The following is a 57,671-nucleotide window of genomic DNA, read 5'->3' as shown; positions in this document are numbered from 1 at the left end:
CACATGGTGATATTAATTTAATCACATTATTAATGGGTGCACAAGGTCGTGGATTACAAGTGCAAAACCATAATGGCGAATGGATTGATGCTATTGCAGAGCCAGACGAATTAATGATTAATGTTGGTGATATGTTATCAAGACATACCAACAACAAATTAAAATCTACAATACATAGAGTTATTAATCCACCTAGAGAACTTTGGGGAACTTCACGTTATTCAATTCCTTTTTTCATGCATCCAATTAGCGAAATGAAACTAGATGTTTTAGATAGTTGTGTAGATGATGCTAATCCAAAACAATTTGAAGATATTACAGCTGGAGAGTTTTTAGACGAACGTTTAAGAGAACTTGGGCTTAAAAAATAAGTTAACAGGCATTAGACTTTAGTTGATAATCATTGACTAAAGTCTACATATCTGTAAACGGAATACTACTACAATGGATTTAAAAGATCAATTAAAAAATCTTTTTCCAGATCACGAGTCGGAAAATATCGAAGAACAAGAAGACAATAGTGATATCTGGCTACAAGACGACCCTATACTTTGTAAATACGAAAAACGTAAAGGTAAACCTATTACAATTTTGGAAGGGTATACTGGAGCTACAGAAGATTTTAAACTTTTGGCCAAAGAGCTAAAACAAACATTAAGTGTTGGTGGAAGTTTTAAAGACGATAAGATTATTATACAAGGTGATTATCGCGATAAAATAATGGCTATTCTTAAAGACAAGGGTTTTAACGTTAAACGTGTTGGAGGTTAATAATGAGTCAAACTAGTCTGCATATTACCAATGGATCTAACGTTACAGATTACCTTAAAAAATTAAAATTTGAAGGTGAAATGCTAACCTGGCATGAAATGTTGTGTGAAGGTCCAACAGTTAAAGAAATTGATACGCCTAAGTTTTTTAAAATAAGAAAAACATTTTTAGAAAATGCTTATGATGTCGAATATGACGTGAATAGCATTACAACGGAGTATAACAAACTAAATGATGTCTCTAACTACACCCAAATTATTTTATGGTTTGAGTACGATCTTTTTTGCCACATTAACTTAATAGCTGCTATTAGTTTAATTAAACAAAAAGGAATAAAGTTACCTTTATATTTAGTTTGTAGTGGTCGTATTGAAGGCGAAAAGGACTTAAAAGGACTTGCGCAATTATCTGAAAAACAACTATTAAAAGAGTTTGAAAATAAAATCAAATTAAATGTTGATGATATTGCAACTGCACAAAAAGCTTGGCGAATATATTGTGAGGAAGACCATAATTTATTAAAAGAGTTAATTGTTAGACCTTCTAGTTTTAAATATTTAAGCAATTGCTTAAAAGCACATTTACGTCGTTTTCCGGATACAAGAAGTGGTTTAAATACCTTAGAGTACAATACTTTAAAATTAATTAAAGAATACAAAATTAAATCACGCCATCACCTACTTGGATACTGTTTACATTATCAAGGCTATTATGGTTTTGGGGATTTACAATTAGAACGTATGATTGATAGGTTACACCTATTTTATGACGAAACTGAAGAGACATTGATGCTTAATAGAAATGGGCATTTAGCATTAGAGCATCAAAAAAACTTCTTTAAAATAATTGATACCAATTTTAGATTTGGAGGCGTTAATAAAGCGGACTACCAATACAATAAAACAGAAAATAAATTAATACATACCATATAAATGGCTATACAAGAATCAGAATTAATTTTAAATCCTGATGGTAGTGTTTACCATCTTAATTTAAAACCAGAACATATTGCAGATACAATAATTACTGTAGGTGATCCTGACCGCGTTTCTGGAGTAACAAAATACTTTGATTCGGTTGAGTTTACAACCCGTAAAAGAGAGTTTCATACTCAAACTGGAATGTATAAAGGTAAACGTATAACCGTTATATCAACTGGAATAGGAACTGATAATATCGATATTGTGTTTAATGAATTAGACGCTTTGGTTAATATAGATTTAAAAACCAGAACTATAAATAAAACGCATAAGTCGTTAGATATTATCCGTATTGGTACTTCTGGATCTATCCAAAAAGAAATTGGTATTGACACGTTTTTAATAAGTGAAAAAGCTTGTGGATTTGACAGTTTACTTCACTTTTATAATAGTAAACACATCCAACAAACAGACGTTGCAGAGGCTTTAGTAGCACATACAAATTGGTCTTCGGACAAATCAAAACCTTATGTTGTCACAGCAGATAAAGATTTAGCTGCAAAGCTAGAATCTGACCAAACCACTAAAGGTTTTACAGCAACAAATGTAGGGTTTTATGGACCACAAGGTCGTGTGTTAAGGTTGTCTATTCAGGATAACGATTTAAACGATAAACTTGCTAGTTTTAATTTTAACAATCAACCTATTACTAATTTAGAAATGGAAACCGCAGGAATTTATGGTTTATCTAAATTATTAGGTCATCGCGCAGTATCTATGAATGCTATTATAGCCAATCGTGCAACCGGAGAATTTAGTCAAGATCCTAAAAAAGTAGTAGATCAATTAATTACATATACGTTAGACAAAATAGTTAGTTAAGATGAAGCAGATTAATATTGGTGGTGTCCCAGAACATTTTAACCTAGCTTGGTATTTAGGATTAAAAAATGGCGAGTTTAAAGAAGAAGGTATCAACTTACGTTGGAAAGACTATTTTGGTGGTACAGGTGCTATGTGCAAAGGATTAAGAGATGGTGATATAGACATGGCTGTCATCCTAACAGAAGGTATTATTAAAGATATTATTGATGGTAATAAATCTAAAATTGTTCAAGTATTTGTAAAAACACCATTAATATGGGGAATTCATGTGGCTGCAAAATCACAATACAATACCATTGAAGATTTAAAAGGAACTAAAGCTGCTATTAGTAGATATGGTTCTGGATCGCATTTAATGGCTTACATTAATGCAGAAAATAACGGTTGGGATTTAGAAAAAGATTTAGATTTTGAAGTTATAAAAAGTTTAGATGGAGCTGTTGAAGGCTTATCCCAAGGAAAAGCAGACTACTTTATGTGGGAAAAATTTACCACAAAACCATTAGTAGATAATGGTACGTTTAGACGCGTAGACAATTGTCCTTCACCTTGGCCTTGTTTTGTTATAGCTGTAAGAGAAGAGTTTTTAAAAACCAACAAAGACGACGTTAAAGCTATTTTAAACATTGTTAATGCCACAACCCAAGAGTTTAAAGACATACCAAGTATTGACCGTATGATTGCTAATCGTTACGAGCAAGAATTGGAAGATGTGCAGGAATGGCTTGGTTTAACCGAGTGGTCTCAAGACAATATTTCTGAAAAAACCGTCCAAAAAGTACAAGACGAATTATTGGCATTAAACATTATTCCTGAAAAATGGAAGTATGAAGATTTAGTTGCCGATATATAAACAATAAAAAATGCCTCACTAAAAATGAGGCATTTTTATTTGTATTATATATCAAATATACTAGTATAATCACTCACAACTAATCGCTTTAACTACAAAAGATAGTTTTATAAAATGAGAACGTTTGACATAAAACGCAAAGCAGTTTCAAAAAACTACAACAATTATAAATCTACCAATTTATTAAATCCAATCCATTTGATGCTAATAAGCTATTAGTCTGACTAAAATGTTTATTTCCAAACCAATATCCACGATTAGCGCTTAAAGGCGAAGGATGTCCAGAGGTTAATATATGGTGTTTTGTACCATCTACTAACTTCGATTTTTTCTTTGCAAATCCTCCCCAAAGCAAAAACACAACATTTTCCTTTTGATTGCTAATAGTTTTAATTACTGCATCTGTAAAGGTTTCCCAACCTTTATTTTGATGACTGCCTGCTTCATGTGCTCTAACGGTTAAAGTGGCATTTAGTAAAAAAACGCCTTGTTTAGCCCAATGCTCTAAATTTCCGCTTGACGGATAAGGTGTATTTAAATCCGTTTCAATTTCTTTAAAAATGTTTACTAAAGATGGAGGATGTTTTACACCATCATTAACACTAAAAGATAATCCATTGGCTTGATTGTAATTGTGGTAAGGATCTTGACCAATAATCACGACTTTTAAAGCCTCTAAAGTACAGGTATTAAAAGCATTAAATATTAAATCTTCTGGCGGAAAACAAGTTTCTGTTTTATATTGATTGTCCACATATTGAGTTAAATCTTTAAAATAAGGTTTATCAAATTCGGTTTGTAAATATTTTTTCCAACTTTCATGGATAGTGACGTTCATATCTTGTTTATTTTTGCTGCAATGTGCTTTAAATGGTATGCTAAAAATAATACTATCTTTAATAACACTAAACCAATATTTAAAATATTAAATAACCCTCTAAAACTCAACTTTTAGTAATATTGAAAACTGTTTTAATTTATATAAAATAGCATTTGATTATCAAAAAGCTGAATACATCATACATGAAAACACTTAAATTTCCTTCTGCTCAAACCATTTTATTAATTATTGCAGGATTAGTGACATTACTAACTTGGTTAGTTCCTGCTGGTAAATACCAAACTTTAGGGTACGATAAAACAGCTAATCAATTTACAAGAGTTAGTTTGGAGGAATCTGTTACCTTACCTGCAACTCAGGAAACGTTGGAGACTTTAAATATTAAAATCCCATTAGAAAAATTTACAAATGGTGACATTTACAAACCTATTAATATTCCAAATACCTACCAACAGCTGGAAGCCAAACCACAAAGTTTTTACGACTTTGTAAAGTCGCCAGTTAAGGGTATTATTGAGGCTTCAGACATTATTTTTCTTGTTTTAATTATTGGAGGATTAATTGGTATTATTAATAGTACAGGTGCTTTTGATGCTGGTATTGGATGGTTAGCTAATGCTTTAAAAGGTCGCGAGTTTATCCTGATTATACTTGTTACTGTGTTGGTAGCTGCTGGTGGAACAACGTTTGGCTTTGCTGAAGAGACTATTGCCTTCTTCCCTATTCTAATTCCTGTGTTTTTGGCAGCAAAATATGACGCAATGGTTGGTATTGCGTGTATTTTTTTAGGAAGCTCGATTGGTACTATGTGCTCTACTATAAATCCGTTTAGTACTATTATTGCTAGTGATTCGGCTGGAATTAGTTGGACCACAGGATTATGGATTCGTCTTTTTATGTTGTTTGCCTGTCTGACTATTGCTTTAATTTATATTATTAGATATGGTAAACGTGTCCAAAAAGATCCTACAAAATCTATTATTTATGACCAACAACAGCAAATTGCTGCTTTATTTACACAAAACAACTCAAAAACAGTAACCTTTACAACACGTCTTAGGTTATCCTTAATTGTATTTGCACTTTGCTTTATTATCATGATTTATGGTGTTGTCGCTTTAGAGTGGTGGTTTGTGGAGATGACTTCTACTTTTTTAGTTGGTAGTATTTTAATTGGTGTTATCGCTAATATTAAAGAAGCAGATTTTATAGACACCTTTGTAAAAGGTGCAGGAGATTTATTAGGTGTGGCTTTAATTATTGGTATTGCACGTGGTGTAACCGTTATTATGGCAGATGGCTTAATTAGTGACACGTTATTACATTATGCTAGCGGAATGACACAAGGTATGAATAAAGGTGTTTTTGCTAGTGCCTTAACTGCTATTTACGCTGGTTTATCCTTTTTTATACCAAGTAGTTCTGGTATGGCAGTATTAACTATGCCAATCATGTCACCTTTAGCAGATAGTGTTGGTATTGGTAGAGAGGTTGTGGTTAACGCGTATCAATTTGGTATGGGATTATTTTATTTTATCAATCCAACAGGTTTAATTTTAGCCTCTTTAGCTGTGGTTAAAGTTGGATTTAATAAATGGCTAAAATTTGTAATGCCATTATTTATTATGCTAATTATATTTACTGTAGTTGTCATGACAGTGACTAGTTACATGTAAACGTAACCTATCAGATATTACTAATTATCTGTTTTAAATCAGATATTACCAATTATCGTATTATTAGCAGATATATTTGCATATCGTCTTAAAAACAGATATCTTTATAAAAATTAATAGTACTATGATTGCAGTTTTAACAGGAGACATCATTAATTCAAGACAAGGTAATGTCTTGCAATGGTTGGATACTTTAAAAAACACCCTAAACCAATATGGACAAGAGCCACACGATTGGGAAATTTTTAGAGGAGACAGTTTTCAATTAGTTACCACACCACAACGTGCTTTATTAGCTGCAATACATATAAAAGCAGCCATAAAAGAAAGCAAATTATACGATGTCAGAATCGCAATTGGTTTAGGCAATCAAACCCATAAGGCTAAAAAAATTGCCGAATCCAATGGTCCTGCTTACGTTAACTCTGGATTAGCTTTTGAAAACCTAAAAAAGCAAACACTAGCCATAAACGCTAACCAACCAGATTGGGACCAACCCTTAAACATCATGCTAAACTTAGCCTTATTAACCGCAAATAACTGGAGCAGCACAGTTGCCAATGTTATTGTAACGGTTATGGAGCATCCCACAAAAAACCAAAAAGAAATAGCAACACTATTAGGTAAATCCCAAAGTAATATCAGCGAAGCCTTAAAACGTGGTGGCTATGACGAGGTCATGCAACTAAACACCTACTACCAACAACAACTACAAAAATTATGATGCTATTAGTCCTAAAATTAGTCCTAGCACACGCAATTGGCGATTTTGTCCTGCAACCAGACCAATGGGTAAAAGACAAAACCATAAAAAAGCACAAGTCCAAATACCTATATTTTCATGTGCTAATACACGCCTTAGCATTACTAGTATTACTACAATTTAATGCCAACTATTGGATAGGAATAGTCAGCATAGTCGTCTCTCATTACATAATAGATGTCATTAAACTTAATCTAACCAAAAAAATAAACCCAAGACTACTATTTATATTAGATCAAATAGCACACCTAATAGTCATTGCAATAGTCGCATTAAGTTACACGCAATATAGCTTTGATATCAACACATTATACTCTAAAAACGTCTTAGCATTACTACTATCCTTAATAGCTATAACTAGTATCGCATCCGTAATCATGCGCTTAGTCATGAGCAAATGGATCCTGGACGAGGACGATGCAAACGACTCTTTAGAAAAAGCAGGAAAATACATTGGTATACTAGAGCGACTATTTGTATTTGGTTTTATAATCATCAATCAATGGAGTGCTATAGGACTATTAATAGCAGCAAAATCCGTGTTTAGATTTGGCGATTTATCCAAAGCCAAAGACCGTAAATTAACCGAATATATTTTAATAGGTACACTACTTAGTTTTGGAATAGCCATAAGCGTTGGATTACTCTACAATTTTATAATAGCCTAACCACAAATTAATAGTATAACGCTTTCGCGGAAATAATGCCATAAGCCACTTACCTACTACCGAAACTATAAAACCAAACCTAAACAGGTTACATTATAGCAACAGTTATAACCACCTTGACAAAAAGCACAAACCTTAGTTTGTGCTTTTTATGTTTATAACATTTAATATGATTACGGAATACCGTAATAATACCACCAAAACTTATTTTACATTTGGAAGGCATTACTTTAATATAACGGTCACATATATTAAAATATTAAATCTAACAGTAGTTTTATGAAAAAATGTCTTTGGTGTTTAAAATCAGAACCATCAATATCTTTCAAAAAAAAAGCACATACTATTCCTAAATCATTAGGAGGTGAAAATATAAATAATAATGTTTGCGATAGCTGCAATGAATATTTCGGAAATAAACAGGAAGAAAATTTCTCAATAGAAGAAGCTCTAAAAGAAGCATTTAATATAACAAGGAAAAGAATTTTATTAAGTTCAAAACCTAAAAAACAAGTTGGCAAATTTAAATCAAGATTTTTCGATATAAAAGAAAAAAAAGGTAAATACAAAATACAATACAGAACTTCTTTTAGATTTAATACTCATTTTCAAATTAAATTATGCAATTCATTTAAAAGAGGTCTTTATAAGTTATATTTTGAAGAGTTAAATAGACAACAAAACATTGGATACGAAGATCAATATAACATTATTAGAGAATATGCTAGATATAACGTTAATGACTTACCTGTTTTTTATTTTAAAAGAAAGTTTGGTATGGTAGCTTTAACTGAAAGAGAAGCAGAAACTCCAACTCTTAAATTCAATCGAATGAAATATTTATATTCTAACGATTGTTTCGAAGAAATAGAATTTTTAGGACATGTCTTTGGTTTTCCTAAAAAAGAATTTAGTAAATCCTCATTTGAAAATTATTATTCTGAATCTGTTAAAAAGAAACAAGACACCTTTTTAACTATGACAATAATAAAGAAATTTACAGATATAGATATTACTTGGAGTATTATGAATAATTAGTTTTTTTATTATATAAACCACATTAATTAAATCATCTTATTTGTAATATAATTAAAACTACGTTGCTTCTCTAGTAATCATTATACAAAAATTTTTCATTAAATAATTCCAAACCTGAACTTATAAAACGGTAATCAAAATTTAGTAAGCATAATAAAAAAAATAAAAGGTTTTAAAATATTATCAAAATTTTATACAAACTACAACTTCATTAAAAAACATTCATTACCCTAACAACTCCTATTCTTAATAATTAAAAACCCTCTAAACTAGCATTACATTTAATTTACTTAATTTAGCTACCTAACCTATTCAAGTTACCATAAGCTAACCAAAAGCGCTATAATTTCCACAATACAACAACCCAATGATTATAGATCAAGAACAAATATTTAAAGACGTACTTTCTAAATTAGAAGGTAATATTAACGAACAAAGTTTTTTTAATAAGTTCTTGGAGTTATACCCAGAAGTTTGGAAAAAACATAAAACAAACTATTCAAAATTTAACCGAAGTAAACAATTTGGACAAACCATTCCGTTACCAAAACCTGAAGTTTCTTTGCGTAAAGCCATTAGATTGTGGTTACAAAAGCAGTAAACAGTTAAAACCCAATTTCACATAATATGCAAAAAGTCATAGTTATAGTATTGTTTCTAATAACAACCAATAGTTTTAGTCAAGAGTTAAACTGTTCAGCATTTAAAAACGGAACATTTACTTACACAGATCCAGATTACGCAGACTTACTAACTATCAGGACAGACTCTATACAAATAGACACTTACCCAAAACTAAATTTGGAAATGACAAGCACTGTGACTTGGCTTTCGGATTGTAAATATCAAATGGTTTACACTAAAGTTAACGATTCTAAAATGCAACCCATAATTGGTGTCAAATATGTTATTGAAATCATTGAGATTAACGACAATAAAATTATATGTCAAACCGACTCTGGAGACGTTATAGTAAAACAAGAAATGATTAAGCTAAAATAGTAACCTGAAATAGCCAAAATGACCAAAAAAAACATCCTTCAAAATCCGACAAAAACTAACCTAATCGTTTTTACTTTATTATGGATGGTATCTGTAATTTTAATTACTTTAAGTGTAACAGACTTATTTACAAAAAGCGTTTTTCAAAAAAGATATATTCCTATTTTTATTATAGTTTTAGCGTCATCTAGAATGGTAGCTAAACTGTATTATAATTACTTTAAAAATAAAAAAAACCAACCAATCGCAAGTTAAAGTGTTTCTTGTATTAGATATTTATTAATCAAATCTTAAAATGATAAATAACTATTTAAACTATAATTTAAAATCCCATCGCAATTCCGTAAATTTGTAATGCTAAAAAAAGAATAATTAACGCTTATTACCAGTTTTTCGTTGTCACGAAAAATAATATAGATGATAAACATTCACGAAAAGACATTACAAGATTTAGAGTTTTCTACCGTTTTAGAGCAAGTAAGCGAGTATTGCGTTACTGCTTTAGGTAACCAAAAAGCACTAAGTATTTTACCATATAAAGACAAAGAAACGCTACTTAACGCATTACAATTAACTAACGAGTATCTATCGTCTTACTATAATGATAATCGCATTCCAAATCATGGTTTTGACACCATTACTAAAGAGTTGCAATTATTAAAAATAAAAAATACCTATTTAGAAACCCATAGTCTTAAAAAACTAATTTCTATATCCTTAACCGCTAACGATATTGTCAAATTTTTAAAAAAGTTTGATACCTATTATCCAGGTTTACACCAATTCAGCACACAAATTGAAGTTACTACTGCTATTATTGAAAAAGTGGATAGCGTTGTAGACCGTTTTGGAGATGTAAAGGACAATGCTTCGGTATTATTACAAAGCATCAGACAACAAATTAATAAGTTAAAAGGTAAAATTAACTCTAGCTTTACCTCTGCCTTAAACCAATATCATAATCTAGAATATTTAGATGATATTAGAGAGTCTGTGGTGGACAACAAGCGTGTACTAGCTGTAAAAGCAATGTACAGACGTAAGGTTAAAGGTGCCATAATGGGTGGAAGTAAAACAGGAAGCATCGTTTATATCGAGCCTGAAACCACGTTACAACACACCAGAGAACTTAATAATTTAGAATACGAAGAAAGCGAAGAAGTTGTACGTATCCTAAAAGAAGTGACTAATTACATTCGTCATTACTTACCGTTATTAGAGTTATATCAAACCTTTTTAACAGAAGTGGATGTGATTTCCGCGAAAGCGAAATATGCTAAATCCATGAACGCTATTTTACCAGAAATTAGCGAAGACAGAGCCTTATACTTGCGTGATGCCTACCATCCACTACTCTATTTAAACAATTTAGAGAAAAAAGAAAAAACATTTCCGCAAACCATTGGACTTAAAGAAGACAGTCGCATTATTGTGATTTCGGGACCAAATGCTGGAGGTAAATCTATTACATTAAAAACCGTTGGTTTACTGCAAGTCATGTTGCAATCCGGTTTTTTAATTCCTGTGCATGAGCGTAGCAAAGCCTTTTTATTTGATCGTATTGTTAGCGATATTGGAGATAATCAATCCATCGAGAATCATTTAAGTACCTATAGTTACCGTTTAAAACAGATGAATTATTTCTTGAAAAAAATTAACAAGAATACATTGTTTTTAATTGACGAATTTGGTACTGGATCTGATCCAGAATTAGGAGGTGCTTTAGCTGAAACGTTTTTGGAAGAATTTTATGCTAGAAAAGCCTACGGAATTATTACCACACATTACGCTAACCTAAAAATGTTGGCTAATGAAAAGGACGAAATGATTAACGCTAACATGATGTTTGACGAGCGTACCTTGGAACCAATGTACAAATTAGCATTAGGTCAAGCTGGTAGTAGTTTTACGTTTGAAGTCGCACAAAAAAATGGAATTCCGTATAGCTTAATTAACCGTTCTAAAAAGAAGATTGAACGCAGTAAAGTCCGTTTTGATGCCACGATAGCTAAATTACAAAAACAACGTGCTAAGCTTGAAAAAACAAGCGAATCGCTAAAGGTTAATGAAAAGAAAAAACAATCTGAAGCTGATAAATTAGAAGAAATCAATGCTAAAGTTCAGAAAAAACTAGAAAACTATCAAGAGTTATATGACAGCAATCAACGACTGATTTATTTAGGTCAGAAAATGAATGATATTGCAGAGAAATTTTTTAACGATAAGAAGAAAAAAGAGTTAATGTCAGAGTTGTTTAGATTAGTACAAATTGAAAACTCTAAACGAAAAAAAATAACTGCAAAACAAGCTAAAGCCGAAAAAGCTAAAGAGAAGCAAGTTAAACAGGAAGCCGAAAAAACAGTAGAAGTCATCCGTAAAAAGAAGAAAGACGCTAAAGAAAAAGAAAAAAATAAACCTGTAGCACCAAAAGCAATCTTAAAAGTTGGTGATCGCGTAAGGATGAATGATGGTCGTGCTGTTGGTACTATTGATAAGTTTGAAAAAGGCAAAGCAATTGTGAACTATGGTATGTTTACCACTAACGTCAATGTTGATGTTTTAGAGCTTGTTGAGGCTGTTAAAAAGAAATAGTAATATAATAATAATATAATAATAAGTAACATAATGCTTCACAACGTCACTTCGAGTGATTTGTGAGGCACGAGCAAATTGTATCGAGAAGTACATTAAATAATAAAACAATAAGTTCTCGATACACTCCTCCTACGTCGAAGCACTCGAACTGACGTGATGTGATTACTTAAATAGACTACTTACCAAATAACTTGTACATAACCCAAGCTGGTCCAACTAATAAAAACTGTAAATCATCAATAAAACTAGGTTTTTGACCTTCTACCTTATGACCATAAAATTGACCAATCCAAGCTATAATAAATAACGCTAAAGAGAAATAAACTAAAGGAACATATTGCGCAATAATATAATTAAGCACAAGACAAAAAGCCGAAAACAATAACATTTGTATCCCAACTTTTACAGACAGTCTAAAATAAAATAACACCAAGGTTATAACTAATAAAACAAAAGCCCAATTAGCAATAATGGGATGAGGTAAAATCGAGTTTAAAACACCACTAGGTATTGACATAAACAAACCAACAACACTAAAAAATATAGCTGGCACACATATAAAATGTATAGAAATGTTTGTCGGATTTTGATGACTGACAGCATAACTATCAAACCATTGTTGTAAAGTTCTCATATAATTGAATTTTGTAAATATATTAATTTATTTTTGTGATATGCAAAATTTACCAAACGACAAATCGCTTATTCTTTTTGATGGTGTATGCAACCTTTGCAACACATCAATACAATTTGTTATAAAACACGATACTAAAAATAAGTATTTATTTGCACCTTTACAAAGTAATATTGGTCAGTCTATTATCCAGAAATATAACTTGGATACTAGCAAAACGGACTCCATACTACTCTATTCCAATAGTAAAGGCTTAAAGGTTAAATCGACTGCTGCTTTAATAATAGCGACACACTTGGGATTTCCGATAAATATGTTAGGTGTTTTTTTTATAGTACCTACATTTATTAGAAATTGGGTGTATGACTTTGTAGCTAAAAACCGTTATAGATGGTATGGCAAAAAAGAAGCTTGTATGATTCCTACTCCAGAATTAAAAGCTAAATTTTTAGATTAATAAGCTTTGACTCATTCAAAGGTATGCTTCCCTCATTAAAAACACCTGTTTACTCAATTACAATTTTATAACACTAGCTAGTCTATTAACTTTGAGTATGAGGTTGGTTATAGCCTCAAAACAGTTACGTTAACTCAAGCCTAACTTCTGTTAGTTAGGAATAGATTGCGTTTTAGTTTAAGGAATGTCTAACCTTAAATTAGCATAGTATTATACTTAGGACAAAAAACTGTTTTGAGGCTTTTTAATTTTGCCCTAAGGCTTAATCAAAAGTTGCTCTAAACTAAGCTTTTAGTATTTTTTTTAATAAATTATAAGCAGCTTTCTCCATTTGATCCATTTCACCATCTGCAAAAGCCATAAGTTTTATATCTGCAAATAGATCTGCAAAATCATTGCGATAATAATCATGAGTTTTAACTGCTTCAATTATATTTTGAATACTTTGATAGTCGTTATCTTCTTCAAATTTTTCGTGTACACGATTATAAACGTCTTTATTAACTCTAGAAAGAATATAATTTTTTTCTTTTTTAGTTTCGTCTAAATCTGAATGTGCTATAAATATTAAAATATAGGCTAGCAATTCATCTTTAGACCATGTATTTGGTTGTTTCATTATTGAAGATTTTAAAGTTCCGTATTCTGTCCACGATCCATCGTAAACACTATTATTATAACCTATAATTGTTGCTGCTAAGCTTAAAACAGAAGCTGTAATACCAGAGCCACAACTAAATATTATGTGCTGATTCTGCTTTAAAATAGTTTCAAAAATCAGACGCAACTCTTCTTTAGACTTAAGCTTGTAACCTTCCAAAATAGCATCGTGCGGTAAATTTATCGAGTTTGGTATTGTTCCTGATCGTAATCCAGCTCTAGGCTCGACAATTTTACTAGTAAATCTATCTTTTGATCTAGCATCTATAATAGTAAAATCAGGATCTTTACTAATAGCTTCAAGCGACTCAAAATAGACTACATTATTTGGATTATATTTTGTAGTAAAATTACCTGGTTTATAGTCTAAATTATGTGTTTTTTCTGTTTTATAACCTTGTGCTTCCCATTCTGGCAAACCACCATCTAAAACTGCAACATTATTATGTCCAAACGTTTTAAGTAACCACCAAGCACGTGGACTAGAATAAATGCCTAAAGCATCATAAACAACAATATAACTATCGTTATTAATCCCTAAACGTTGTGCTTCTGTTTCAAACTGAACTTCTGAAGGTATTGTATTAGGAAACCTTGCTTTAACGTCACTAAAAGCATTTTTTATATCAAAAAATCGCGCATTAGGAATATACTTTTGATTCGGTTTTAAAGATTGACTTCCAACTTTTGGTATAGACGCATCCAATACAATTAGCTGGTCACGATTAATGTTGGCCTTTAACCAATCCACCGAAACAATAGTATCAAATCCATCCATAATTACTTTTTAATTTATATGTATTAAACCATTAAACGTATTAAAATTAGTAGTTTATTTTACATTTTCATAATTATCATCCCATTCTTTAGCCTTAGGATTATCATGTAATTTACCTAAGGACTTAGCTACTAACATAGATACAGTTGCATCTCCTGTTACATTAACTACAGTTCTGCACATATCTAATGGTCTGTCAACCGCAAAAATTAAGGCTAACCCAATAGGTAGTAATTCTGCAGGAAACCCTATAGCTTCTAATACAATAACTAACATAACCATACCAGCACTTGGTACTGCAGCACTACCAATAGAAGCTAATAAAGCGGTACCTACAATAACTAATTGATTTGTAAAAGTTAGTCCTTCAGGCCAAATAACTTGCATAATAAATACAGCAGCAATACCTTGGTATAAACTTGTACCATCCATATTAACCGTTGCTCCTACTGGTAAAACAAATCCTGCGACTTCTTTATCAACACCTAAATGCTCCTCTACACGCTCCATTGTTACTGGTAATGTAGCAGCACTACTTGATGTAGAAAAGGCTAATAATTGCGCTGGACTAAATTGTTTTAAAAACCATAAAGGTGATTTTTTAGTAACCACTTTGACTAGCATTAGGTAGAAGCAAATCATTAAAAATAAACCAAATACTACGCATGCTGCATAACCCAATAGTTTAACCAATATCGTGGTATCATCAAATGCGATAATTACATTTGCCATTAGTGCAAATACTGCATAAGGAGCAAACAACATAATTAAATCCACCATTTTCATAACCACTTCATTTAAAGAATCAAAGAAATCAACTAATGGTTTGGCTTTTTTCTCCGGAATTAATAGTAAGCATATACCCACAAATAAAGCAAAGAATATAACCTGTAACATCGCTGGCTCTGCAAACGAATTAAATATATTACTAGGAAAAATATCTACTAAAGGTTGTAATGGTCCAGCTTCTTTAGTCACTTTGGCTTTACCTATCATAACATCTGCATTACCTTGGTATGCTGTTTTGATGTTCTCGATTGTATCTTGAGGCATTCCTTCGCCTGGTTTAATAATATTAACAATACTTAAACCAATAACTATAGCTATAACAGTTGTCCCAATATAAATACCTATAGTACGTAAGCCCATAGATTTAATTTTAGAGATATCTTTTAAATCAGAAATTCCTTTTATTAGTGATGCTAATATTAACGGAACAGCAATCAATTTTAATAGATTAATAAAAATAGTTCCAAAAGGTGCTATCCAATCTCCAACAAAACCTCTACCTCCATCAACGCTATTCATTAAAAATCCAAAAATGATACCTAATACCATTCCTATTATAATTTTCCAGTGTAATGCAAGTTTTTTCATATCTTTTGGTAGTTGTTCCTTTTAAAAAGTACTTTTTTTAAGTTATTAAATTAGTTTTTCTTCCTATTGTTTTATGTCTCCAAACTTCGTAAAGATGACACGTTGTATGTTCTTGATTTGGATTGTCTAATGGTAATTGTGTTTGTATTGTTTTTGCTTTATCATAGTCCGTTATTAATCCATAATCATTTAAATCTGAAGGTAAAAATGTAGCATCAAAACCTCCTGCATTTGATAAAGCACTAGTATCTCCTGTAACCTCAATTAAGTCATAGCCTACAAAATCAAAATGTGCTGTTAAGTTAGCTTTTTCACTATTAGGTTGTTTGACTATTGCTAACAAATTAAAATATTGCAACTCTTTTACTTTTTCAAGCACAAAGTCTAAATCATTAAAATAAAACATGACCATGCCTTGATCTGTAATAATATGATCCCAATCCTTTACCGAATCTAAATCAGGCATAAAAGACAACCTATTTAAGTTACCATCTAAAGATACTAATTCTGTTAGATGTGTCAAATCAGAATAAGCTATAAAATCGACCCAACTAAATCCCGTTTTACTTTCAGGATCAAAGGTGTTTAAAGCGGTATAATAAATTTGAGGGTCCATTTAAATATTATAAACTAAGTTATTAGACTATATTTTATTTAAGAATATGTCTTATTGATCAATAAATAATCAGCTAATACTAAAGCTGCCATAGCTTCCACAATAGGTACAGCTCTTGGTACTACACAAGGATCATGTCTTCCTTTTCCTTGCATTTCTACTATTTCACCGGCTCTATTAATGGTTTCATATTTTTGTATTAAAGTAGCCACAGGTTTAAATGCAACTCTAAAATAAATATCCATTCCGTTACTAATACCACCTTGTATACCTCCTGATAGGTTAGTTTTTGTGCTTCCGTCAATATTAAATAAGTCGTTATGCTCGCTACCTTTCATTTTAGCACCACAAAATCCGCTACCAAATTCAAAACCTTTAACAGCATTAATGGATAACATTGCTTTGCCTAATTCGGCATGCAGTTTATCAAAAACAGGTTCGCCTAAACCTATTGGTACATTTTGAAGCACACAAGTTACTGTACCTCCAATAGTATCACCTTCTTTACGGATTTGTTTAATACGTGTAATCATTTTTTCAGCTATAGCTGAATCCGGACAACGCACAGCATTGCTTTCAATTTTAGTGAAATCTAAATCTTGATACGGTTTGTCTATAAATATATCTCCAACTGAAGACGTAAAAGCATTAATTTTTACATTTTTTAAAACTTGCTTAGCAATTGCGCCTGCAACGACACGACTAGCAGTTTCTCTGGCAGAACTACGACCTCCTCCTCTATAATCTCTTAAACCATATTTTTTTTCGTAGACATAATCTGCGTGACTTGGTCTATAACTATCTTTGATGTGCGAATAGTCATGAGATTTTTGATTAGAGTTTTCGATAATAAATCCAATTGGCGTACCTGTTGTAACGCCTTCAAATATTCCTGACAAAAATTTAACTTCATCTGGCTCTTTACGCTGAGTTACAATTGCAGACTGGCCTGGTTTACGTCTATTCATTTCCGTTTGGATAGCCTCCAAATCTATTTCTATTCCTGGAGGACATCCATCAATAATTCCTCCAATAGCTACACCATGAGATTCTCCAAAAGTGGTGAGTTTAAATAAGTTTCCGAAGCTATTACCTGCCATAAATAAATTAATTTACGCTAATGTAATCATAAATAATAGTCAAACAAAACCAATATAATTTCAACTTATAAAAATTGGTAATGATATCTTAACAATTAGCTTATAATTAGATAATTATGCAATAATGTTAGATTAACACTACAATTTGATATTTGCATTAGTAATCAAGAAACTAAACCGTATTGAAATTAAAAAGAAAAGTTGAAGTTGTAGTCATATCAGATGTCCATTTAGGTACTTATGGTTGTCATGCTAAACAATTGTTGACTTACTTAAGTAGCGTTGATCCTAAACATTTAATACTAAATGGTGATATTATAGATATCTGGCAGTTTAACAAACGTTATTTTCCCAAATCACACATGCAAGTTATAAAAAAGATAGTCTCTTTAGCTGCAAAAGGCACCAAAGTGACTTATATAACTGGTAATCATGATGAAATGCTGAGAAAATTTACAGACTCAGAGATTGGAAATATATCCATTGTTAACAAATTGGTACTAGAATTAGACGGTAAAAAAGCATGGTTTTTTCATGGTGATGTTTTTGACGCGTCCATACAAAGCGCCAAATGGCTAGCTAAATTAGGCGCTTACGGTTATGACCTTTTAATATTAATTAATAAAGTCTTTAATTGGATATTGGTAACTTTAGGTAAAGAACGCTATTCATTATCTAAAAAAATAAAAAGTAGTGTCAAAGGTGCTGTACGCTTTATTAGTAATTTTGAAAAAACAGCGACAGACTTAGCCATAGAAAATGGTTATGATTACGTTATTTGTGGTCATATCCACCAACCAAAAAATGAAATAGTTGAAACTAAAAAAGGCACCACAAACTATTTAAACTCTGGAGATTGGGTAGAAAATTTTACAGCTTTGGAGTATCAATTTAAACGTTGGAAATTATATAGATATAGTGAGGATAAATTATCTGCTTTTTTTGCTGATGAAGACATTAAAGAGATGTCAGAGCAAGAATTAATTGCAGCTATAACCATTATGAAGCCTTTTAAAACATCTAAATAAGCGATAATTTTGGAGTTTGTTATAGTTTGTGTTAATTTGTTAAAAATTACATACCTATGACTTTTTCTAAATTTACATCTTTAATAATTTTAAGTATTATTTTAGTTGGCTGCTCTAGCGACACTACCGATGATAGTCCTGCGATGTCACAACAACAATTTGAAGGTGATTTTTTTCCTTTAAACACATTAAATTCTTGGGATTATAATATTGTAAATACCGACAATAATACTGGTTTAGATACACCAAGTGAAGATGAATTAATGGTTGAAAGCCAATCCTCAAACGGTTACACATTATCTGTTAACCAAGGTGGAATCGCTAACGGAACCATGAGTGGTATATTGACTAGTGGCGAATTATCTAGAACCCAAACGACTTTAGCTGCTAACGGTACGGTAGCTTTACCTATTGATGGTTTTGATTTTCAAATTGAACTTGACAATGCATTATTATACAATACACAAGCAAATAACGGAACGCAATTATCTATACAAACTGGGTCCTTTACACAAGATTTAGAAGGGTATCCTGTAACCATAAATTACACTTTAAAAAGTAAACAATTACAAAACTTAAATAGCCTAGATGTAAATGGTGTAACCTATAATACAGTGACGTCTTCTAATATTAGTTTAGAGTTATCTGTGACTACTGAAGTTACCATTATAGTAGCTCAAACCATTTCAATACTAGACACACAACAAGTCCTATCTGTTAATAGTTTTTATGCTGAAAATGTAGGTTTAATTAAAGCAGAAGCTAATACTAATTATCAGCTAAATCCTGAAACTGCCACATTATTAAATCAATTAGGTGCAGATTTAGGCGCTTTACAAACCTCACTTTCTATTACTAACACACAAGTTTTATCGGATTATAACGTATCAGAATAACTATAGCAAAGCCTTTTTTAATATAGTAACTGGATGGTATGCAATGCGTTGTGTACCATCTTTTATTTGATGCCTACAACTTGTACCATTAGCGCTAATTATTGTAGTTTCAGGTGCTTTTCTTACAGCAGGAAACAATGTTTGCTCACCTATTTGCATACTTATCTTATAATGCTCTTTTTCGTAACCAAAACTACCAGCCATACCACAGCAACCACTAGGTATTATAGTTACTTTATAATTTTTTGGAAGATTTAAAACATTAAAACTATGGATTTGGTTTGATTGTGCCTTTTGATGGCAATGACCATGAAATTTAATCACTTCTGCTTCGGATGTAAATTGTTCTGAAGTAATGTTTCCAATAGCAATTTCGTTAGATAAAAAGGCTTCAATTAAAAATGTGTTTTTAGCAATTGCTTCCGCAGAAATTTTATCAGATACCAACCTTGGGTATTCATCTTTAAAAGTTAAAATCGCTGAAGGTTCAATACCTATTAAAGGTGAATTTTCAGTGATTATATTTTTGAATAAACTAACGTTTTTTTCGGCTACTTTTTTAGCCTGATCTAATAAGCCTTTAGATATAAAAGCACGTCCTGACTCCGCGTTATTAATTAGTTTAACATCATAGTTTAAAGCATATAAAAGTTGGATAGCATCTTCACCTATGTTAGCGTCTAATTGATTAGTAAACTCGTCATTAAACAAATAAACTGTTTTTGTTTTTTTAACTACAAATGACTTATTTTTAAATGATTGATATACCCTATCTAAAGTATTACTTGACAATAAAGGTAAACTTCTTTGTTTAGCAATACCAAAAGTTTTTTTAATTAATGAAGCAGTAATCTTATTAGAAAACATAAAATTTGTCAAGCCTATTAAGGGTCTTCCTATTTGATTTAATTTATTATTATAAGCAAATAGTTTGGTCCTAATAGACACCCCATTTTCTTTTTGAAATTGGTATAAAAACTCTGCTTTTAAACTAGCAACATCAACACTACTTGGACACTCACTTGCACATGCTTTACAACTTAAACATAAATCAAAAACAGACTTTAATTCTATGTGATTAAACTTATTATTTTTATCAGAATTGGTTAAATATTCACGTAATGCATTGGCTCTTGCTCTTGTGGTATCTTTTTCGTTTTTAGTTGCTCTGTAACTTGGACACATGGTACCACCAAACTCAGGTAATTTTCTGCAATCACCAGAACCATTACATTTTTCTGCTTCACGTAAAATACCTTCAGACTTAGAAAAATCTAGAAGAGTTGTTATTTCAGGCTCCTCTTTATCTGGTTGGTATCTCAAGTTTTTATCCATAGGATAAGCATCGACAATCTTTCCTGGATTAAAAATATTGTTAGGATCAAAACTTGATTTTATTTGTCTTAATAATTGATAGTTATTACTACCAATCATAAGCTCAACAAACTCACCTCTAACAATACCATCACCATGCTCTCCACTAAAGGATCCATTATACTTTTTAACTAAATGCGCTACATCAGTTGTAATTTGCCTAAAAAGCTTAACGTCATCTGATTGTTTTAAATCTAAAATTGGGCGCAAATGCAATTCTCCTGCTCCTGCATGCGCATAATACACAGCTTTTTGGTTGTAATTAGCCATTAATTGTGTGAAATCTGCTATATAATTAGCTAAATCAGGTAATGCAACAGCAGTATCCTCTATACAAGCTACTGCTTTTTTATCTCCAATCATATTACCCATTAAGCCCAAACCTGCACTTCTTAGATTATTAGCCTTATCAATTTGGTCTTCTATTAATATAGGGTAAGCATAGCTTGCTGTATTTGATTTAGATATATTAATTAAGTCATTAGCTTGTTGTTTTGCTTGCTCTAATGTTACTCCTCTAACCTCACACATAAGAATTGCTTCGGGATCACCTTGAATAAAAAACCGATTGTCTTCTTGCGTTTTATTATACTTGGTTAAGTCTAAAATGGTTTTATCCATCATTTCGCAAGTATATAAATCATGCTCCATTACTGGCTGTACAGCATTTAAACACTCTTTAATAGAATTAAAATGCATTGCAATCATAATCCGATTTAGAAGAGGCAAAACATCTAATTGTAATGTTATTTGCGTAGTAAAAGCTAAGGTACCTTCGCTTCCTGATAGTAATTTACAGATGTTAAAACTCTCATCCTTAACTAATTCATCTATCGCATAACCAGTGTTACGCCTATGTATTTCAGGTTTTGGGAAGTGTTTTATTATTTCCGCTTTAGCGTCATCATTAAATAAATCGCTTTGTAATTGCCTATAGATCTGACCTTCTAAATTGTTAAGCTTTAATTTTTCTTGTATTTGAGATTTAGTTAAATCTTTAAAAACAGCAACACTACCATCACTTAAAATAGTCTCTAGAACTAATACTTTATCTCTTGTAACACCATATTTAATTGATGTTGTTCCTGATGAATTATTACCAACCATTCCACCAATCATACATCGATTTGAGGTTGATGTGTTAGGGCCAAAAAATAAACCAAAAGGTTTTAGATAATTATTTAATTGGTCACGAACTACACCTGGTTGCACAGTTACTGTTTTGTTTTTTTTATCAAAGGAAACAATAGCATTAAAATATTTGGATACATCTACTATTATGCCTTCTCCAACACATTGTCCTGCTAGAGATGTACCTGCAGTCCTAGGTATTAATGCTGTTTTATTTCGTGTAGCAAACTGTATTAGCAATTTTAAATCGTCACTATTTTTGGGGTAAGCTACAGCTATAGGTAGCATTCTGTAAACCGAAGCATCTGTAGCATAAATAGATTTGGTTAAATCATCATAAAACAAATCACCTAACAAGCTGTTTTTTAGACTATTTAAATCCATAAAGCTAAATAAAACTAAAATTAAGTTAAAAAAAACGGTGTTTTAGCGCATTAATAATACACTTTATCGATAACCGTTATTAAGTTATCTAACAAAAATACTAAAGCTTATTAGAAAAATATCTTTGTATTAGTAATTATTAACTTAAAACAATAAATAAATGGCAACAAATCTATTAAATCTATTTAAAGATCAATTATCTGATGATGTACTTGGTAACGTTTCTTCACTTTTAGGAGGAGAACAAAAGGACACCATCCAAAAAGGACTTATGGCTGCAGCTCCTGCTTTGTTGGGAGGAATAATGGACAAAGCCTCTTCGCCTGAAGGTGCTAAATCTATTTTTAGCATGTTAGGAGACGGAAGCACTGTTGACAACTTAGCAAGTACAATTGGAGTTGGTGGCGCACAATCGGAAGGGTTTTTAAACAAAGGATTAGATTTTGTCAAAAATATATTAGGAGAAAAAGCTTCAGGAGTTATAGACTTGGTAAGCTCTGTATCTGGAATGGGTAAAGATTCGTCTTCATCTATTTTAAATGTTGCAGGTTCTGTTTTAGGAGGAGTCTTAGGAAAGCAAAAAGCTTCAGGGATGGATTTAGGAAGCTTTGTAGGTTTACTATCAAATCAAGGTAGTTTTCTTGATAAGTTTGCTCCTGCTGGATTAGCTTCATTATTAGGTCTAAGTTCATTTTCAGGAATTTCTGATAAATTAGGAAGCTTAGCTAGTGGTGCTTTAGGGTTTGCTGGAAACACTGGAAAAGCTGCTGTTGATGGTGCTGGTAAAATTATTGGTGGTGCTGCAGGAATGGCTGGAGATGCGGGAAAATCCGTTATTGGTGGTGCAGGTAAAGTTGTAGGAGGAGCTGCAGGATTAGCTGGTAATGCAGGTAAAGCTGCTTTTAGTGGAGCAAGCAAAGTTACAGGAGCTGCTGCTAACACAGCTAATAATACTGTAAAGTCGGGAGGATCTTTACTAAAAAAGATTTTACCTTGGGCAATAGGTATTATCGGATTGTTACTAGCTTTCTTTTTAATAAAAGGATGTGATAGTGAAAAATCTATAATGGATAATGTAAAAGATGCAGCTAATGAAACTACTGGAGCAATTAAAAATACTGCCAATGGAGTAACTGATGCTGCAGGAAACGTTGTAGATGCTTCTGGTAACGCGATAAATAACACAGTTGATGCTGCAGGAAACGTTGTAAATGCTACTGGTAATGCTATTGGTAAAACAGTAGACGCAGCAGGTAATGCTGTTGATGCAGCTGGAAACACAATTGGTAATGTTGCTGGAGGAATAGTTGATGCTTCTGGAAATGTAGTCAATGCTTTTGGTGAAGCTATTGGAAACTTTTTTAGCTCTGATTTACCTAATGGAACAAAATTAAATATACCTGAAGGCGGATTTGAAGATAACTTTTTAGGCTATATCAAAGACGGAAAAATGGAAGCTGGTAAATACTACGCTTTTGATAGATTATATTTTAATACAGGATCTTCATCTTTAGATGCTAATTCCATGAATCAAATTGAAAATGTAGCAGCAATTATGAAAGCTTACCCTAAAGTAAATATCTTATTTAGAGGCCACACAGACAATACTGGATCTGTAGAAGGAAACAAAAATTTATCTGCTAGTAGAGCATTATCTGTTAAAAATACATTAGTTGAAATGGGAGTCACTTCGGCACGTATAAATACACAAGGCATGGGATCTATTGATCCTATAGCTGACAATGCAACTGCAGAAGGACGTGCTAAAAATAGAAGAATTGATGTTTCTGTTGTAAAATAGAATATCATAGTTAGTTAGTTTTAGTTTACTAAAGGCTGATAAACAACTGTTTATCAGCCTTTTTTTTGTTAATAAATTTTATATTTTTAACAAAAAATAAGTTAACTTGATAATATATTAGAGCGTTATAATCTTTAATCGGATTTTAAACGTACATACATTAACTAATAAATTAATTAACATGAAAAAATACTTTTTATTTGCTTTTGCAATTTTTGGATTTGCAACAATTACTTACGCTCAGGATATTTCTGATAATGCTATTGGTTTACGTTTAGGTGATAGCGATGGTTTTGGAGCTGAAGTCTCTTATCAACGTGCTTTAGGAGATAATAATAGATTAGAAGTAGATTTAGGATGGCGTTCTGGAAGTGCTTATGATGGATTTAAACTAGCTGGTTTATACCAATGGGTTTGGGTCTTAGATGGCGACTTTAATTGGTATGCTGGAGTTGGTGGTGGTGTTGGATCGTATAGTTTTGACAACAAAGCTTTTGACGACGAAACATTTGTTTTTGCAGCTGGAGATATAGGTATAGAATACAATTTTGATATTCCGTTACAATTATCTTTAGACTTTAGACCAGAATTAGGTTTTGGAGATTACAGAGATGATTTAGATTTTGATATTGCATTAGGAATCCGTTATAGATTTTAAATCAACACTATATTTATATAAAAAAACCACCTAAAAAGGTGGTTTTTTTATATACTATTATTTTAAAATCTTACACTTGTTTAGTGTTTTTTGATAGATAGCTTCATATTGTGGTACAATCTGATGAATATCAAAAGTTTTAGCCTGCTCCTTGGCATTTGCTTTAAACTGTTTTAAAACTGAATCGTCTTTAAGTATCTTTATAGCGTTTTTACTCATACTATCTACATCTCCAACATTACTTAAATAACCGGAAAAACCTTCTTTATTCACCTCAGGTATACCTCCTGTATTACTAGATATTACAGGTACTCCTGAAGCCATAGCTTCTAAAGCTGATAATCCAAAGCTTTCGGTTTTACTTGGTAATAAAAACAAATCGGAGAAGCAAAGTATCCTATCAATCTCATTACTATTTCCAAAAAATACTACCTTATCGCTTATACCTAATTTTTCGCATAAACGCTCAGCAGGTTCTTTTTCTGGACCTTCACCTACCATCATTAATTTAGCAGGAATTTCTTTTTGAATATTATTAAAAATATTAATCACATCAGGAATACGCTTTACTTCACGCATATTACTAATATGTGTAATAATTTTTTCATTATCGTTAGCCATCATTCCACGTTGACAGTCCGTAAAATTATGACTAAACTTATTAATATCTATAAAATTAGTGACTACGTTTATTTCATTTTTAATATCAAATAAACGCAAGGTATCATCTTTTAAGCTCTGCGATACTGCAGTTACAGCATCTGATTTATTAATACTAAATGTAACAGCTGGTTTATAAAACGGATGACTACCTACTAGTGTAATATCTGTTCCATGTAACGTGGTTACGATAGGTAAATAAATGTCATCTTCTCTTAACATTTTTTGAGCCATATAAGCTGCGTATGCATGTGGTATTGCATAATGCACGTGTAAAACTTCTATTTGATGAAGCTTAACCATATCTACCAATTTACTAGATAATGCTAACTCATAAGGTTGATAATGAAACAAAGGATATTCAGGTACATTAACTTCATGAAAATGAACATTATTACCTAATAATTCAAGTCTAACAGGTTGATTATATGTAATAAAGTGAATCTCATGACCACGTTTTGACAACTCCAATCCTAACTCTGTTGCTACTACTCCACTTCCTCCAAATGTTGGATAACAAACAATTCCTATTTTCATGTAATCTTTATAGTTTTATAACTTGGTCTATATAATTCAAATAACTTTACAATTTAATCTATAATAGCTTCATAAATTGCTGCCTGAATATTGGTTCTAATATCTTCTCTTAATAATGTATTTGGTCCTTTAGACGTTGGATAGGTCCTATTAGCCATAAATACATATACAATTTCTTGCTCAGGATCTGCCCAAGCATAAGTACCTGTAAATCCTGAATGACCAAAACTAGTCATACTTACACAACCGCAAGTTGGTCCAGCGTCTCCTAATTGTGGCTTATCAAATCCAATACCTCGTCTGTTGTTACTTTCGCAATAATAACAGGTATTAAACTTATCTAAGGTTTCATTTTTAAAATAACGTTTACCACCATAAAATCCTTTTTGTAAATACAATTGCATAATCTTAGCAATATCATTAGCGTTACTAAATACGCCTGCATGACCACCAACACCATCTTGCATTGCTGCTCCCATATCGTGCACGTAACCTTGTACAGTTTGGTAACGGTAATAATCATCATTCTCTGAAGGTACAATTTTAGTGTCACTAATTTTATCATAAGGATTGTACATTGTATTATTAGCACCTAATGATTTATAAAAATGATCCGCAGTTAACTCATCTAAACGTTTACTATAATGAGATTCTATATATTGTTTTAAAATATAATAAGGCAAATCACTATAGCGATATTTTAATCGTGATAATAGCTCTGTATCTTTTATAATAGTATTAATGGAATCTTTATAGTCATCTCTCATGTAAAGCTCTGGAGCAACCTTTACTGTAAATCCCTTACTTCTAGTTTTTCTATAATATTTAGCAGAAGGTTTGCTGGTTTCTGGATCTAAAGTTTTATAATAAAAAGGAATCCATGGTTTTAATTGGGCGTAATGTGACAACATCTTTTTTAAAGTCACATTTTTTTTATTTGAATTTTTGTAAGAAGGTATAATTTCAGAAAGTTTAGTATCTAAAGACACAATACCTTGCTCTTCTAACTCCATTAATAAAGGTAATGTAGCTACAATTTTAGTTAAAGACGCAATGTCATAAATATCATCAGATTCTACTTTGGTCGAACCTTCATAAGTATGTTTACCAAAGGTTTTATTATAAATTACTTTTCCTTTTCTAGCAATCACTAACTGGATTCCTGGTGTCATTTTACCATTAACAGCGTAGTTTGCAATCGAATCAACTTTTTTAAGCGCGTAGCTTGACATACCAACACGCTCTGGTATTGAATACCCCAAACGCTCTAAAGAATTAGCCTGTTTACCATCTCCAACATTAAAAAACTCACCTGCAGAAACTGGTAATGTTCCTTTTGCAGGAATTGCACCAAATAGTAATTGAGCCGATTTTTCTTGAGCTATCTTACTATTTTGATAACTAACCACAACACTTTCAATATTTGTTACTGTGCTTAAATCCAATAAAGCATAAGGCTTAGCAAAGATATCTAAAACCACATTGTTTGTACGTGCTATCTCTTGCAACCAAACTAACTCTTTATTTGTAAATTTATAATCTTTCCATGGGCTATCATTTGATTTATGAAAACCAACGATAACTGTATTGTAAGATTGAAGCTTTGCAATAAGCTCGTCTAAATTATCTGCAGCAATTTCATGAACTTTGGTATATTTTTTTAACTCTTGATAAAATGTACTTCCAGAATCATCTCCTAAGTTAACATAAGCGATTTTTTTAGTTTCAAGATTTCTAAAAGGTAACTGATTACTTGTATCTCTTGCTATGGTTATTGCATTTTCCATTAGCATTTCATATAAAGCGTCGTCCTTAATTCTGTTTAAATCAGAAACTAAATTATACGTTCCAATTGGCTTGTAGTCATTTAAACCTACTTTATATTTAGCCATTAATATTTTTTTAACCGAGTGTGCTAATCGCGCTTCAGTAATTTCATTAGCATTATAAGCCTGAATAAATTTATTTATAGCAGTAGGAACATCTCCTGACATAAGCATGACATCATTACCAGCTTTAAAAGCTGCTAAATCAATATCTCCTGGAGCACTAAAATTGGAAGCACCTTTCATAGTTAATGCATCTGTAAAAATCAAACCTTTAAAGCCTAAACGCTCTTTTAAAATAGATGTGACTATGTTTTCTGATAACGTTGAAGGGTAACCATCTCTAGGCTCTAAGCTTGGTATATTAAGGTGAGCTACCATAACACTAGATAAGCCTTCTTTAATTAATTTTTTATAAGGATACAACTCAACCGAATCAATACGTTTTTCGTCAAAACTAACCGTTGGTAATGTTTTATGAGAGTCTGCTTCCGTATCTCCATGACCAGGAAAATGCTTAGCATTAGCTAATACTCCTGTACTTTGCATACCTTTCATAAAGGCTAAAGCCTTATCTGTCACGTTATCTCTATCTTCTCCAAATGATCTGTTACCAATAATAGGATTATTTGGATTAGTGTTAATATCTACAACTGGAGCAAAATTAAAATGAACTCCAATTCGTTTACAATGTTCTCCTAACTGACGTCCTGTTTGCTCTATTAACTGATTGTTTTTAACAGCACCAAGCGTCATATTCCAAGGAAAAGCATAAGTAGAATCTAAACGCATGCTCAAACCCCATTCTGCATCCATACCAATTAACAATGGTATTTTAGCAGCAGCTTGCAACTCATTATTAAGTTTTGCTTGTCTAACAGGACCTCCTTTTGAGTAAATTAGTCCTCCGATTTTGTTGTCTCTAATTAGATTAACAATATTATTTTTTTCTTGTGGTGATTGACTTGAAAACACCTGAACCATATATAGCTGTCCAATTTTTTCTTCTAAAGACATACTATTATACAGACTATCCACCCATTGTTGTTGGGCTACAGGGTTTTTATCTAATAAAGGGTTAGGTGTATCTTGTGCAACCATGACACAAGTAAAACATAAAAATAAGACGAGGGATTTTAAATATTGCATATACTGAAATTGACTATTATAGTTACACTTTAATGTACAACTAAAAACTATGCCAAATTAGTATATTTATCCCTATTATTAAAAGACTTTAAGATAGATTTATTACCAAATTACCAACCGTTAATCCTAATTTATGCAAGCTTTTTTTAAAGGCTATTAATTTAAAAATCTGTTGTGCCAACTTTCGCTAGCTGGTACTTCCCAACTTTCATTTAACTCTTCAATATTAGTAACTAAGTTATTAAATACAATTGTGTTTTTAGATACCGCTTTTTGTTTAGCCATTTTTCTAAAATCGGTTAAGGTCTTATGTGCTACAAATTCGCCTTGCTTATAAGACACATTCATTTTGTCTAACAAGTCTACATTGTATTCTTTTTCTAATTGCTGAATAAACGTGACAGAAGCATCAATACTACATCCTGTTGCTTTATTTACCTCTTGGTCTAAAGCTAAAATTATAAAACGCTTATATCTAATATCATAGCCAGCTTTTAAGTCGCTACCATGAGCAGTCCAACTTTCGATAAAAATATCTAGTTTAGATTTTATCTCTTCTAATTCGGTATCCGAAAATGAGCGATTAGATTGATAAATCCATACTCTTGATGTTTCTGGTAATGTGTTAAAATCTACTAACATGTTTTTTTATCGTTATTCTATTAAATCTATATGTCTGTCGTGGTATCCTAATAAATATAATACACCATCTAATCCTATACTGGAAATAGCACTTTGGGCATTATTTTTTACTTTTGGTTTGGCATGAAATGCAATACCTAATCCTGCTAGGTTTAGCATTGGCAAGTCATTGGCTCCATCTCCAACTGCAATGGTTTGACTAATATCGATGCCTTCTTTATTAGCTATATCTTGTAAATATTCGGCTTTTTTATTACCATCTACAATCTCTCCAAGATAACCTCCAGTAAGCAAGCCATCTTTTATTTCTAATTGATTGGCATAAACATAATCAATCCCTAATTCTTTTTGTAAATAGTGTCCAAAATAAGTAAAACCACCAGATAAAATGGCTGTTTTAAAACCGTATTTTTTTAAAGTATCTATTAACCGTCTTGCGCCTTTAGTAATTGGTAAATTGATTGCTACGTTATGTAAAACGTCTTCACTTAACCCTTTTAATAATTGCATGCGTTGTTTAAAACTTTCGTTGAAATCAATTTCGCCTTGCATAGCAGACTCTGTAATTGCCTTTACCTCTGCTCCAACTCCTGCTAATTCTGCAAGCTCGTCAATTACTTCGGTTTGTATTAATGTCGAGTCCATATCAAAACATACTAAACGTCTGTTACGTCTGTAAATATTATCTTCTTGAAAAGCAATATCTACATCTAAATCATGAGATATTTGCATGAATTTTTCAGTAAACTCCGCTTTGTTTTCAATTTTACCTCTAATGGATAGTTGTATGGATGCTCTTGGGTATTCTTCTTCTTTAATTAAAGATGTACGTCCAGTTAAACGCTTAATAGCGTCAATATTTAGGTTTTTTTCTGAAATCACTTTAGTTACCTCAGATATTTGTTCTGCAGTTAGTTTTTCTCCTAAAATGGTAATGATATATCTATCCTTACCTTGCAATCCTACCCATTTTTCGTAATCCTCTAAGGATATTGGTGTAAATTTAGCTTTGACACCTAACTCGTAAGCTTTGAATAATAAATCTTTTAAAACTGCTGCTGAGTTGTTACCAGTTTCTATCTCAAACATAAAACCTAATGACAACGTATCATGAATATTAGCCTGACCTATATCTAAAATTTTGGCACCATATTGCGATAAAACGTTAGTTAAACTGGAGGTTAAACCTGGTTTATCTGGTCCTGATATGTTTAGAAGAAATATCTCGTTGGTCATTATTAAACTGCTATTAAAAAGCGACTAAATACTACTTTTCATTTAATTTCTTTTTTTCTGTTCTGTAAGACATGTAGCCATTAAACAAAGCGAATAACACAAAATGAATTATAAATTTTAAAACCGAAAATGGCACCTCTTTATAATAATCCCATCCAGCCATTAATAAGGCAAACACTATTCCTGAGATTAAACCTGTAAGTACAAATTTTTTGATATCCATTATAGGTTCTGTGCGTTAGCAATTAGCTCGGCAATATCCATAACCTTAATTGTGTTTTCTTTTTCTTTAACTTTTACACCATCTGACATCATGGTCATACAGTAAGGACAACCCGTTGCAATAATATCTGGATTAGTCTCTAAAGCATCTTCTGTTCTTAACTCATTAATATCTTTGTCTCCTTTTTCTGGTTCTTTAAACATTTGCGCACCTCCTGCACCACAACATAATGCTGTAGATTTGTTACGTTTCATCTCGATTAAATTTGCATTTAATACAGATAACACGTCTCTTGGTGCTAAATATTCTGAATTTGCACGACCTAAATAACATGGATCGTGAAATGTAATACGCTTACCATTAAAGTTGCTATTCTCTATTTGAATGATTTTATTGTCTATTAATTGTTTGATAAACTGTGTGTGGTGTAACACCTCGTAATTACCTCCTAATTCTGGATATTCGTTTTTTAAACAATTAAATGAATGTGGATCGCAGGTTACAATACGTTTTACGTTATATGAGTTAAGTAACTCAATATTCATCATGGCTTGCATTTGAAACAAAAACTCGTTTCCTGCACGTTTTGCTATATCACCTGTTGAGCTCTCTTCTGTACCTAAAACTGCAAAATTTACTTTTGCTTTGTTTAATATTTTTACAAAAGCTTTGGTGATTTTTTTAGCTCTGTCGTCATAACTTCCTGCTGATCCAACCCAGAATAAAATATCTGGAGTTTTACCTTGGCTCATCATTTCTGCCATAGTTGGCACTATAAGTTGTTCGCTCATAATCTGTTTTATTTAATTGCTGAAAAATCGGTTTTAGCTAATCTTATATAAATGGATAAAATCTTAACTCCGTTTTCCTTTTTATTTTTTGGATCGTTTTGCTCTAAGCTTGCTAACTTTAGTGCTTGTAACCCTAATTGTTTTGTTTGTTTGTCTGTACAATAGTCGCATAATACTTTTTTAAGTTTTATGTCTTGTACTGCTCCAGACTTGTATTTTATTTGTGTTATAATTTTAAATTGAAGTGAATCTTTTTTATAATCCTGTGCGTTTAGTTGTGTTAAACTAAAACTACTGATTAGTAATATTAAAATTCTATACTTCAATTATATACGTTGTGTTTTTTTATATGTTACTATTAAACCAACACCTATCCCTAAAAGCATTCCTGATATTAATCCACCTAAAAAACCAACCTTATATTTATCTAAAATTAAGAATGATAACACACCTAAAGTTGTAGCTATAATGCCAACTATTAGTCTTGTTTTTGATGGTATTTTTAATATAAAACTCATGTTGTGTTTTGCGTTAGCGATAGTAATGACATCCTTTTTTTGCTGCCGTATATGGCAAAAAAAGATATAATGGATAGCGCGACCCTTGTGGTAACGCCCAAATTATACTACTCGTCTTTCCAGTTTAAACGGTCCATTTGGTTGTAAGGCCAAGGTGCACCATTGTTTTCTATATTGGTCATCATGTTATTTAACTCGGTTGGTGCAGCACTTTGCTCCATTACTAAATATTGACGCATTTCCATGATAATGTTTAATGGATCAATACTAACTGGACAAGCCTCTACACAGGCGTTACAACTTGTACATGCCCAAAGCTCTTCGGTTGTAATATAGTCGCCTAATAATTGTTTACCATCGTCTACAAACGTCCCTTTATTGGCATCTATATTTTTTCCTACTTCTTCCAGACGGTCTCTGGTATCCATCATTATTTTACGTGGTGATAGCTTTTTACCTGTTAGGTTTGCTGGACACTCACTTGTACAACGTCCACATTCTGTACACGTGTAGGCATTTAAAAGGTTTACCCATGATAAATCTTGTACGTCACTTGCTCCAAATTTTTCTGGCATTGCTGCTTCTGTACCTTCTGCAGGTGCTGCAAATGGATCTACGTTTGGATCCATCATTAACTTAACCTCTTTAGTTACTGTTGCATTGTTTTTAAATTGTCCTTTTGGTGTAAGCTTACCATAATATGTGTTTGGAAATGCCAAAAGGATATGTAAATGTTTAGAAAAATATAGGTAGTTTAAAAATACTAAAATTCCTACTATGTGAATCCACCATGCTGCACGCTCTATGGTGTGTAATGCTGCTTCTGATAATCCACTAAATAATGGTGCTATAAATTGACTGATTACGTTACCTGAATTATAGTCTTGAAAGACTGTGTCTGTTGCATTCATTACTAAAAATAGACACATTAATACGACTTCAAAATACAATATAATATTACCATCAGATTTAGGCCAACCCTTCATCTCTGACTTCATGAAACGTTTTAGTTTAATAACGTTACGTCGCGTCCAAAAGATGATAACTGCTACTAATACTAGTACTGCCAATATCTCAAAACTTCCTATTAAAAAACCATAAAGCGCTTCTGGAAGTAAGCTATGACCAATCCTATGTGTACCAAATAAACCGTCGATTATGATTTCTAAAACTTCTATGTTTATTATCACAAATCCTACGTAAACAATGACATGTAAAAATCCAGAAATAGGACGTTTAACCATTTTGCTTTGTCCTAAAGCAATGTATGCCATGTTTTTCCAACGTTGCGATTTATTGTCTGATACGTCAACGTCTTTACCTAGTTTTATGTTTCTGACTAATTTTTTTACATTGTTTGCAAAGTAGCCAATACCTGCAAAAAGTATTATTGCAAAAATTATGTTAGGTATGTATTCCATATAGTTAGTTTAGTTAGTTTTAATTTTGGTTTAATCTTTAAGCTCGTTTCCTTCTGCGTCATATTGTTTTGGTTTTTTACCAAATAATGAGAAGTGCACGTAACGTTTAGGGTTTAGTTTCATGTCCTCTAAAAGTTGCTCCATTTGTAATGCTGCGCCTTCTAGGTTTGTATACAAGCCATCGTCTTTAAGTAGTTTACCAAGTGATCCTTCTCCGTTTTTAACGTTAGCCATCATGGTATTTACGCTAGCTAAGGTTGCTTGCAAATCTTCAACTGTTTTTGCTATATCTACTTGGTTTAACTTTTGACTCATCTTGTTTAGGTTGCCACTAGTTTGATTAAAGTTATCCACCATTGTAGTTATGTTTTCGTCATTTTTTTTAACTACAGAGTTAATCGAATACGCTAATCCTTTGTAAGATTTTAAGGTTGCATTTAACTCGGCTAACGTATTTTGTAATCCATTTTCAGATTTGTCTGCAATTAGACCATTAAGATTACCCATTAAAGTGTCTACCGTTTTTAACGTTCCGTCAAGGTTAGTGCTTAATTGAGAGAAATCACTGGTAAGGCTAGTTACTAAACCTTCCTCTACGTCTGACTGGATTAAATCGCCATCTTTAGCCATTTGATTGTCATCTGCAGGTTTTATTGCTAGTGCATTTCCACCCATTAATCCTGTTTGGTACATGCTAATTTTACTGTTTTTAGAAAACTGTAATTGTTTGTCTACCGAGAAAGCGACTCTTGTTTTACCGGTTTCAAAATCATATTTAATTTCTTTAACCTTACCTACCGTATTCCCTTTTATGGTTACTGGAGCAGATACTGCTAATGAGTTATAATCAAACTCTGTATAATACGTATTGTTAGAATCAAATATATTATTCCCTTTTAGATAACTAAATCCAAAAATGAAAAATATTATTCCAAGAATAACTAATATGGCTGTTTTAACTTCTAGTGATAGTTTCAAGATATGAAATTTAGATTGGTAACAAAATTAGAAAATAAATATAAAAGAATGGGTCTAATTAGCCTCGGTTTTTAATGCTTCAGACAGTTTGATTTGTTTACCATCTTTAAAAGCAACAATATAAGCGTCCTTATAACCTTTATTTTTAGCTTCTATTTGTAATTTTTGAATCTTATTATAGTCCGATGTATAACCGTAATAATATTTATAAAGACCACCTGATTTTTCTCTAGAAATATCTTGTAATCCTTTAAAATTATAGGCTTTAGGCTCTAAAGATTTTGAGCTTGCTGCTATTTGAATTTTAAAAACGGTGTTTTTAATAGTATTTTCTTCTATAGAAATTGTATCAGCAATAGGTGCTTCCATTACAATACTGCCTACATTTTTATCAATTTCGGTTTTATAATCCAAAATTGCATCAGATATAGACTTAGATAATTCTTTTTGACCCTTTGTAGAATTTAAATAAGCACCTTCCGCTGTATTAGTAATAAAACCAGTCTCCACCAATACACTTGGCATAACCGTTTGATGTAAAACAATAAATCCAGCTTGCTTTACACCTCTGTTTTTTCTTTTCAATTTATTAGTGAAAGAACTTTGAATTAAAGAGGCCAATTTTATACTTTGATCTAAATATTCTTCTTGCATTAATGATAGCCCAATAAAAGATTCTGGTGAGTTTGGATCAAAACCATTATAGTTTTCTTTATAATTTTCTTCTAAGTAAACTACTTCGTTTTCTGCTTTAGCGACTTCAAAATTTGTTTTATTACGATGTATTCCTAAAACATAAGTTTCGGATCCTGAAGCTTGCGTATTATGAGCATTACAATGTATGGATACAAAAAGGTCTGCATTGGCATCATTAGCTATCTTTCCTCTTTTAAATAAATCTACAAAGACATCCGTTTTTCTTGTATACACCACTTTAATGTCAGGATTTTTTTCTAAGATTTTCCCAACACTTAATACAATATTTAAGGCAATATCTTTTTCTTTCAAACCTGTTTTAGCATGTTTTCCTGGATCTTTACCTCCATGTCCAGCATCTAAAACAACAATAAACTTACCATTACTACCTTGTGCAAGACTAGTTTGAAAGCTATTAAATGTTAATACTATTATAAAGGATACTATAAGTTTAAAAATGTTCGTTTGCATAGATGTTATAACCAATTTATTTTGCGTTTAGTATGATTTATAAATTTTAACGAATATTAAAACATTCACAAAAAAATATATGTAGTTTTGTCAATTCAAATACCAAGCCATACTTTTACAAAAATACATTTAAAAGCGTTGCGTACACATAGTCTTAACATACTTTTTACTTTGAGTTTTACAGTGTTTATTAACACTCTAGGCTTTGCGCAAGGAGAAATCCCTAAAAAGGGCGTTGATTTACCTGCAGTAAAAACAACCGAATTACAAGTCAATACAATAATTGACACTACAAAAACTGACAAAGATATTCCTTTACTGTCAGAAAAAGGTAATGATAGCACTACCGTAGACTCCATAAAAGTCAAACCTTTATTATCTAGCACAGTATCCTATAAAGCTACGGATTACATGTCTTATAAGAAAAAGGAATCCAAAATGCATCTTTATAATGAAGCTGAAGTGCTTTATGAAGATATGGAAGTTACTGCTGGTCATATTATTTTAGATTTTAATAAAGATTTAATCTATGCCAAAGGTATTATTGACGATTCTACTAAACTTTACAAACAGCGACCTGTATTTAAACAAGGCGAAAATGTAATAGAACCAGATTCTATTGTATTTAATACGGTTACTAAACAAGGATTAATATATAACTCTGTTACCGAGCAAAATGGTGGTACATTAATAACAGAAACTACTAAAAAAGTAAATGACTCGGTTTATTATTTAAAAAATGCAAAATTTACAACTGCTGAAGATTTAGAAGATCCAGAATACTACTTTTTAATAAGAACAGGTAAATTAGTGCCTGGTAGTAAAGTTATTACTGGACTAACAAACTTATTTATTTATGATGTACCAACACCTATAGGATTACCTTTTGCCTTTTTTCCTTTAACCAAAAAGCAAACGTCAGGAGTTATTTTTCCAAGTTTTGGAGAGGATGGTAATCGTGGGTATTTTTTGCAAAATGGTGGTTACTACTTTGCTATTAGCGATTATTTTGATTTAGCCTTATTAGGAGATTATTATACCAATGGTAGTTACGGTTTAAGGGTAGAAAACAAATATGCACGACGTTATAAATTTAGAGGTAACCTAGCTTTTAGATATGAAAACTTAATTACAAGTGAACGTGGTTTTCCGGATTATGCAAAAACAACTATTTATAACTTACGTTGGTCACATCAACAAGATGCTAAAGCTAATCCAAATGCTAGATTCTCGGCTAACGTTAACTTAGGTAGTCAAAATTACTACCAACAATCTATCAACCAAATCAACTTACCTAGTACACAAAATAATACGTTAGCGTCTTCTATTGCTTATTCTAAAACATTTCTGGGTGAGCCTCAGGTTAATATAAATTTGACTGCATCGCATTCTCAAAACACGCAAACAGGAGCTATTAACATGACTTTACCAACCTTTCAAGGTAGTGTTGGTCGTATTTTCCCATTTGCACCTAAAGAAGGTACAAAAAAAGGGATGTTAGAAAATATAAACGTCCAATACAATTTAAGAGCAGAAAATAGAATTACTACTACAGACGAATTTTTCTTTAAAAGTGAAATGTTTGATGATGCTAAAATAGGTGCACAACACACTATACCGTTATCGACTAACTTTAAAGTTTTTAAATATTTTAGTATGAGTGCTAGTGCAAACTTTAACGAAGTTTGGACTTTAAACACTGTTAACAAATATTATGATGCTGATGAGGAAGAAATTGTAACAGAAGATATTAATGGCTTTGATAGCTTTAGAACTTATAATTTTTCTACAAGTTTAGGAACAACGATTTATGGTATGTTTAACTTTGATAAGAAAAAACAAGGTAAAAAACTACAAGCAATTAGACACGTAATAAGACCATCTATTAGTTATAATATTAATCCTGCATTTGATAATTATTATGATACAGTAGAAGTTATAGATGCTGATGGTACTACACAATCAGAATATACTCGTTTTGAAAACAATCTTTTTGGTACACCTAATAACAACTACTCTAGTTCTATTGGAATTGGAGTTTCAAATAATTTTGAAGCTAAGGTGCGTGACAAGGACTCCACAGTGGTTGAACCTAAAAAGATAATACTACTAAACAACTTAAACTTTTCAACATCTTACAATGTTGCTGGTGACTCTTTAAACTGGAGTCCAATTAGAGTGACAGGAGGTACACAATTGTTTAATAATAAAATGAATATAAACTTTGGTGCTACTTTAGACCCTTATGCCTTAGACAATAATAATGTTAGAATCAATACTTATAACATTGACAATAACGGAAGTTTATTTAGAATGACAAGTGCTAACCTAACCATGGGTTATTCTTTTGATAGTAAAGGATTAAGTGCTTCTAGAGATGAAAATGAAAATTCTAGAAACGAACGTCTTTTAAGTGGTGGTCGTGATGATGATTTATTTGGTGTCTCGCAGGATTTTGCGGACTCTAGATTTTTAGATGATGATAAAGATGAAGACAAGGATGAAGAACCAAGTGAGCTTTACAACTATGGAATTCCTTGGAATTTTAGATTAGCCTATGCCATAAACTACTCCAATAATGCACGACAAAACGAAATTTCATCACACTCGTTAATGTTCTCTGGAGACTTAGATATTGCACCACGATGGTCCATTGGAGGATCATCAAGTTATGATTTTAAAAACAAAGGCTTTGGTTTAACTCAATTGCGTTTTCAAAGAGATCTTTTAAGTTGGAGAATGAATTTTACTTGGGTTCCTTTTGGTACTTATAACCGTTGGAATTTCTTTATAGGAATCAAGTCTAGTATATTACAAGATTTAAAATACGAGCAACGTCGTAAACCTGATGAAGGTTTATAAACTAACTTTAAGCTAATACAACACACTTACTTTTATGAAAAAGATAATTTCTACATCAAAAGCACCTGCTCCAATTGGACCTTACAATCAAGCAGTTTTAAGTGGCAATACCTTATACACTTCAGGGCAAATAGCTTTGCATCCTGAGACTGGAGAGCTTGTCATGGATGATATTAAAATTGAAACAAAACAAGTCATGGAGAATATGAAAGCAGTATTAGAAGCTGCAGACATGACTTTTGAACACGTTATAAAAACGTCAATATTTATAAGTGATATGCATAACTTTGCACAAATAAATGAAGTTTATGGTACTTATTTTAAAGATGAAACTGCTCCTGCAAGAGAAACAGTAGAAGTTGCTAACCTACCTAAGTTTGTTAACGTAGAAATTAGTATGATTGCTGTTAAATAGCTTTAATTAAAAGCTCTGCAGTTGCTAAGTTTGTAGCTAAAGGCACATCATGTACATCACAAAGACGCATTAACATTAATACATCAGGCTCATGTGGATGTTTTTCTAGAGGATCTCTAAAAAACAATACCATATGGCATTTACCCTCTGCTACTCTAGCTGCTATTTGTGCGTCTCCACCCATTGGTCCAGACAACATTCTTAATACTTCAAAACCTGCTTTTTTAACTTTTTTACCAGTAGTACCTGTAGATATTAAAGAGATTTCTTTTTGAAGTAATTTGTCTTTATGCTCATTTAAAAACTGAACCATTTCAGCTTTTTTACCATCGTGTGCAATTATAGCTATCTCCATTTATTTAATATTATTGGTATGAAAGGCAACTAAACCTTCAATTGGCCTTCTTTCAAAATTTCCTACTTTAAAATTTAGCTCGTCAGCGACTGCTTTAATTTCCTTTTGACAGAAAAACGCTATAGACCCAGCAAAATGTACAGGAACCGTTTTTAATTCTTCTTTATATTGCAAAATCATATTTTTAGCAAAACGTCTTATTCCAGATTTTATTAATTCTACTATATATTTAGAATCTTTATTTAAAATCATAAACTCAGCAAATTGCGCTAAATAGGCATTTGGATTAGGCTGTTTGTATAAATTGTATTTAATATAATCGGCCTCAAGGTTAAACTTATCTGCAAATGCAATTCTGATATCTTCTGGCATATGATTGTAGTAATAATCGCGTAACAACTCTTTACCATAATAGTTTCCTGAAGCGTCATCCATAATGCTATAACCTAATGATTTAACACGTTGGTGTATTTTATTACCATCAAAATAACTACAATTAGATCCTGTCCCTAAAATACAAACCACAGCAGCTTCTGATGGATTGTTAATAGTTGCATAAACTGCAGCCATAGTATCCTCGTCCACTAAAACATCTGCATTTGGAAAAAACTCTTGCAGAATAACTTTTAACATTAGTCTTGGTTTTTCTGTACCACAACCAGCTCCATAAAAAAAGACATGTGTTACAACCTCTTGGTTATCCTTTAATGCAGGACTTTTTTTTAAGATTTTTTTTATTTTCTTTTCGCTTAGTATTGCAGGATTTAAACCTTTAGTACGAATTTTTTCTAATAATTGGTTTCCGTTTTTATCAACTGCTATCCAATCACATTTTGTAGAGCCACTATCAACAACTAAAATCATATTTTGAAATATTTATGGTAAGATAAAAAAAAGCACAGTAAAAAAGATTAATAAAATCTATTTACTGTGCTTAAATTACATAATGTTACACGTATTATAGTGTATTAATTTTTTGAGCTAAGTCAACTAATTTATTAGAATATCCAAACTCATTATCATACCATGATACTAATTTGAAAAACTTAGAGTTTAACTCAATTGCAGAGTCTGCATCAAAAACACTTGTTTGCACTTCGCTAACAAAATCTTGAGATACTACTGCATCTTCAGTATACCCTAAAACACCTTTCATTGCGCCTTCCGAAGCTTTTTTCATAGCAGCTTTAATGTCTTCTAAAGATGTATCTTTTTTAGTTCTAACCGTTAAATCTACTACAGATACATCAACTGTTGGTACTCTAAAAGCCATACCAGTTAATTTACCATCTAACTCTGGAATTACTTTCCCTACTGCTTTTGCAGCTCCTGTAGATGTTGGAATAATATTATTTAATGCACTACGACCTAAACGGTAATTTTTACGTGAAGGTGCATCCACAGTAAATTGTGTAGACGTTGCTGCGTGAATTGTAGTCATTAAAGCTTCTTCTATTCCAAAGTTATCTTCAATTACTTTAGCGATTGGCGCTAAACAGTTAGTTGTACAAGACGCGTTAGACACGATTGTATCTGCTGCAGTTAATTTATCGTCATTTACACCCATAACAAACATTGGTGCATCTTTACTTGGTGCAGAGATTACTACTTTTTTAGCACCACCTTCAATATGGTAGTTAGCTGTTTCTAAAGTTGTAAAAATACCTGTACATTCTGCAACTACATCTGCTCCTGCTTGATCCCATTTTAAGTTTTTTGGATCTTTTTCTGCTGTAATACGAATCGTTTTTCCGTCAACAACAAGGTTTCCGTCTTTTACTTCGATAGTACCATCAAATCTTCCGTGTACAGAATCGTATTGTAATAAGTAAGCCAAATGATCTACATCTAATAAATCATTAATTGCAACAACCTCTACGTCATTACGCTTTACTGTCGCTCTAAAAACGATACGACCAATTCTACCAAATCCGTTAATTCCTAATTTTAATGTTGACATATTATTTTTTTTATTTGTAATCAGTTTATATTATGTGGTCATGATATCTGACACACGTATCAATTCTTCGTTAATTTTTGATTTTCCTTTTACAGCTTGTTCTAAAGGTGTTAATTGTATGGTATCGCTTAATAATCCAACCATATAATTAGACTTACCTTCCAGAAGACTTTCTACAGCTTTTACACCCATTCTACTTGCTAAAACACGATCAAAACATGATGGAGATCCACCACGTTGCATGTGACCTAATACAGATACACGCACTTCGTATTCTGTCATATTTTCTTCGACGTAATCTTTTAGTTCAAAAACGTTTTTACCAATTTTATCACCTTCAGCTACGACTACAATACTAGATGATTTACCAGATAATTTACTACGTCTTAAAGACTCTAACAATCTATCTAACCCTAAATCTTCTTCAGGGATTAAAATCTCTTCTGCTCCTGCTCCTACACCAACGTTTAATGCGATATGACCAACATCACGACCCATAACTTCAACGAAAAATAATCTGTTATGAGAACTTGCTGTGTCTCTAATCTTATCAATTACTTCTACAACTGTATTTAAAGCGGTATCATAACCTAATGTATGTGATGTACCATAAATATCATTATCTATAGTTCCTGGTATTCCCATTACTGGGAAATCAAATTCTTGATTAAAAATTAATGCTCCTGTAAAAGTACCATCTCCACCAATAACGACTAAGCCATCAATGTTTGCTTCTTTTAATGCATTGTAAGCTTTTTGACGTCCTTCTTTAGTACGAAACTCTTTAGATCTTGCAGATTTTAAAACAGTACCACCTTTGTTAATAATACCCTTTACGTTACGTGCTGTTAATTCTTTGAAGTCTCCTTCTATCATTCCTTCATAGCCACGATATATTCCTGCACATTCTATGTTATAGTATGCACAAGTTCTGGCTACAGATCGGATGGCTGCATTCATCCCTGGAGCATCTCCTCCAGAAGTCATAACAGCTATTTTTTTTATGGTTTTTGACATGTATTTTTTATTATCAAAGTAAAATTACTAAACAAATATTATAAATGACATCGCTTTTAACAAAATTTTGCAATAAGCGCAAAACTATAACGTTTTCGTTAATAACTTAATAAAATACAGGCTGTTAAATGAAGAAAAATACAGAATTGACAATCTGTTATTCCTCTTCTTTGATAATCATATTTTGAGGAAAGGGAGAATTATTTTCAGATTTTTTTTCTGGAGTTTCGTTCTCCAAAATAACACCTTCGTTATCCTCTTCGTCTACTTTTGAAGGGTTGAAAATTTTTCGCATTAATTCGCCAAAAGTATCAAACGATACACTATAAGATAAACCAACACCTTGTGTGTATCCAATTTCTTCTCCAAAGTTTCTGATACTGTTTTCTCTATTAAATACTTTAGCGGTAAGTGTACCTTCTTCGTTTAATAAAAAGTCTACTTGAACGTCTCCTGCAATAACAGAATCACCTAAACCACCAACAGGAACACCAACTTTACCATTAATTAATACACGATCGGATATTTTGGTTTGCAGTGTTAGACCAACACGGTTGTCTGTTTGGTATTCTGGGTTATTGGTACCAGCTTCAAAATTTACACCAATATCAAATTTACCGTCACCACTAGATAATAAGTTATTAACTAATCCATTTAATCGCTCAGTTAATGTTCCCGTAAAATTAATATCGTTTAATCCACTACTAAACGCTCCTGTGGCAATTAAAAATAAAGCTTGACTTTCTTTTTCTTCATTTGTATCAAGCCTATAATCTAGCTCTGATTTAATAGTCGAACTTGTTGTTGGAAAGTCAAATTGGTAGTTAATTTCTGGTCTTTCTAATCGATCAGATAAAGCTAAAGTAAGCTCTACAGGAATGCTTCTATTAATTGGACTATCTAATAATGGTGATGGATTGGCACGTGTTAAATATTTAGCCTCAATGTTTATTATAGCGTCTAATGGCTTTCCATTCCATGCTAGTGTACTTGTATATGGCTCTACAATAAATTTTTTCTGAATAACACCTCCATAAAAGAAGTTATAAACCCCTTCATATACCACAAAGTCACCATACATATTAAATTTATTATTGGTATTTATTTCAATTAATAAACCACCAACACCACGACCTTTTATTGTACTTCCTGAAGTTTTGTCTATTAAAATTTCTATTTCTGCGTCCTCGGTAACATCTAATTCAAAATTTAAATCTAAACCTGAATCTGTCTCATTTTCTAAAACAACACCTTCTTGTTTAGCTTTTTTTTCTTCTGGACTTAAAAAGTGAATGATTGAATTATCTCCAAAGGATTCGTTATCATTTAAGGGTATTTTAAAGACTGTACCTTTTTTAGTTTCACCAATAACATTGATGCTTAAACTCTCGGTTGGTCCAAAAATTGAGGCTGATCCACCAATAAAACCTGTACCGTAATATAAAGACTCCTCTGTTTCTTTAGTATCTAATACTAATAAACGTTGTGTTTCTAGATTTAAATCTAATTTCCAATTTGAAAAATTAGTATGACTAATACTTCCGTCTAAAACACCTTTTGAGTCTTCTTTTGTATCTGTAATATTTATAGTATTAAATATAAAACTTTGATTTTTTAAAGTAACAGAAGCTTTATCCTGAAAAGCATAATCGACATTTAAATAAGGCACACCTAATCCACCTTTATCTATATTTAATTGTCCGTTAAAATTAGGTTTATCTAAACTACCTACCACTTTAGCTGTTCCAAACACATCTCCTCTGATATCGCTTAAAACGTCTTCTAGGAAAGGGTTTAGTATTTTTAAACTGAATTTATTGAAATCCAAATCCACATCAATATAGGCATCATCTGCAGCAATATTTATATCACCTTTTGCTGTAAATGAATTGGTGTCATCATCCTTAATCTTAGCATCTACAATGTAATTAGATAATGTAGCGTTACCTGTGATTTTAGCATCAAAAGATCCTAAAAAAGTGTCGTTGACTTCTAAATTATCAATGGTTATTGCAGAATTTGGTAAATAGCTTCCGTTTTGTTGTAAAACATCAAGATTACCATTAATATTACCTGCTAAAGTAAGACCATCAAAATCTGGAACAATTTTATTTAAATCGACATCTTTAAAATTTAATTTTATGTCTTTGTAGGTTGAGTCTTTTATAGTTCCGGCTAGTTTAATTTCTTCATTTTCATGATTCATAACTAACTCCTCAATTTTAAAATCTTTAAAATCTCTGTCAAATATTACTTTATTTAACTTGTTTTTTTCTTCATTTACATACCATTTATTACCTTTAAAAGTAACATCACTCTTTTTAAAACCAACCACAGATTGGTTATCTTTATTGATAGTATGATAAAAACTTAAGTTATAAAAATCGTCATTACGTTTACCTCCTTTAAACTCTGATCTCATAAACAAAGTATCATTTAAAGTTACGTTAATTAAGTTAAATTTGGACACGCTGTAGTGCTTGGTGTACACGCTATCAACTTCTACGTAAGTGTTAAATAAAGGGTTATTATTATCCACTTGCACCTCAATTGCATCTGCAAAATAGTCTAACAATTTAATCTTAGGAGATTTAAACGTTAGCTTAAAGGCTTTTTCGTTACTCTCTACACGACCTTTAATAAAGGTGTTTGCGCCTACTTCTACTTCTGGTAAAAAGACTTCAATAATTTTATTATAAATTTTAAAATTAAAGTCAACATATTGATTACCCTTAATTTTATTAGGAACGTAATTGGTGTAAATACTTTTAAGCGAATTTTCAAAAAGTAGGCCTAAGTCATTAAATTTAAAGTTTCCTTTTAATTGTCCTTCGACAATTTCTGGAGAGTTTACTTTTATAAATCGTTCGTTGTCTAAAAACTCTGAACTAATAGCAAAATCCTTGAATGTATAGGTGTCGTTCTCATTTTTATACACTGTATTTTTAAAATTGATACTACCAACTGCATCATCGATATTATTAGCAGTCATTTTCATGTCCACTATACCTTTAAACTCTGATTGTTCGTCTCTGTTATAAAAATTAAGTGCTTTTAAGTTAGCATAATCAACTTTGGCTTCAAAATCAAAGGTTCTGACATTTTTAGATAAATCTGCTAATCCGTTAAACTCTAGTTGTAAATTTTTGTCGTTAGCAACTAATTTACCATTAAACTTACTTTGTTTGTATTGTCCATTAACAACAATACCTTGATAAGTATATTTGTTATAATTTATACTGTAAATGTCCCCTTTTAGTTGAGTTTTTAAATTTTCTTTTTTAAAACCAACACCATCAACATCTACATTTAACGAGGTGTTACCTAATTTGGGATCGTCTAACATTTTACCCAAATTAAACTCGTCCAAAATAATATTACCTTTATAGGATGCGTAATCAATATTATCAATGTTAGACATCTCTAAATTGGAATTTACGTAACCTAAAGAGGTGCTTATCTCTAGATCCGCTTTTATCTTTTGTGTTGTAATATTGGTGTTTCCAACCACCTTAAAGTTTCCTAACTTATCAAATATGGTTGGTATTGATTGTCCTAATACATTAGGTAACAATGCTTTTAAGTCTTTATAATTTGAGGATAAATTTTCAAAATCACCTTGCATAGCAAAGTTATTATCTTCAGCATTAAATAGGTTTTTAAAATTAAGTGTTCCGTAAATTTTAGTGTTTCGACTGGTCTCTAACTTTAAATTTTGAGCAGTTAGATTGTTAAGTGTACCATATAATTTTGTCGAAAAATCCGCTCTTTGGTTTATACCAAACTCATTGTAAAACACATTTAATTCGTCTAATAAAACGCTTCCTTCTGTAAAATTAGCCTCTACTTTAACTTTGTCTTCAAACTCTTTAAAATCTGCTCTGTTATAACTAAATATTAAATCTCCTTGTAGATAAGATTGTGGTGTTTTTAAATTTAAGTCGTCAAAACGCATTTGAGATAATGTATACGAAAAATTAGAGGTTAGATTTTCTAATTTTAAACCACGACTATCTACAAATTGCATGGTATTTATTCTGGTTTTGACATCACTACCATCAATTACAAAATTGGTTCCATTTAAATTTATACCATGAAAATTTAGTATCTGTGGTGTCTCCTTATTATAGTTTATAAAATTAAACGTTCCGTTAGAAATTGTAACATCACTAGAGGATAATAAAAAGGTGCTTTTTTCTGGTCTAGGATTGTCGTCGTCAAATCTAGCAACAAATACATCAAGATTAGTATCTGTTTCGTCCTTATAAGTAACGATATTAAAAATTAAATCTTCTAAATCAATGTCTGCAAAATTTAATTTTCCTTTATATAAATTTTTAAAATTAACTATGGATGTATTTAGCTGGCTTGCACTAATTAATGTATCCTTTTTATAATCTCTAATTAATACGCCTTTAATCTCAACCTCTCCATTAAACTGTAAACCAATCTTTTCTATATTAATATTAGTCTTATATTGGTCATTTACCCAATTAGTGGCAGATTTACCTAGTCGCGTTTGAACTGAAGGAATAGATAAAACTAACACCACAATGACGAATAACAATAGCAAAATAGCTATCAGTTTACCTATTATTTTGAGAATTTTTTTGATATTGCTTTTAAAGTTAAAAATTATACGGAATAACTTACTTTTGTAATTATTATAACAAATGTAATTGAGTTGTTAAACATTTCATCAAAATTAACAATTATTATGCCTAAAAATAACTAATGACTTCACAAAATATTTATATACTCGGAATTGAAAGTTCTTGTGATGATACAGCTGCTTCTGTAATCTTAAACGGAAAAATATTAAGCAACGTTATTGCTAGTCAAAAAATACATGAAGCCTTTGGTGGTGTTGTACCAGAATTAGCCTCAAGAGCGCATCAACAAAATATTGTACCTGTAGTAGATCAAGCTTTAAAGCAAGCAGGAATTACTAAAGACCAACTTAGTGCTATTGCTTTTACAAAAGGCCCAGGGTTAATGGGTAGCCTACTTGTAGGTACATCGTTTGCAAAATCGTTAGCTTTTGGATTAGATATCCCTTTAATTGATGTAAACCATATGCAAGCACATATATTGGCGCATTTTATTGAAGAGGACGGTTTTAAAAAGCCTCCATTTCCATTTTTAGCCATGACTATCTCTGGTGGACACACACAGATTGTAAAAGTCAAACATTACTTTGATATGGAAGTTATTGGAGAAACTATTGATGATGCTGTTGGAGAAGCATTTGATAAAAGTGGTAAAATATTAGGATTAGGATATCCTGCTGGTCCACAAATAGACAAACTTGCAAAACTAGGTAACCCTAAAGCCTTCCCTTTTACTAAACCTAGAGTGGATGGACTTAATTTTAGTTTTTCAGGTTTTAAGACTGCTGTATTGTACTTTATCCAAAAACAAGTTAAACTTAACCCTAATTTTATAGCAGAAAACCTTAACGACATCTGTGCATCTATACAATATACTATAATTGGTATTCTGACAGACAAATTAAAAAAAGCAGTTAAATTAACAGATATTAAACATATTGCCATAGGTGGTGGTGTATCTGCAAATAGCGGAATTAGACAAGCGTTAAAAGATGCCGAAAACAAGCATGGTTGGACAACCTATGTGCCTAAATTTGAATTTACCACAGACAATGCAGCAATGATAGCTATTGTTGGATACCTAAAATTTTTAGATGGTGACTTTGCGGAACAAAATGTTATGGCCAACTCTAGACTTAAAATATAATAACGACAGTACTAAAAGCAATAATTTATCTTCATTTAAACTTTAATTTTGTTTTTTTGTTGAAATTAAAATTCCTTTATAAAAAATGAAAACCCTTATTAAACTTACTATTTGCTTACTAACTGTTTCTATATATGCTCAAAAAGATTTAGAAAAAGAATTAGATACTATTGTAACGGTAGAACAAGCTGAAAAATTTTTGGTAAGTAAAAAATCTAGAAAAAATAAAATTTTAATTTTTAACGAAGAAAAGCACAAAACCAAACTGGCTACAAAATTAATGAACACCAGTGTTGGTGGTACAGAGGTCGTTAAATCGGAGTTTAATACAACACATTACAAAGTTATAGATAAAACAGACGAAAGACATTACCGTATTAGTTATATCTATTTTGATGGTAACACGCTAGATGCGACGCAAATTGTACAATATAAAAATGAAATATTTAAATCTTTTGAAGAAGGTATAAGTTTTGACGATTTAGCAAAGCGTTATTCTATGGATAAAAACGCTAAACGTGGTGGAGATTCTGGATGGCTAAAAGAAGGAAAAATGCCTTTAGAAGTAGAAGAACAAGCTTTTAATTTAGATAATAAACTAGATACCCTTTACACCGTAAGAGTTGAAGAAAGTAATGGTTTTTATATTATTTTAAAAACCGAAAGAATTAAAAAGATTAAGGAAATTAAGGTTTTAAAGGTAATCGCAAAATAAGTGATATGCAATTATTTTACAATCCAGATATAACTCCAGATACTAATCAATTTTCGTTTCCTAAGGACGAGAGTAGACACATTGTTAAAGTTTTACGTAAAAAAACAGGTGACCTACTTAACATTACCAATGGTAGAGGGTATTTATTTGAAGCCGAGTTGACTATTGCAGATCAAAAAAACTGTGTTGTAAATATTTTAAACACCACACATCAAGCGCCTAAAAATTATCAATTACATTTAGCTGTTGCACCAACTAAAATGAATGATCGTTACGAGTGGTTTTTAGAAAAAGCTACAGAAATTGGTATTACCAGCATCACACCAATAATTTGTGATCATAGCGAGAGAAAAGCAGTCAAAATTGAACGTTATGATAAGATAATTCAATCTGCAATGAAACAATCTTTAAGCTGCTACTACCCTATTTTAAATGCGCCAATAACATTTAAAGACTATATTAATCAAGATTTTGATGGAGACACCTATATTGCACATTGCGAGGAAACCGATAAAAAATCTTTAAAATCACAAGTACTTCCTAATAAAAAAATTACCATTTTAATTGGACCTGAAGGCGATTTTTCTGTTAAAGAAATAAAAATGGCGATTCACAATAAATTTATTCCTGTAACTTTGGGAGAAACAAGGTTACGTACAGAGACTGCAGCAATAGTTGCATGTCATAGTATTGCATTTATAAACGAGTAATTTATGAAATTAAGACACTTAATAGTATTTTTATTATTCTCTGTTTTCTTACATAGTCAAGATTTAGCAATACTAAAATATAAAGGAGGTGGAGACTGGTACAGTAATCCAACAGCACTACCTAACCTTATTAAGTTTTGTAACGCAAATATTGATACCAAAATAAATATAAAACCAGAAACCGTAGAAGCAGGAAGTAGTGATGTTTTTAGGTTTCCTTTGTTACACATGACAGGTCATGGAAATGTAATATTTGACGATGACGAAGCTGAAAATTTACGTATTTATTTAAAGTCAGGTGGTTTTTTGCATATTGATGACAATTATGGAATGCAACCTTATGTAGTAGCTGCTTTAAAACAAATTTTTCCAAATCAAGAATTAGAAGAGCTTCCAACAACACATCCAATTTTTAGCTCAGCTTTTGTATTTAAAGACGGATTACCTAAAATTCATGAGCATGATGGTAAAAGACCACAAGCTTTTGGATTATATCATGACACTAGATTAGTGGTATTATTTACTTTTGAAAGTGATTTAGGAGACGGTTGGGAAGATCAAGAAGTACATAATGATCCAGAAGACATCAGACTTAAAGCTTTAAAAATGGGAGCTAATATTGTTAAATATGCTTTTGAAAATTAATTTGAATAAGCCTAACTTCTATTACATACTTTAAATTATATTAGCTTAAATCATTTTAATTTTAACTAATATTATCTTTATTTACTAATAGGTATTAAATAGCATCCATAAATTTGCAACTTACACACTACAATTCAAAATTTAAACAACAACAATTTCCTGTAACAGTTGTATGTCAAAACGTTTCAAACGCACCAAATATTGGAAGTTTGTTTAGAGCTTGTGATGCTTTTGGTATAGAAAAATTAATATTTTGTGGAACAGATATTCCTTTAGGTAGAAAAATGACCAAAACTTCTCGTGCTACAGAAAAGTCTGTGAATTATGAAATGCACAAATCAGCATTAGAAGTAGTTAACAAATTAAAGGAAAACAATTATTTTATTCTTTCTTTAGAAATATCTACAAATAGTCAAGCATTAAATAAAGTTAAATTTAATCCTAATCAACCTATCGCTTTGATTATAGGAGATGAAAACTTTGGAGTATCCGAAGAAGTCCTAAAAATTAGCGATGCCATAGTACATATAAATATGTTTGGTCAAAATAGTAGCATGAATGTTGTTCAAGCAACTAGTATCACACTATATGAAATTACTAAACAGTTTTCGCTAAAATAAATTTCAATAATTATATATTTACATATATGACTTCAAGAACAATTGCAAACGGAATTTTAAAAGCTTGTGCTGTCCTATTAGGATTAGCCTTATTAATATGGTTTGTGTATAAGATACAATCTGTAATTGTTTATTTGGTAATAGCTGGAGTTGTATCCTTGTTGGGACGACCTTTAGTCGTGTTTTTAAAAAATAGATTAAAATTTTCCGATACGCTGGCTGTCGTATCTACCATGGTATTATTTTTAAGTCTTGTTTTCGGGTTAATTAGTTTATTTATCCCTTTAATTCTAGAGCAAGGACAAAATTTATCCTTATTAGATATAGATTTATTACAATCTAATATAGAAAACTTATATAAAGAAGCAATAAGTCATTTTGGCTTAAGCACAAACGAAGTGGAAGAATCTTTCAAAGACTCTAAAATAATGTCAAAAATTAATTTTGGAGTTATACCAGAATTTTTAAACTATTTTATATCAGGATTAGGAAGCTTTAGCATAGGATTATTTTCAGTGCTTTTTATTTCCTTTTTCTTCTTAAAAGACAGCAAATTAATGAGTACAGGTATAGTAACTGTGCTTCCTAAAAAGCATGAAAAAAGATTAAGAAAATCGTTTGTAACTATTCGTGATTTACTAACAAGATATTTTGGAGGCTTAGTATTACAACTATTAATACTATTTACAATTTACTCTATTGTACTATTAATTTTTGGAATCGAAAACGCTGTAATCATAGCAACACTATGTGCATTACTAAATATAATACCATACGTAGGACCAATAATTAGTGCGTTTTTGCTAATCCTTTTAAGTATGTCTAGTAATTTAGGCGAAAATTTTAGCGATGTAATTTTACCAAAGACAATGTATGTTATGATTGGTTTTATAATCGCACAACTTGTAGATAATTTTATTAGCCAACCTTTTATATTTTCTAAAAGTGTTAATTCTCATCCTTTAGAGATATTTTTAGTAATAATCATAGCAGGATTACTTTTTGGTATAGTAGGTATGATATTAGCAGTACCAACCTACACAGCAATAAAAGTTATTTCAAAGGAGTTTTTATCAGAATACAGAGTGGTAAATAAATTGACACAAGGCTTGGATGACTAATTTTAATAAAGACATTCTAGACCCCAAAATACAAGAATTCATTAATCAAAATATTAATTCTGACGTAGCCAATTTAGCTTTAAAAGGAATTCCCTTTGATAATAATTTAAAACAAGATATAATCACACAAATTGAATCTAAAAAAAAGTGTGAAAAAAAATTACCGACTTGGTTTAATACTCCTAACATATACTTTCCTCCTAAACTTAATATAGAGCAAACATCCTCAGAAGTTACAGCACAATATAAATCTAATTTAATTTCAGGAAAATCAATCATTGATATAACTGGAGGATTTGGTGTAGATTGTTACTATTTTTCAAAAAAAGTAGATACAGTAATACATTGCGATTTAAACGTTAATTTATCTAAAATAGTAGAAAAAAATTCCTCTAAGTTAAAATTAAACAACATAACGTTTCATGCAAATGATGGACTAGAAGTTTTAAAAACTATAGGTGAAAAAGTAGATTGGATTTACATTGATCCATCACGAAGAAATGATATTAAAGGTAAAGTTTTTTTACTTAAAGATTGCTTACCAAATGTTCCAAAAAACTTGGATATACTTTTTCAGTATTCCAAGAATATAATGATAAAAACGTCACCAATCTTAGATATTAGCTCTGGAATTAGCGAATTACAAAACGTAAAACACATTCATTGTGTAGCAGTAAATAACGAAGTAAAAGAGCTTTTATGGATTTTAGAAAAAGATTTTAGTAATGAAATACAAATCAAAACAATAAATATTACTAATAAAGATACACAGTGCTTTAATTTTAATTTAAAAAACGAATTAGAAACTACTCCTACTTACAGTCAACCTTTAAATTATCTATACGAGCCAAATACAGCCATCTTAAAGTCAGGAGCATTTAATAGTATTGCAGGTATTAAAAATATATATAAACTACACAAACACTCACATTTATATACAAGTAATGATTTAACTGAATTTCCTGGAAGACGTTTTAAAATAATCAAAACAATTCCCTACAATAAAAAATCTTACAAAAAAGAAATAAATTTAAATCAAGCAAATATTACCACACGAAACTTTCCTGAAACAGTTGCTCAAATTAGAAATAAGTTTAAAATTAAAGATGGTGGTAAAAACTATTTATTTTTCACCACCATCCTCGAAAACTCAAAAACTATAATAAGTTCAGTAAAAATTTAATCTAAAGTTAAAATGATTGGTTCATTAACTTCATTTAAATTGTTAATTACGATTTCTACTTTAGTACAAGTAGACATATCTAAAACAACTTTACTGTCTGATACATTGTTTGCAGACCCATCAACACTAAAAATAGTTTGTCCTTCATTAAAACTTGACCAAGAAGATGAAGTTCCAGGAGCTACATTTAAAATTTCAATAACATTTTGATCAATATCTATAATTGTAAACGTATACGCTATTGTTCCATTGTTAATTAGTCTAGATTGTGGATCTTGATTATCACAAAAAGTAGTTGCTGTTGCATCACTCATTTTTGTAAAATTGCTGGAATTCTGATCCTCTAAAGATTCTAGACTACAACTAGTTGCTGAAAAAATAAGGCATAGACATGCCACGAATTTAAGTAGGTTATTCATTTATAAAAAATTATTATATGTAAACTTTTGCTTACATAGCGATTTGGGAGTGCAAAATTAATCTTTATTTCGAAACAAAATAATTTTTTTTAAAATTTTCGACGAAATGCAATATAAGCACATAACTAATTGAAAACCAATTCTTTGTGTTGGGCTAAAAAATAGAACACAAAAACCATATAAAACAAAAAAGCTTCACTATTTCTAATGGAGCTTTAAGTAAGCTATTTTTTATATTCATATTGCTTTACTTTTTCGTCGGTAATAAATTTATTAAATAATTAAACTTTCAAAAATAATTAACACGTACTTAATTGATAATTTAAGAATCTTTTATAATACCATAAAAAATGGTATCAAGATTAATTATTAAATGATATAACAATTATTAATTCTATCTTATAAGTATTTAAAGAATAGTAAAATATAAGAAATCAATATAAAAACAAAAAAGCCTCACTATTTCTAGTGAAGCTTTAAGTGAGCCCGACAGGATTCGAACCTGTGACCGCCTCCTTAGAAGGGAGGTGCTCTATCCAGCTGAGCTACGAGCCCGTAGCAATAAAAAGTCGGGGTGGCAGGATTCGAACCTGCGGCCTCCACGTCCCAAACGTGGCGCGATAACCGGGCTACGCTACACCCCGAAAAAGGTTATCAAAATAAAAATTTTGAGAAAATAATAGCGGAGAGACAGGGATTCGAACCCTGGGTAAGTGTTTCCACCTACGACGATTTAGCAAACCGCTCCTTTCGGCCACTCAGGCACCTCTCCGTTAATTATGTTGTAATGAACTTTGCAATTAATTGCGGGTGCAAATCTAAGATATCATCTTAAATTACACAACATTTTTTACTGTTTTTTTTGAAAAATTATTCAGGGTATTCAATTCTAAGATGGTAAATATTTGCAAGCTTGCGTTTTAGCACTTTTTTAATGGATTCAATTTCTTTAAAAGTTATGTTAGCATTCAAAAATTGACCGTCATCTTTTTGTTTATTTATAATATTTTCGACAAAATTATCAATTTTACTTGATGTTGGTTCTTTTAAACTTTTGGAAGCTGCTTCTACACTATCACACATCATTAAGATAGCAGTTTCTTTACTAAAAGGTTTTGGACCTGGATAAGTAAAATCTTCGATGTTTACAGCTTCACTATTAGCCTTTTCTTTCATATAAAAATAATAGACTTGACTTGTACCATGATGCGTTCTAATAAAGTCTATTACACGATCAGGTAGATTATATTTTTTAGCTATTTCAATTCCATCTAAGACGTGGTTAATAATTATTTTTGCACTTTCTTTTGGCGATAATTCATCATGACTATTAATTCCTGAGGATTGATTTTCTGTAAAATAGGTTGGCGATTTCATTTTTCCTATATCATGATACAATGCACCTACCCTAACTAGCATAGCATTGGCTTCAATCTCATTGGCTGAAGCTTCAGCTAAATTTGCTACATTTAATGAGTGATGAAATGTTCCTGGTGCTTTATTTGATAATTCTTTTAAAAGTTTAGAATTGGTGTCGGATAATTCTAATAATGAAACATCAGACACTAAACCAAATAGTTTTTCATAGACATAAATTAAAGGTTGCACAAATAAGGTTGCAAGTCCGCATAATATAAATAGTCCAAAGGTTTCCCATTTTAAGTTATCAATACTGGCTTCATGTATTACAAAAAAAGCAAAGTAAGCTATAATATAAACCAATGTAATTTGTCCAACTGATATAAAAAGGTTTGCTCTTTTATATAATTCTGATACTGTTAAAATAGTAACTATACCTGCTATTATTTGTAAAAACATATACTCATAGCTATTTGGTACAATAGAGCCTAACAACAAAACAGTAATTACATGTGTAAACAATCCTAATCTGGCATCAAAAAAAGCTTTTAATACTAAGGGTAAAATTGATATTGGTACCAAATAGACGTATTCCGAATTATAATTTATGATTAACGTAGTCAGCAATACAATAATTAAGACGTTAAAAAATATAAAAGTAACTTTGGTATTGTTTTTATAAACATCTAACCTATATTTTCTAATAAATAATAACAACATTAATAACGCTAAAGCAACTAATAATGTGTATGCAAAAACAATCCAATTATAGCTAGATTTACTCCAAACCTGAGACTCATATTCCTTTGATAATGAATTTAATACTTGATATTTATCATCATTTACCACCTCTCCCTTTGATATTATTAAGGTCCCTTTATCAATTACACCTCGATTACTAGAAATCTTATCTAAAGACTCTTGTAATACATTATCTGTAAGGGTTTTATTATAAGATAGGTTGGATTGTATGATATCAAAAAACAAAGCTGTCAATTTATTAGAATAACTAAATAAATTTTCCTCTTTCAATTCTTTTTCAATATTGTATTTTATATTTCCTTGTTTTTTTAAATTAGAATATAATGCGGATTTTTTTTCAACATTATCAACTAAAATTACCACGTTACTTTTTTCGTTAATTTTAAGATCTTCATTTAATATACCATACTGATAAAGGTCATTCAGTATCACTAAACCTTTAGATTTTAACTTATTAAAGTTACCAATAGAATCATTAAATGTTTTATTAAAAGCATTTTCATATTCATTTTTTACTTTTTCTTCAATGGTTTCGTTTTTATCAAAAAAATAAGTGGTTTGAGCTTTTATAAGTTCTTGCTCTTCTGTAACTTTTAGTTTTGATTTTTGAATTGCAAAATTAAAAGGTGCATATAAATTTTCGGTTTGCCAAGGTTTCCCTTTTTCAAAATTATACTTAAACCGTCCGCTTTTTGGAAAAATAAAAACGATTAAAAATGTTGTTGCTAAAAACAATAATATTTTATAAAACTGAGAATGGTTTTTATAAATGGTATTAATTTGATCTTTCATGCTTTAATCTCGTGTTTATCAAATGTAACAAATTATAACCCTATTATTAAGTTATAATCCCAAGAATAACCTAAATTTTATTAAAAAATTAGTAATTTCGTGGGACTAATATATTACATAAAAATTATGAGTAAAAAAGTCGTTATTGTCTCTGCTGCTAGAACACCAATAGGTAGTTTTTTAGGAGCTTTAAGCACTGTACCTGCTACAAAATTAGGAGCTATAGCTATTAAAGGAGCTTTAGATAAAATAAATTTAAAACCTGAATTAGTACAAGAAGTATTAATGGGAAATGTTGTTCAGGCTGGCAATGGTCAAGCACCAGCTAGACAAGCTGCTATTTATGCAGGAATACCCAATACAGTACCTTGTACAACTATTAATAAAGTTTGCGCATCTGGTATGAAAACAGTTATGCAAGCTGCACAAAGTATTGCTTTAGGTGATAATGATATAGTAGTTGCTGGAGGAATGGAAAACATGAGTATGATTCCGCATTACCTTCATGCTAGAACCGGAACTAAATTTGGTCCCGCTACTTTAATTGATGGTTTACAAAAAGACGGTTTAGTAGATGCATACGATCAAAATGCAATGGGTGTTTGTGCAGATGCTTGTGCTACAGAATATAACTTTTCAAGAGAGGATCAAGACAACTACGCTATACAAAGTTACAATAGATCATCTGCTGCTTGGGAAGCCGGAAAATTTGATAACGAAGTCGTTCCTGTAGAAGTTCCACAAAGACGTGGAGAACCTATTATTGTTAGTAAAGATGAAGAATTTACTAATGTTAAAATGGATAAAATACCTGGTTTAAGACCTGCTTTTAGTAAGGATGGAACTGTAACTGCAGCAAATGCATCTACTATTAATGATGGTGCTGGTGCAATGGTGTTAATGAGTGCTGAAAAAGCTGAAGAAT

General features: G+C 31.2%; 53 protein-coding genes and 3 tRNA genes (2 of these 56 cut by a window edge). 28 read left to right on the top strand and 28 right to left on the bottom strand.

What is annotated here, in order from left to right; genetic code table 11:
• From V6251_RS00540 to V6251_RS00520, 5 genes are all read left to right on the top strand, one after another.
• On the top strand, positions 1–371 hold the 3' portion of the coding sequence (locus V6251_RS00540; protein ID WP_341586516.1) for an isopenicillin N synthase family dioxygenase. 577 nt of this gene lie to the left of the window's left edge; the window shows 371 of its 948 coding nt (coding positions 578–948); the start codon falls outside the window, past its left edge; it ends in the stop codon at positions 369–371.
• A gap of 73 nt (positions 372–444) precedes the next feature.
• A complete protein-coding gene (locus tag V6251_RS00535) occupies positions 445–771 on the top strand; it encodes a translation initiation factor (RefSeq protein WP_292945604.1) in 327 nt (108 codons plus the stop codon).
• Positions 772–773: 2 nt separating this feature from the next.
• Positions 774–1,703 carry a DUF1835 domain-containing protein gene (locus tag V6251_RS00530; protein WP_341586515.1) on the top strand — a complete coding sequence of 310 codons (930 nt, stop codon included), beginning with the start codon at positions 774–776 and terminating at the stop codon, positions 1,701–1,703.
• A complete protein-coding gene (locus V6251_RS00525; protein ID WP_341586514.1) occupies positions 1,704–2,573 on the top strand; it encodes a nucleoside phosphorylase in 870 nt (289 codons plus the stop codon).
• 1 nt (position 2,574) lies between these two features.
• Positions 2,575–3,429: a substrate-binding domain-containing protein gene (locus V6251_RS00520; protein ID WP_341586513.1), complete on the top strand. Its 855-nt coding sequence runs from the start codon at positions 2,575–2,577 to the stop codon at positions 3,427–3,429.
• A 172-nt stretch (positions 3,430–3,601) separates the two neighbouring features.
• Here the strand turns inward: V6251_RS00520 and ung are convergent, their stop codons facing one another.
• Positions 3,602–4,267, bottom strand: a complete 666-nt coding sequence (gene ung, locus V6251_RS00515) for a uracil-DNA glycosylase (protein ID WP_341586512.1) — start codon at positions 4,265–4,267, stop codon at positions 3,602–3,604.
• A gap of 185 nt (positions 4,268–4,452) precedes the next feature.
• On the opposite strand from ung, the gene V6251_RS00510 reads away from it, so the two are divergent.
• From V6251_RS00510 to V6251_RS00475, 8 genes are all read left to right on the top strand, one after another.
• Positions 4,453–5,946, top strand: a complete 1,494-nt coding sequence (locus V6251_RS00510; protein WP_341586511.1) for a YfcC family protein — start codon at positions 4,453–4,455, stop codon at positions 5,944–5,946.
• Between the two features lie 124 nt (positions 5,947–6,070).
• Positions 6,071–6,670: a SatD family protein gene (locus V6251_RS00505; RefSeq protein ID WP_341586510.1), complete on the top strand. Its 600-nt coding sequence runs from the start codon at positions 6,071–6,073 to the stop codon at positions 6,668–6,670.
• Entirely contained in the window at positions 6,667–7,377 is a 711-nt protein-coding gene (locus V6251_RS00500) for a DUF3307 domain-containing protein (protein ID WP_341586509.1), read from the top strand. Before V6251_RS00505 ends, V6251_RS00500 begins: the two co-directional genes overlap by 4 nt.
• A 279-nt stretch (positions 7,378–7,656) precedes the next feature.
• Complete coding sequence (locus V6251_RS00495) at positions 7,657–8,415, top strand: HNH endonuclease (protein ID WP_341586508.1); 759 nt, start codon at positions 7,657–7,659, stop codon at positions 8,413–8,415.
• Between the two features lie 367 nt (positions 8,416–8,782).
• Entirely contained in the window at positions 8,783–9,016 is a 234-nt protein-coding gene (locus V6251_RS00490) for a hypothetical protein (protein WP_341586507.1), read from the top strand.
• Between the two features lie 26 nt (positions 9,017–9,042).
• Positions 9,043–9,417 carry a hypothetical protein gene (locus V6251_RS00485; RefSeq protein WP_341586506.1) on the top strand — a complete coding sequence of 125 codons (375 nt, stop codon included), beginning with the start codon at positions 9,043–9,045 and terminating at the stop codon, positions 9,415–9,417.
• A gap of 18 nt (positions 9,418–9,435) precedes the next feature.
• Entirely contained in the window at positions 9,436–9,672 is a 237-nt protein-coding gene (locus tag V6251_RS00480; protein ID WP_341586505.1) for a hypothetical protein, read from the top strand.
• A 162-nt stretch (positions 9,673–9,834) separates the two neighbouring features.
• A complete protein-coding gene (locus V6251_RS00475) occupies positions 9,835–12,009 on the top strand; it encodes an endonuclease MutS2 (RefSeq protein ID WP_341586504.1) in 2,175 nt (724 codons plus the stop codon).
• A gap of 178 nt (positions 12,010–12,187) precedes the next feature.
• Here V6251_RS00475 and V6251_RS00470 read toward each other — a convergent pair whose 3' ends face one another.
• Positions 12,188–12,646 (bottom strand): Mpo1 family 2-hydroxy fatty acid dioxygenase, encoded by a 459-nt coding sequence (locus V6251_RS00470; RefSeq protein ID WP_341586503.1) that lies wholly within the window; start codon positions 12,644–12,646, stop codon positions 12,188–12,190.
• Between the two features lie 40 nt (positions 12,647–12,686).
• On the opposite strand from V6251_RS00470, the gene V6251_RS00465 reads away from it, so the two are divergent.
• Positions 12,687–13,103, top strand: coding sequence for a thiol-disulfide oxidoreductase DCC family protein (locus tag V6251_RS00465; RefSeq protein ID WP_341586502.1), 417 nt, complete (start codon positions 12,687–12,689; stop codon positions 13,101–13,103).
• Positions 13,104–13,386: 283 nt separating this feature from the next.
• Here the strand turns inward: V6251_RS00465 and V6251_RS00460 are convergent, their stop codons facing one another.
• Genes V6251_RS00460 through aroC form a run of 4 tightly spaced genes read right to left on the bottom strand, consistent with a single transcriptional unit; the run spans position 13,387 to position 17,634 of the window.
• Entirely contained in the window at positions 13,387–14,541 is a 1,155-nt protein-coding gene (locus tag V6251_RS00460; protein WP_341586501.1) for a sulfurtransferase, read from the bottom strand.
• 54 nt (positions 14,542–14,595) lie between these two features.
• Entirely contained in the window at positions 14,596–15,918 is a 1,323-nt protein-coding gene (locus V6251_RS00455; protein ID WP_341586500.1) for a dicarboxylate/amino acid:cation symporter, read from the bottom strand.
• A 37-nt stretch (positions 15,919–15,955) separates the two neighbouring features.
• Positions 15,956–16,534 (bottom strand): hypothetical protein, encoded by a 579-nt coding sequence (locus tag V6251_RS00450; RefSeq protein ID WP_341586499.1) that lies wholly within the window; start codon positions 16,532–16,534, stop codon positions 15,956–15,958.
• Positions 16,535–16,572: 38 nt separating this feature from the next.
• Positions 16,573–17,634, bottom strand: coding sequence for a chorismate synthase (gene aroC, locus V6251_RS00445; RefSeq protein ID WP_341586498.1), 1,062 nt, complete (start codon positions 17,632–17,634; stop codon positions 16,573–16,575).
• A 182-nt stretch (positions 17,635–17,816) separates the two neighbouring features.
• Between aroC and V6251_RS00440 the strand changes: the two genes are divergently transcribed.
• Together V6251_RS00440 and V6251_RS00435 are read left to right on the top strand one after the other, a co-directional pair.
• Positions 17,817–18,662, top strand: coding sequence for a UDP-2,3-diacylglucosamine diphosphatase (locus V6251_RS00440; RefSeq protein WP_341586497.1), 846 nt, complete (start codon positions 17,817–17,819; stop codon positions 18,660–18,662).
• Positions 18,663–18,718: 56 nt separating this feature from the next.
• Complete coding sequence (locus V6251_RS00435; RefSeq protein ID WP_341586496.1) at positions 18,719–19,558, top strand: hypothetical protein; 840 nt, start codon at positions 18,719–18,721, stop codon at positions 19,556–19,558.
• Here the strand turns inward: V6251_RS00435 and V6251_RS00430 are convergent, their stop codons facing one another.
• Positions 19,559–22,447: an FAD-binding and (Fe-S)-binding domain-containing protein gene (locus V6251_RS00430; protein ID WP_341586495.1), complete on the bottom strand. Its 2,889-nt coding sequence runs from the start codon at positions 22,445–22,447 to the stop codon at positions 19,559–19,561.
• Between the two features lie 160 nt (positions 22,448–22,607).
• On the opposite strand from V6251_RS00430, the gene V6251_RS00425 reads away from it, so the two are divergent.
• Positions 22,608–24,248, top strand: a complete 1,641-nt coding sequence (locus V6251_RS00425; protein ID WP_341586494.1) for an OmpA family protein — start codon at positions 22,608–22,610, stop codon at positions 24,246–24,248.
• Positions 24,249–24,429: 181 nt separating this feature from the next.
• Positions 24,430–24,906 (top strand): hypothetical protein, encoded by a 477-nt coding sequence (locus V6251_RS00420; protein WP_341586493.1) that lies wholly within the window; start codon positions 24,430–24,432, stop codon positions 24,904–24,906.
• Between the two features lie 57 nt (positions 24,907–24,963).
• On the opposite strand, the gene bshA is transcribed toward V6251_RS00420, so the two are convergent.
• From bshA to V6251_RS00365, 11 genes are all read right to left on the bottom strand, one after another.
• On the bottom strand, positions 24,964–26,103 hold the full coding sequence (gene bshA, locus V6251_RS00415) for an N-acetyl-alpha-D-glucosaminyl L-malate synthase BshA (RefSeq protein ID WP_341586492.1): 1,140 nt from the start codon (positions 26,101–26,103) through the stop codon (positions 24,964–24,966).
• A gap of 53 nt (positions 26,104–26,156) precedes the next feature.
• Complete coding sequence (locus V6251_RS00410) at positions 26,157–29,078, bottom strand: glycoside hydrolase family 3 N-terminal domain-containing protein (protein WP_341586491.1); 2,922 nt, start codon at positions 29,076–29,078, stop codon at positions 26,157–26,159.
• Between the two features lie 156 nt (positions 29,079–29,234).
• A complete protein-coding gene (locus V6251_RS00405) occupies positions 29,235–29,720 on the bottom strand; it encodes an ABC transporter ATPase (protein WP_292945681.1) in 486 nt (161 codons plus the stop codon).
• 12 nt (positions 29,721–29,732) lie between these two features.
• Positions 29,733–30,956, bottom strand: a complete 1,224-nt coding sequence (gene serB / locus V6251_RS00400; protein ID WP_028282222.1) for a phosphoserine phosphatase SerB — start codon at positions 30,954–30,956, stop codon at positions 29,733–29,735.
• Between the two features lie 31 nt (positions 30,957–30,987).
• The gene (locus V6251_RS00395) at positions 30,988–31,179 is read right to left on the bottom strand and encodes a hypothetical protein (protein WP_341586490.1); all 192 of its coding nucleotides are present in this window, start codon (positions 31,177–31,179) and stop codon (positions 30,988–30,990) included.
• A complete protein-coding gene (locus V6251_RS00390; RefSeq protein WP_341586489.1) occupies positions 31,179–31,970 on the bottom strand; it encodes a (Fe-S)-binding protein in 792 nt (263 codons plus the stop codon). Before V6251_RS00390 ends, V6251_RS00395 begins: the two co-directional genes overlap by 1 nt.
• Before the next feature lie 8 nt (positions 31,971–31,978).
• On the bottom strand, positions 31,979–32,296 hold the full coding sequence (locus tag V6251_RS00385) for a hypothetical protein (RefSeq protein ID WP_341586488.1): 318 nt from the start codon (positions 32,294–32,296) through the stop codon (positions 31,979–31,981).
• Entirely contained in the window at positions 32,297–32,488 is a 192-nt protein-coding gene (locus tag V6251_RS00380) for a hypothetical protein (protein WP_341586487.1), read from the bottom strand.
• A 107-nt stretch (positions 32,489–32,595) separates the two neighbouring features.
• Positions 32,596–33,909, bottom strand: coding sequence for a (Fe-S)-binding protein (locus V6251_RS00375; protein ID WP_341586486.1), 1,314 nt, complete (start codon positions 33,907–33,909; stop codon positions 32,596–32,598).
• A 30-nt stretch (positions 33,910–33,939) separates the two neighbouring features.
• Entirely contained in the window at positions 33,940–34,887 is a 948-nt protein-coding gene (locus V6251_RS00370) for an MlaD family protein (RefSeq protein ID WP_341586485.1), read from the bottom strand.
• A 54-nt stretch (positions 34,888–34,941) separates the two neighbouring features.
• The gene (locus V6251_RS00365; protein ID WP_341586484.1) at positions 34,942–36,054 is read right to left on the bottom strand and encodes an N-acetylmuramoyl-L-alanine amidase family protein; all 1,113 of its coding nucleotides are present in this window, start codon (positions 36,052–36,054) and stop codon (positions 34,942–34,944) included.
• A gap of 87 nt (positions 36,055–36,141) precedes the next feature.
• Between V6251_RS00365 and V6251_RS00360 the strand changes: the two genes are divergently transcribed.
• Positions 36,142–38,916 carry a putative LPS assembly protein LptD gene (locus V6251_RS00360; protein WP_341586483.1) on the top strand — a complete coding sequence of 925 codons (2,775 nt, stop codon included), beginning with the start codon at positions 36,142–36,144 and terminating at the stop codon, positions 38,914–38,916.
• Positions 38,917–38,950: 34 nt separating this feature from the next.
• A complete protein-coding gene (locus V6251_RS00355) occupies positions 38,951–39,331 on the top strand; it encodes a RidA family protein (protein WP_341586482.1) in 381 nt (126 codons plus the stop codon).
• Here the strand turns inward: V6251_RS00355 and V6251_RS00350 are convergent.
• From V6251_RS00350 to V6251_RS00330, 5 genes are all read right to left on the bottom strand, one after another.
• Positions 39,324–39,686, bottom strand: coding sequence for a methylglyoxal synthase (locus tag V6251_RS00350; protein ID WP_341586481.1), 363 nt, complete (start codon positions 39,684–39,686; stop codon positions 39,324–39,326). The genes V6251_RS00355 and V6251_RS00350 overlap by 8 nt on opposite strands.
• Complete coding sequence (locus V6251_RS00345) at positions 39,687–40,550, bottom strand: N-acetylglucosamine kinase (protein WP_341586480.1); 864 nt, start codon at positions 40,548–40,550, stop codon at positions 39,687–39,689. It lies immediately after the preceding gene.
• Between the two features lie 94 nt (positions 40,551–40,644).
• On the bottom strand, positions 40,645–41,646 hold the full coding sequence (gene gap, locus V6251_RS00340) for a type I glyceraldehyde-3-phosphate dehydrogenase (RefSeq protein ID WP_341586479.1): 1,002 nt from the start codon (positions 41,644–41,646) through the stop codon (positions 40,645–40,647).
• Between the two features lie 30 nt (positions 41,647–41,676).
• Positions 41,677–42,663, bottom strand: coding sequence for a 6-phosphofructokinase (pfkA, locus tag V6251_RS00335; protein WP_341586478.1), 987 nt, complete (start codon positions 42,661–42,663; stop codon positions 41,677–41,679).
• Positions 42,664–42,820: 157 nt separating this feature from the next.
• On the bottom strand, positions 42,821–47,230 hold the full coding sequence (locus V6251_RS00330) for a translocation/assembly module TamB domain-containing protein (RefSeq protein ID WP_341586477.1): 4,410 nt from the start codon (positions 47,228–47,230) through the stop codon (positions 42,821–42,823).
• Positions 47,231–47,397: 167 nt separating this feature from the next.
• On the opposite strand from V6251_RS00330, the gene tsaD reads away from it, so the two are divergent.
• From tsaD to V6251_RS00295, 7 genes are all read left to right on the top strand, one after another.
• Positions 47,398–48,420: a tRNA (adenosine(37)-N6)-threonylcarbamoyltransferase complex transferase subunit TsaD gene (gene tsaD, locus V6251_RS00325; protein WP_341586476.1), complete on the top strand. Its 1,023-nt coding sequence runs from the start codon at positions 47,398–47,400 to the stop codon at positions 48,418–48,420.
• An 85-nt stretch (positions 48,421–48,505) separates the two neighbouring features.
• Positions 48,506–49,135, top strand: a complete 630-nt coding sequence (locus tag V6251_RS00320) for a peptidylprolyl isomerase (RefSeq protein WP_145001613.1) — start codon at positions 48,506–48,508, stop codon at positions 49,133–49,135.
• Between the two features lie 5 nt (positions 49,136–49,140).
• On the top strand, positions 49,141–49,845 hold the full coding sequence (locus V6251_RS00315) for a 16S rRNA (uracil(1498)-N(3))-methyltransferase (protein ID WP_341586475.1): 705 nt from the start codon (positions 49,141–49,143) through the stop codon (positions 49,843–49,845).
• Positions 49,846–49,848: 3 nt separating this feature from the next.
• The gene (locus V6251_RS00310; protein WP_341586474.1) at positions 49,849–50,490 is read left to right on the top strand and encodes a DUF4159 domain-containing protein; all 642 of its coding nucleotides are present in this window, start codon (positions 49,849–49,851) and stop codon (positions 50,488–50,490) included.
• Between the two features lie 113 nt (positions 50,491–50,603).
• Positions 50,604–51,110: a TrmH family RNA methyltransferase gene (locus V6251_RS00305; RefSeq protein ID WP_145001610.1), complete on the top strand. Its 507-nt coding sequence runs from the start codon at positions 50,604–50,606 to the stop codon at positions 51,108–51,110.
• Positions 51,111–51,136: 26 nt separating this feature from the next.
• Complete coding sequence (locus V6251_RS00300; RefSeq protein WP_341586473.1) at positions 51,137–52,231, top strand: AI-2E family transporter; 1,095 nt, start codon at positions 51,137–51,139, stop codon at positions 52,229–52,231.
• On the top strand, positions 52,224–53,414 hold the full coding sequence (locus V6251_RS00295; RefSeq protein ID WP_341586472.1) for a class I SAM-dependent methyltransferase: 1,191 nt from the start codon (positions 52,224–52,226) through the stop codon (positions 53,412–53,414). The genes V6251_RS00300 and V6251_RS00295 overlap by 8 nt, the downstream gene beginning before the upstream one ends.
• On the opposite strand, the gene V6251_RS00290 is transcribed toward V6251_RS00295, so the two are convergent.
• The 5 genes from V6251_RS00290 to V6251_RS00270 all read right to left on the bottom strand — a co-directional run bounded on the left by V6251_RS00290 (position 53,411) and on the right by V6251_RS00270 (position 56,746).
• Positions 53,411–53,833, bottom strand: a complete 423-nt coding sequence (locus V6251_RS00290; RefSeq protein ID WP_341586471.1) for a hypothetical protein — start codon at positions 53,831–53,833, stop codon at positions 53,411–53,413. The two genes, V6251_RS00295 and V6251_RS00290, sit on opposite strands and share 4 nt — an antisense overlap.
• Positions 53,834–54,314: 481 nt before the next feature.
• Positions 54,315–54,388 (bottom strand) — tRNA-Arg (locus V6251_RS00285).
• Between the two features lie 14 nt (positions 54,389–54,402).
• A tRNA-Pro gene (locus tag V6251_RS00280) sits at positions 54,403–54,477 on the bottom strand.
• Positions 54,478–54,516: 39 nt separating this feature from the next.
• Positions 54,517–54,605: transfer RNA gene (locus tag V6251_RS00275), tRNA-Ser, on the bottom strand.
• Positions 54,606–54,703: 98 nt separating this feature from the next.
• Positions 54,704–56,746 (bottom strand): HD family phosphohydrolase, encoded by a 2,043-nt coding sequence (locus tag V6251_RS00270; protein ID WP_341586470.1) that lies wholly within the window; start codon positions 56,744–56,746, stop codon positions 54,704–54,706.
• A gap of 126 nt (positions 56,747–56,872) precedes the next feature.
• Here V6251_RS00270 and V6251_RS00265 point away from each other — a divergent pair, with 126 nt between their 5' ends.
• Positions 56,873–57,671, top strand: partial view of an acetyl-CoA C-acyltransferase gene (locus V6251_RS00265; protein ID WP_341586469.1) — the 5' portion only. Its footprint extends 380 nt past the window's final position; the window shows 799 of its 1,179 coding nt (coding positions 1–799); the start codon lies at positions 56,873–56,875; the stop codon falls past the right edge of the window.

Source organism: Olleya sp. Ti.3.14, assembly GCF_038154885.1.
GTDB lineage: Bacteria > Bacteroidota > Bacteroidia > Flavobacteriales > Flavobacteriaceae > Olleya.
The sequence above is the reverse complement of the archived record's forward strand: the minus strand, read 5'-3'. Positions and strand labels throughout refer to the sequence as shown.

What these genes read in the sequence shown, in the direction of transcription:
- aroC (WP_341586498.1), bottom strand. Translation starts at nt 17,634, where the DNA reads ATGGCAGGTAATAGCTTCGGAAACTTATTTAAACTCACCACTTTTGGA.
- V6251_RS00315 (WP_341586475.1), top strand. Translation starts at nt 49,141, where the DNA reads ATGCAATTATTTTACAATCCAGATATAACTCCAGATACTAATCAATTT.
- V6251_RS00295 (WP_341586472.1), top strand. Translation starts at nt 52,224, where the DNA reads ATGACTAATTTTAATAAAGACATTCTAGACCCCAAAATACAAGAATTC.
- tsaD (WP_341586476.1), top strand. Translation starts at nt 47,398, where the DNA reads ATGACTTCACAAAATATTTATATACTCGGAATTGAAAGTTCTTGTGAT.
- bshA (WP_341586492.1), bottom strand. Translation starts at nt 26,103, where the DNA reads ATGAAAATAGGAATTGTTTGTTATCCAACATTTGGAGGAAGTGGAGTA.
- V6251_RS00535 (WP_292945604.1), top strand. Translation starts at nt 445, where the DNA reads ATGGATTTAAAAGATCAATTAAAAAATCTTTTTCCAGATCACGAGTCG.
- V6251_RS00495 (WP_341586508.1), top strand. Translation starts at nt 7,657, where the DNA reads ATGAAAAAATGTCTTTGGTGTTTAAAATCAGAACCATCAATATCTTTC.
- V6251_RS00525 (WP_341586514.1), top strand. Translation starts at nt 1,704, where the DNA reads ATGGCTATACAAGAATCAGAATTAATTTTAAATCCTGATGGTAGTGTT.
- V6251_RS00290 (WP_341586471.1), bottom strand. Translation starts at nt 53,833, where the DNA reads ATGAATAACCTACTTAAATTCGTGGCATGTCTATGCCTTATTTTTTCA.
- V6251_RS00505 (WP_341586510.1), top strand. Translation starts at nt 6,071, where the DNA reads ATGATTGCAGTTTTAACAGGAGACATCATTAATTCAAGACAAGGTAAT.
- V6251_RS00450 (WP_341586499.1), bottom strand. Translation starts at nt 16,534, where the DNA reads ATGGACCCTCAAATTTATTATACCGCTTTAAACACCTTTGATCCTGAA.
- V6251_RS00350 (WP_341586481.1), bottom strand. Translation starts at nt 39,686, where the DNA reads ATGGAGATAGCTATAATTGCACACGATGGTAAAAAAGCTGAAATGGTT.
- ung (WP_341586512.1), bottom strand. Translation starts at nt 4,267, where the DNA reads ATGAACGTCACTATCCATGAAAGTTGGAAAAAATATTTACAAACCGAA.
- V6251_RS00510 (WP_341586511.1), top strand. Translation starts at nt 4,453, where the DNA reads ATGAAAACACTTAAATTTCCTTCTGCTCAAACCATTTTATTAATTATT.
- V6251_RS00460 (WP_341586501.1), bottom strand. Translation starts at nt 14,541, where the DNA reads ATGGATGGATTTGATACTATTGTTTCGGTGGATTGGTTAAAGGCCAAC.
- V6251_RS00420 (WP_341586493.1), top strand. Translation starts at nt 24,430, where the DNA reads ATGAAAAAATACTTTTTATTTGCTTTTGCAATTTTTGGATTTGCAACA.
- V6251_RS00390 (WP_341586489.1), bottom strand. Translation starts at nt 31,970, where the DNA reads ATGAGCGAACAACTTATAGTGCCAACTATGGCAGAAATGATGAGCCAA.
- V6251_RS00395 (WP_341586490.1), bottom strand. Translation starts at nt 31,179, where the DNA reads ATGGATATCAAAAAATTTGTACTTACAGGTTTAATCTCAGGAATAGTG.
- V6251_RS00310 (WP_341586474.1), top strand. Translation starts at nt 49,849, where the DNA reads ATGAAATTAAGACACTTAATAGTATTTTTATTATTCTCTGTTTTCTTA.
- V6251_RS00405 (WP_292945681.1), bottom strand. Translation starts at nt 29,720, where the DNA reads ATGTTAGTAGATTTTAACACATTACCAGAAACATCAAGAGTATGGATT.
- V6251_RS00435 (WP_341586496.1), top strand. Translation starts at nt 18,719, where the DNA reads ATGACTTTTTCTAAATTTACATCTTTAATAATTTTAAGTATTATTTTA.
- V6251_RS00365 (WP_341586484.1), bottom strand. Translation starts at nt 36,054, where the DNA reads ATGCAAACGAACATTTTTAAACTTATAGTATCCTTTATAATAGTATTA.
- V6251_RS00530 (WP_341586515.1), top strand. Translation starts at nt 774, where the DNA reads ATGAGTCAAACTAGTCTGCATATTACCAATGGATCTAACGTTACAGAT.
- V6251_RS00320 (WP_145001613.1), top strand. Translation starts at nt 48,506, where the DNA reads ATGAAAACCCTTATTAAACTTACTATTTGCTTACTAACTGTTTCTATA.
- V6251_RS00375 (WP_341586486.1), bottom strand. Translation starts at nt 33,909, where the DNA reads ATGGAATACATACCTAACATAATTTTTGCAATAATACTTTTTGCAGGT.
- V6251_RS00520 (WP_341586513.1), top strand. Translation starts at nt 2,575, where the DNA reads ATGAAGCAGATTAATATTGGTGGTGTCCCAGAACATTTTAACCTAGCT.
- V6251_RS00475 (WP_341586504.1), top strand. Translation starts at nt 9,835, where the DNA reads ATGATAAACATTCACGAAAAGACATTACAAGATTTAGAGTTTTCTACC.
- V6251_RS00270 (WP_341586470.1), bottom strand. Translation starts at nt 56,746, where the DNA reads ATGAAAGATCAAATTAATACCATTTATAAAAACCATTCTCAGTTTTAT.
- V6251_RS00465 (WP_341586502.1), top strand. Translation starts at nt 12,687, where the DNA reads ATGCAAAATTTACCAAACGACAAATCGCTTATTCTTTTTGATGGTGTA.
- pfkA (WP_341586478.1), bottom strand. Translation starts at nt 42,663, where the DNA reads ATGTCAAAAACCATAAAAAAAATAGCTGTTATGACTTCTGGAGGAGAT.
- V6251_RS00455 (WP_341586500.1), bottom strand. Translation starts at nt 15,918, where the DNA reads ATGAAAAAACTTGCATTACACTGGAAAATTATAATAGGAATGGTATTA.
- V6251_RS00345 (WP_341586480.1), bottom strand. Translation starts at nt 40,550, where the DNA reads ATGATTTTAGTTGTTGATAGTGGCTCTACAAAATGTGATTGGATAGCA.
- V6251_RS00470 (WP_341586503.1), bottom strand. Translation starts at nt 12,646, where the DNA reads ATGAGAACTTTACAACAATGGTTTGATAGTTATGCTGTCAGTCATCAA.
- V6251_RS00425 (WP_341586494.1), top strand. Translation starts at nt 22,608, where the DNA reads ATGGCAACAAATCTATTAAATCTATTTAAAGATCAATTATCTGATGAT.
- V6251_RS00380 (WP_341586487.1), bottom strand. Translation starts at nt 32,488, where the DNA reads ATGAGTTTTATATTAAAAATACCATCAAAAACAAGACTAATAGTTGGC.
- V6251_RS00430 (WP_341586495.1), bottom strand. Translation starts at nt 22,447, where the DNA reads ATGGATTTAAATAGTCTAAAAAACAGCTTGTTAGGTGATTTGTTTTAT.
- gap (WP_341586479.1), bottom strand. Translation starts at nt 41,646, where the DNA reads ATGTCAACATTAAAATTAGGAATTAACGGATTTGGTAGAATTGGTCGT.
- V6251_RS00355 (WP_341586482.1), top strand. Translation starts at nt 38,951, where the DNA reads ATGAAAAAGATAATTTCTACATCAAAAGCACCTGCTCCAATTGGACCT.
- V6251_RS00500 (WP_341586509.1), top strand. Translation starts at nt 6,667, where the DNA reads ATGATGCTATTAGTCCTAAAATTAGTCCTAGCACACGCAATTGGCGAT.
- V6251_RS00410 (WP_341586491.1), bottom strand. Translation starts at nt 29,078, where the DNA reads ATGCAATATTTAAAATCCCTCGTCTTATTTTTATGTTTTACTTGTGTC.
- V6251_RS00485 (WP_341586506.1), top strand. Translation starts at nt 9,043, where the DNA reads ATGCAAAAAGTCATAGTTATAGTATTGTTTCTAATAACAACCAATAGT.
- V6251_RS00480 (WP_341586505.1), top strand. Translation starts at nt 9,436, where the DNA reads ATGACCAAAAAAAACATCCTTCAAAATCCGACAAAAACTAACCTAATC.
- V6251_RS00490 (WP_341586507.1), top strand. Translation starts at nt 8,783, where the DNA reads ATGATTATAGATCAAGAACAAATATTTAAAGACGTACTTTCTAAATTA.
- V6251_RS00300 (WP_341586473.1), top strand. Translation starts at nt 51,137, where the DNA reads ATGACTTCAAGAACAATTGCAAACGGAATTTTAAAAGCTTGTGCTGTC.
- serB (WP_028282222.1), bottom strand. Translation starts at nt 30,956, where the DNA reads ATGACCAACGAGATATTTCTTCTAAACATATCAGGACCAGATAAACCA.